This is a genomic window from Neisseria sp. P0016.S008, from assembly GCF_051957775.1.
Classification (GTDB): domain Bacteria; phylum Pseudomonadota; class Gammaproteobacteria; order Burkholderiales; family Neisseriaceae; genus Neisseria; species Neisseria flavescens_B.
Genome location: NZ_JBQCWB010000002.1, coordinates 104,077 through 158,967, shown reverse-complemented (window position 1 = coordinate 158,967; position 54,891 = coordinate 104,077). Strand labels below are relative to the sequence as shown.

The window sequence follows — 54,891 nt, the reverse complement described above, 5'->3', positions numbered from 1 at the left end:
CGCTCTTCGAAAAATTACGACAGAGACGGCTATTTCTACCTGCGCGACCATGTTTTTGAGACTGCGGACTTTATCCCGAAATCGGATATTATTCATTTGATGCAACCGGATTTGGTGCAGGAGATTTACGGCATCCCCGATTATTTAGCGGGTTTAAGTTCGGCAGAGCTTAACCACTCGGCCACGACATTCAGACGGCGCTACTACGACAACGGTAGCCATGCAGGCTTTATCGTGTATGCAACCGACAACAATATGAATAATGATGACTGGAATAATCTCAAGGACCAATTTAAAAAAGCGCAACGCGAAGGCAATTTCCGCAATGTCTTTTTGCGCTCGCCTGACGGTAAACCTGAAGGTATCAAACTGATTCCGATTTCAGAGGTTGCCGCCAAGGATGAATTTTTAAATATTAAAGGAGTAACCTCCCAAGATATGCTGACAATACACCGCGTGCCTCCTTCATTGATGGGGGTCGTCCCGACGGCGGCGGGCGGCTTGGGCGATGCCCGGACGGCGGCGGAAGTATTCGCCGCGAATGAAATCGAGCCGATACAGGCGGCGTTTCTCGAAGCAAACGACGCATTCGGCGCGGAGGTTTTTAAATTTAAGCCGTACACTTTGGCAACGTCCAAGGTGGATAAATAGGATAAGGCCGTCTGAAAAGTTTCAGACGGCCTTTTTATTTTATTCTACTCCCAATCCATCGCATGACCGGAACTGCCATACTGTTTCCTATTGCCATGTATCGCGGCGTGTCCGGACATTGCTCGGCTGGCTTGTTTCGCCATGTAATCCGAGTGTAGTTGTCTGGGAATCCTTGCAGCCTTTCGCATTCAACTGGGGTTAGTTTGCGGACTTCCGGGAAAGTGATAACGCAATTACCATTGCAGATTTGGTCTGAATCTACGCCTCTACCGCCAAACCCAGTGCTTAACGTTGCTCCAATATTGACAATAAGTGTTTCGCTCCCTCCGGATAAAGCCCCTCCTTTCCTTTTTAACGTGCCGGCGGTGTTGGATGCCTGGAATGTTCCAAAGCTTCCCTCAATAAATGTGGCAGATTCTTTCCCCTTTTTTCCGCCCGTCTCAGGATTCCTACTTTTGCTCGGCTGCTCAAATAGTATTTGGGCGGCACGTCTGTCTCGATTACCTGCGATAAGAAACACTCTTCGGCGACGTTGGGGGACTCCGAAATATTGGGCATCCAAGATTCGCCATGCGATTTCGCATTCGTCCGAACGCACAATACCAGCACCCGTCCATCTGCCCCTTGTTGGGACAAGCTCTTTGGACTCGCCAAGCAAAGCTGCCAAAAAACATCCGAAGGCGTTGTCTCGTGTTGATAAAACGCCGGGGACGTTTTCCCACAGTACAACTGCGTCGGGCAGTCCGTAGCGTCTTCGAATAGTGTTAATTGCATTTAAAATCCTTACAAAAACAAGCGTAAGATTTCCGCGTTCGTCATTCAGGCTGTTTCTTAAACCGGCAACCGAAAAAGCCTGGCAAGGCGTCCCGCCGACCAATATATCCGGTGCCTCAATTTCGCCTGATAAAATCCGCTCCGGTAACGTCGTCATGTCGCCATAGTTCGGGACGCTTGGGTAGTGGTGTGCCAAGACGGCGCATGGGAATGGCTCTATTTCCGAGAACCATGCCGGTTCAAACCCCATCCCCTGCCACGCTACGGATACCGCTTCAATTCCGCTGCAAACGCTGCCGTACCTAAAAACCATTTATTAATCCTTGTATAAATACTCGTCCCGCATTCTGATGACTTCCTCCCGCTTGTAGAGGTTGTCCCGTCCCACCAACTTCGGCTGCGGTATCAGCCCCGCCCGGCGGCGCGCCCAAATGGTTGTCGTGGACGGCGGCTTTTTGCCCGGTATTGTCCATAGTTTTTTCACTTCATCCAACGTGATGTATTCACCCATTTTTGTTCCTTTCCTGTTGGTCAGTTTCGGTTAATCAATTTGTCATTCATCGCCTGCGACGCTTTAATGGCGGCGCGGGCAGATTCGATGGCGCTTTCAACGGTGTCGTACTGCGGCTTGGTGTAGCGGACGGTTTTGGCGCGGATATTGGCTTCGTTTGCGGCCTTGATGGCGGCGAAGTCAAAAATAGGTTCTTGCGGAGTCAGTCCGCTGACGAGTGGACGGCGTAGTTTTTCAATACTGCGGATGTATTCGCGGTAGTTTCTTTGTTTTTTGCGGGCTGATTCGCTATGGAAGGCATTATCTTTCGCCGCTTTTTCGATTTTTTCGCGGGTTTCACGGCTCATGTATCTCAGCTCTTCGATATTGTCTAAATCGAGCATGTCTTTTTTATATTCTTTCGCCAATTCAGGACTTAAACCTGTCTGAACTAAATCAACGGCGGTTTGCACTGAAAATCCGTGTTTCCAAATAAGCCATTCTACAGGCTCGGTTTTTTCTAGGTCGGCCAGGGTTGCCGCTACTGGGCGATTGATTAAATTTTGCGCAGATTCGGGGTCGAATTTCATTTTCGTAGAGTTATTGACACAAGTCCAAGCGGCGGCGGTGCCGCCGTTTTTTTTCAAAACCCACGAATGGACGCGCGAAATTTCGACGCGTCCTGTGGCTTTTTCGTAAACGCCCATGATGCGGTCGGCAGGAATTTCGCCGTAGCAGTTCGGCTCTTTCGCCTCTTCGCGGTACAGTCCGAGACGGACGTTTTTGCGCGATACGGACTCGCCGCCCAAAAGGACGGTAAAACGCATCCAGTCGCCCATGTCGGCAGCCTGTTGGGCGAGCATTAAAAGGTCGTCTGAAGCGTCGGGGTTGATTCGGCGCAGTTCGCGCCAGATGGTAACGGGGCAGCCGCCGATTTGCTGGAACTGGCGGATACCGTGATGACTTGCCCATGCGTCCACGCGGACGGCGGTTTCCGCCATGCTCAACAGCGCGTCAGACTCATAGTCAACGCCCAAGCCGTCGCCGCTTTGACTTTTGCCGTCGATGTTTTTGGCGATATATTTGGCGATATAACCGGCAGCCGAACCACGCGCCCAGTTGATGGCTTCAAAGTCAACGCGGGCAGAGGCAGGGGTTTCCTTCCAAAATTTAAAATATTTGGATGCCCAGAATTTTTTCTCGGTTTTCAGACCGGCGCGGATGGCGGCGAGCGTAGGCGCACTGCCTTGTTCTTCACGGATTTTTGCTTGGATTCGGCGGGCTTCCGCGTCTGCTGCTTTTGCAGTCGCCAAGTATTTCAAACCCAGCTCTTCACGGTTTTCGCGGCAGGCGTGTTTTGCCACGACGCGGCGGAAGGTAAGGCGGTGTCGCTCTTCCATGAAGACAAGCCCGTGCCAGTGCGGCGTGCCGTCGTGATGCGGCTCGGCAACGCGGAAGCCGTAGATTTTGATTTTCAGACGACCTAATTCCGCATTGATACGACCCCATACTTTATTCAAGTAGGCCTGCGCCTGCGTCGGCGTTTCGCCGCTGAATTTCTCGTTTGGCTTGCCGAAGTGGTGCATACGGTGCATGCGGGAAGGGCAGGTAATCGTAAAAAATTCGCCGACGTGGTTTTTCAGACGGGCGATTTCCTCGAAGCCGCGAATACGCACCATCAATTCGGCGCGACGCAGGGCGGGATTGGATACAGAGACTTCAGACAAGGCCTCAAGCGTAAACTCTTGCCCCAGCTCATTGATGGCAATCATGGTTTGCAACATGGCAAGATTGCGACGCTTTTGAGACAAGCGGCGGAAAACCGCTTCATCAGAGGCATAAAGCCCCGTTTTACGGGATACAAAGCCCGCCCCGCGGCGGTAGCGTTCGGCAGCGCGCGCGAAAATGCGGCGAAGCTGGCGACGCCAGAATTTAGGGGCTTTCAGACGAGCTTCGATGGCTTCGGGGATTTTGTCCTTGAATACTTTTTTGGTGTCGATGCCGTATTCGGAAGCGGCATAATGGATCAGACCGGCGAGACTCCAGCCGATACGGTTCTTGAAATAAATATCTTTGGCGGCAGCCTCGGCGAGGACACGGATGTCGTCGTCCGAAGCGTCCAAACCTGCCGAACGGACGGCAGGCGGCAAAATGGTCAGATTGTCGAGCAGGGTTTTCAGACCATCTTCGGCGCGAACACGCGCAGCGGCGGGCTGAATGCCGCCGTCCAACTGACGGACGACCAAATCAGTAAAGAACGAACGCGCTTTTGATGCCTCTGCAGGTTTCAGGCTTTCAAACCCTTCGCGCAACACAGGCGGAATCAGCAAAAAGGCTTTGGCGGCGTAGTCTTGCTGCGCCGCCTTTGCATTTGCTGTGTGAATTGATATGCCCATGATTTTTCCTGTGTGAAAAGGTCGTCTGAAATACCCGTCTGTCCGAGTAGTCAAGCGTCTGTCCGCTTTGTCATTGCTCCGTTAGAATGGAAGCTCCTAAACAACCTTCCCGGAGACTTGAAATGAAGCTCAATCGCGAACTTCAAAGAAAAATATTGTCAGTCCTGACAGAATGCTTCCCCAAAGACCCTCCACCGAATTTCCTTCATACCTTACGCGCTGAATACGGTGAGGATGAAACAGATGGCAATCTGATGTATTTGGAAATGCACGGACTGGTCAACTTCAAATTCACCCGCTTTTTAGGCGGGTCGTATTCCATCGATTATGTGAAACCGACTGAAAAGGCTTTTGATTTCCTTGCCGAAGACGGCGGTCTTTCTGCGGTTTTAGGGGTAGTTACGGTCAGACTGGATGCGGAAACCCTGCGGGAACTGGTCGCCCTAAAAATAGACAAGGCAGACATTCCGACCGGTCAAAAAGAAACACTGCTTAAAATTATTCGCTCTCTGCCGGAGGAGGGTTTAAAGCGGTTATCGTCCCGATTGATTGAGTTCGCTTTGGACAAGGGCGCGGATTTAGTAAAACTGCTTGATATATCCGGCGGCCTCTAATCGTTGCCAAGTGGCGAAATCGGATACTTCCGACTTCGCCTAACTCCATATCAAATTCTTCAACCGTGCGGTCTGAAACTTCAGGCTCGGATACCATCAGTCGATTACCGGTATCGCACCATATGTACTGGTCGGTTTCATATATCTGCATGGTTTCATCTCAATGCTTAAAATAATCCTGAATTCTTTCTTCTATTTCCGCGTCCAGCTTCTTCTGCTCAATTTTGTAATCCACGTAGAGCCAAGCAGCGAGCGCGGCGGCGAAAACAATGCCGATGATTGCGAAGATACTCATTGCCCCACCTCATGCGGAATTTCAGCGTCGCCGCCCATGTGGTCGAAGGTAGGCGATTCGTAAACGCAGACAGGGTCAGTCGCGGGCAGCGTTTGCGGCTGTTCCGCCATGTTTCCGTGGGTCGAACCAAGCATAAAATAAGATGCGGCGAGCATCAGGGCGAGGATGATGTAGCGGATTTTGATTTTCATGATGTTTCCTTGTTTGGTCGGGTTCAGGCAGCCTTAAGGTCGTCTGAAACAGGGTTTACTTTCATTTTTCTGCCGGCATATACCGCGCGGGCTATTTTTTCGTCTATGCCTTCAAGCTGTCTGGCGGCTTCGGAAAGCTGAAGAACCGGCAAGCCCAAGCTGTACACTACGTTTTGCTGATTCAGCATATTGCTCAGTCGGGCGATTTCCTTTATCAACTTCTGGCTGTCTTCCAGAGCCTTGCTTTGCTCCGGCGTAACCAGCCAACTTCTGACGACTTCCGTATCGTTGTAAGCCGTCAACGGCTGACGGTCTGTATTTCGCTCCAAGAGCGCGTCGCGCTCCAAGCCGTTCATGATTTTTGCGTTTTTAGTTTTACTGCTTGCCAACTTTTTGCCGATATTCCACATGGCGCGGGCTTGGGCTTTGGTTCTAAAAAAGCGAACCCGCTGCGGTGCTGACTTCCACGTTGGGACGATTTCGCCGTTCATTTTTCTTTCCCTTTACAACAAATTTTTCTGACTGCTTTCGCCGTGTTGTTCCCGGATTTCATCCGCCGTCATCTGCGGCGGTATCAAGGCGGGGTTTTGATGCAGCGGACTGGGCGGGGAGATGGTTTTAATGACTTCCGTCGCCACCACGCCCGACCAGCTGCATGAAGCATTCAAGCATTGCACAGAGCTATAACGGACGCGGTCTGTCATCTTCCGACTTGCCGTAACCTTGCAGCGGCTGCCGCAGCAAGGGCAGGTAATCTGTACCCGCATATTTCCGTGTTCCGCCTTACTGATGTTGCGCTGCGCCATTTCCATTGCTCCGTTTCAGGTTTGCCGATGCGTCTTCAAAGGCTCGCAGATACATTTCCGCGTATTCCAACGCAGCTTCGGCGGCGAATGCAGCCAAAGACTTGCCGGAGGCAAAGGCAGCCTGCGCTAGCAAATCAAGCTCTTCGCCGTAAAACTTGACCTCGACGGCGGCTGTGGCTAATTCTTCCGGCGCGCTTGTTTTGGGGCAGGGTTCGGCGTGGACGTGTTGTTTGAGAGACAGTCTGCCTTCGATTTTGTGAATACAGTTTTGACACATGACATTTCCTTTTTGGGTTGATGCCGACTGTCCGGCGGGTCAAGCGTCTTTCCGCTTTGTCATCACTCCGTTACACCGTTCAGGTTAAATATTAGACGGGGCGGATGAAATTCCACGCATGGGCACTCAGTCCGGAAGCGCATGCGTCGTAATAGTTACCGCCAAACACTTCTTCGTTACCGTTCAGCCATACAATCAGGTGCTTTTTGGCTTTCCCGCGCCCTTTGACAAAGATTCGCCCTACCGTGCTTTCCTGATTTGTATTCCAATCATTCATTCTCATAACATTTGCAACATGTTTCATTTTTCTGCTCCTTGATTGGGGTTGATGCCGTCTGAAATTTGGCGGGCGGTAACTCGTCCTTCGGTCAAGTCTTCGATTTTGACTGCGTGGCGTACATCCATGCCGCCGCCGTTTTTCCATTTCACTACGCTTGGTTGCGATACTCCTACCGCTCTTGCCAATCGTGTGGCACTGCCGAAATACTCAGCCGCTTTCTCGATCGCTTCATTCATTTTTCGTCTCTTTGTTTACCTTAGATAACTTAATTATACCAAAGATAAAACGTAAAGCAATACCCAAAGTATATTACTTTTGGTATATATTTATACTCGATTGTTTTTAAAAGGTAGATTTTTTTATGTCTAGGGTGTCGCGCGTGAAAACTCTTATTTCAGAAATGTATGACGGCAAACAAAAGAATTTTGCAGATGCCATAGGAAAAAAACCTGCACAAGTCAGTCATTGGATTACCGGAGTGAAACCAATAGGCGATGCAATCGCTTCTCAAATTGAAACTTCTTTAAATTTACCAAGGGGCTGGCTTGATAGTAGAGAAAATATACCTGAAATGATAAGGTCGTCTGAAACCCTTTCAGACGACCCTTCAGACGACTTGGTGCGTCTTGACCTTTTCGACGTATCCGCCAGTTGCGGACACGGCAGGCTCAACCCCGACTGCCCTGTGCTGCTGCACTCGCTCGAAATCCCCAAAGCCGCACTCAAAGACCTGCTCGGCACAGACAACCTCAAAGGCGTGAAGCTGCTCGCCCCCGACGGCGACAGCATGGAGCCGACCATTCCCAAAAAATCCATCACCCTCATCCGCACCGACATCGATACCTTCGAAACCGGCGGCGTCTATCTCTTCACCTTCCAAGGCTACACCTACCTCAAACGCCTCTCGCGCGGCAAAGCCGGCGTCATCCACGTCATCAGCGACAACCCCGTGTACAGCAAATCCGACTTCGTCATCGAGCCCGACGAATTCGGCGAGCTGACCGTACACGGCAAATTCTGGAAAGTCCTGCCGCTGGATTTCCGGGATATTTGAAAAAGGAATAATCTTGACAAACAACTTTAAAAACCAAGCCGCCGAATTTGCCGCCCGACATCGTGCGCTTTTATCTGCCATCCTCTACATCGGATGGTCAAAGACGGGCAAACTGGACTGGCGTGAACGGCGCGAAGTCGAAGACTGGATGCTGCGCTGCCTGAATATAGACACGCTATCCGCCCAAATCGAAGCCAGGAATGCGGAAGATACCGTCGCCGCATTTGTCGCCGCCGTCAAAAAATCCGAAACCGCCCAAAATCCCGCACCGGAAAAACCTGAATCGGTCAAACAGGCTGAAAAGCTGCTCGCCGACCGCGAACAGCAGATAAAAAAACACTACCCTGCATTAAAGGACATCCTTAACAGACTGCCCGTAGCAACCACACTGGCAGAATTTGAAGCACTGCTGCATCAAGCCAAAGCCCAATCACCCAACCTGCTGGAAGAAGCACTTGCCGTCTCGGGCAGCGTTGCCATTGCCACGATTGGCGATATATTCCCCGCCCGCTCTGCCATCGGAAAAATGAAAGATGTCTGGGGTGGCTGGGTTACTTTATCCGACGGAAGGCGTTTTTAAATGACTAAAAAATCAGACTTCGCCATTCTGCCCGTGGGCGGTAGCTTCGAGATGGACTATATCAACACAGACGGCATATCCAGCCGCCGCATCATCGACGTGCGCGCCTTCGCGCTCGACAGCGACGGCTATATCCGCGCGTTCTGCCATGCACGGAAAATGGTCAGGACATTCAAATACAGCGGCATCATCGGACTGGTGGACTTGGAGACGGGCGAAGTGGTCGAACCTTCGCTTTTCAGACGGCGTTTGCAGGAACGGTACGAAGAGGCTCCTGAACGGCAGATGGATTTTTTTATTCGGGAGATGAGGCCGATTTTGGATGTGTTGGTCTATATCGCCTATTGCGATGGGAGATATGCGCCGTCTGAACAGCGGTATATTGCACAATGGCTGACGGACAAATCGGAAATGGGCAATGATTTTCTTGCTTATGCGCTTGGCGCTATGAAGTCTTGGCCCGTGCCGGATTCTATGGATTTTTCTTTTGCCGTCCGTGCTATTAACCAGCGTTTCCCTGAATGGCGTGATTCAATCTTGGAATATGCCCGTAATGTCGCTAAAGCAGACAGGAAGGTTACGGATGAGGAAACGAACCAGTTGGAAATACTGGAAAGATTGTTTGCTGTTTTTAGGGAGAAAGCGTGATGACGGATTCAAAAGGCTTGTTTCCGCTGCCTCAATACCGTAAACCCGTAAAAAAGATGAGCAACGGGCGGCGGGCAATCATAAAAGAATTGGATGCTTTACAGAAAACGGTAAACAGCAATACGCTTCTCATCGAGACACTGCAACGGAATATGGCGGCAACAGAGGAATCTCATAATCTGCATATTGCCGCGCTGTCTAATTTCCTCGGCCATGATATGAAAAACTGTATTCAAAACATGGATGTCATCTTGACAAGCTATAGGGCGGACGAGATTACTGAGGGGCATTTGGAAAGTCTGCGGGTACAGTTGGACATGATTCGGGAGGTAATGGGCAATTTTGCGCAGCTTGTGCCGCACGGGCGGGACGGGATTTTCAAGGTCAACAGCCTGATTGGCGCGACGGAGGCTTTGACTCGTTCGATGCTGGAGGAAAACGGGGTTTTGTTCACGAAGGAATTGCTGGAAGACATCGATTTGCGGACTAAATATCCTTTTCATTCGTTGCTTCAGGTATTCAGTAATCTGATTATTAATGCCTGCCGCCATTTGCGGGATTTCGAGCGGCGCGAGGTGTTGTTTGCGGTTGACATCGATCAGGAAAACCATGAGCTTTTCTTTTCGGTTTACGATACGGGCGCAGCTGTTGAGCAAATCTGTCTCGACAAAATCTTCGATTATGGATACTCTACTACGGAAGGTAGCGGCATCGGACTTTACCATGCACGTTATATTTGTGAATTGTTGAAGGGAACGGTTGAATGTGTGCCGTCAGACAGGGCGGAATATTCGAAGCGTTTCCTGATTACCCTGCCTTTTATAGGATTGGACGATGTATAAGCATATTTTTGTTATCGATGATGAAAAGATTCAGGCCGACGGGCTGGCAAAACAGCTTAATGAGCGTATGGGCGGGAATGGATATGTGTTCGAGCCTTTGAGCGGCGAACATGAGATTATGCAGGCAGTTGCCGACCGCTTCTGCTCGCTGGCGATTGTGGATCTGCGGATGGATGATTATCCGTTCAACGGCTTGGAAATATGCCGCCGTATCTTGGAAAACAATCCTCTGGCGAAGGTTATTATCGTGTCGGCATGGCTGCCGGAGTTTTTAACGGCGATGCAGGACCTGATGACTTCTGGCAGCGTGTTGGCGGTGTCGGAGAAAAAATCGATGGCGGAATGGGTGCCGGAATTGGAACGGACGGTTGCCGGTTATTTTGAAAAACGGGACGGTGAGTTTTCGGAAAACAGTAAGATGTTGCTGAATGCGTACAGTTCTGCCAAAAATGAAAAGGACCCGTTCCGCAAGGGTGTGTTGTTTGAGGACTTCCTTGTCAATCTTTTCGGACAGATCGGTTTTCAGTTTATTCGGAAACGGGTAACGGATGCGACTTCGGAAGTGGATTTGATTTTACGCAATGATATTGATGATGCGTTTTTAGCTAAATTCGGCAAGTATATTTTTGTGGAGGCAAAAAACCGTCCTTCCGCTCCTGTCGATAAGAATGATTTTTTGGCGTTTGTGTCCAAAATCGAATCCAGCAGCGGTCTGGCGGAACTTGGTATTATTGCGGCCAGCCATAAAATCGCTTCTACGGTCAGGCTGGAGGCTCTACGCACGTCGCATAAGAGTATGAAGGTTCTTCTGTTTGCCAATGATGAATTGACACGCCTGATTGTGGCGGATGATAAACGCTATGAGCTGAAGAAGCTGATTGACGAGCAGATTAAGGATGTGCCGTCTTGATGTTGGCTATGGATAAACAAGGTCGTCTGATTTTTTCAGACGACCTTTTGTTTTGGTCAGGGTTTGGAAACTGCGGCGGCAAAGTTTGGGCTGACTTCGCCTTCGTAGAGGACAATCGGTACGTCGATCAGGCTTTGGAGTTTGACGGCGGTCGTCAGTCCGTTGCCGTCGAGGGTGTGGACGGTTTCTTTTCCGACCCATTTCTCTGCGTCGATTTCGGGCTTGAATCCTTGTAGGGTTACGGGGCTTTCGGGGGCGACGTCGGGGCGGCCGATGGCTAGGGAAATATCGAATTCCATTGCGCCGCGTTTTAGTTTTTTGTACGCGGCGCGCGCGCCGGTGGCGGCGGTTTTGGGGCTTTGGTAGGTATGGCGCAGGGTTTTGATTTTTTTGCCGGCAGTATCCACCTGTTTGATTTCGGTTACTTCTTTGGTGGTGGTTTTGTGGGTTTTGCCGTCTTTGCGCTTGGTCTTGTATTGCTTGGTGGTGGTAACGGTTTTTTTGACGGGGTCGTAGTTGTCTTCGGTAATGACGACTTCGTGCTTTTTACCTGTCTGTTTGTCGATGTAGTAGGCGCGGACGGCGTTGTAGCTTTCGGTATTGCTGTATCTGAATGCATATTGGTCACCGCTGTTGCGGGTAATCCTGATTGTGGGCAACGGCTGCCCGCCGGCGGTCGTGGCTTCGCCTGATGAAACAAACAGGAGGCGGCCGTGTTTGACTGTTGCGATGGCGTCGTAGCGTTCGGCAAGGCGCGACAAGAAGGCGGCGTCGGATTCGTTGCTCTGGTCGATGTGGTCGATTTTTTCGTCTTGGTAGGCTTTGCCGATGATTGGTGTGTAGCCGTTGGCGGCGGCAATGGATTCGATGATTTCTTTCAGGCTGGTTTTGTGCCAGCTTTTTTCTTTTGCCTCTGAAAATCGGTCGGATGTGTCGGCGGATTGGGCGGTGATGTGCAGGGTATCGGGTGCGCCGCTCCAGCTTACTTCGGTTATTTTGTAGCTGCCTTTATCGACAATGCCTGTTTCGATGTAGCCCAGGGCGATGGTTATCTCGGCAGACTTCGGGGGCAGGGCGAGCTTGCCGTCGTGGTCGGACAGGCTGACGGTCAGCTCGTCCGCCTCGAAGCCGCTTTTGTCGGTCAGGCTGATGGAGATGATGCGGGAGAGAGCGTCGGTATTGAACGGCTTGCCGTTTATGGACAGCTTGGCGACTGGGGTTAGATGGTTGCCGCCGGTGTCAGTAATGGCGTTGAAGATTTTGACGGCTTGGTCTTTGATTTGGGTAAGTGCGGTCATGTCAGATTCCTGCAATGCTGCGGGCGATGGATACGCCAAGCTGAAGGGCTTTGCCTTTTAGTCCCAGCGGGCTGTCGGATACTTTTTTTAATTCTATGCTGAAGCTGATGGAACGGGCTTTGCCATCGTGCATGAGTTGGCTTCTGTCTTCTTTGATGGATGTGATGACGTATGCGCCCATTATTTGACCTGTGCCGAGGATGAGATTGTATGGTTTTCCACGCTCTGCCATGAGGTGGAGCATGGCCAGGGAGGTGTCTCCCCCTGTGATTTCCGGCCTCATTTCGGCTGACAGGGTCAGGGTGTCAGTTTCCGGCCCTAGGTATTGGGTGGGATTAATACCGCCGCCGACGGTGGATTGATTTGGGTGCTTCCAGCCGCTTTGGCGGTTGATGGTTTGAAAGGGGATGGTGCGGATGAGAAAGGGGAAGAATCCTAATGTGGCAAGCATGGTAGTGTCCTTTTTTGGTGTCAGTCATCTGAAAATGCGCTACGGGCACGACGTGCGGCTTGGTCTGCAATCTGCTTAATCTGACGGGCAACTTCGCGGGCGATGTCGGCAGGGCTTTGGCTACCGCCGTTGATGGTAATGTTGACGGTCATACCACCTGCGTTTGTGTGATTGAACCCTGCCGATATGGGAACTGCTCCGACAAGGGAAGGGCGCGGTTCTTCAGCTGCGGCGGGGATAATGCTCTGCAATGCGCCCAAGCCTGCTTTGCGGATTTTTTCCAGAACACGCCATCCTCCGAAGCGGGCTACATCTTGTTGATTGAAGACAACCTCGCCTTTATGCACGATACCGGCCGCTTGGTTGACACCGCCCGCCCCTGTGTAACCACCTGTAGAATATCCTTTGTTGGGAATGTATGCGCCTACGCCATAACCGGCTGCGCTGCCTCCCGGCGCGGTCGGTTTGGTGGAAAAGGCTTTTTTCATCCATTCCCATGCGCTAGTAGCGACGGTTTTGAGGATTTGGAAGTTTTTGATGAGGATACCGATTGGGCCTAGTGCGGCGGAGAGGGCGTAGGATATGGGGTTGTTGCCGCTGAATGTTTTTTTTATCCATCCCCAGCCTGTGATGAGGGCGTTTTTGATGCGGTCCCAGTGTGTGGCCAGTGCAACGATTGCGCCAATCGGTCCGGTCAGTGCGTATAGGATGGGGTTTTGGGCGAATGTTTTTTTAATCCATTCCCAGCCTCTGATGAAGGCGGCAGTCAATGTATCCCAATTGGTGTAAACGAGATAGATGATGCCGATTATGGCAGTCAGCGCAAGGCCTATGGGATTTAATGTCATGAAACGTAGGGCAATGCCTAATACTTTAAGAATACTCATGCCGAATCCGCCAAAGGCAATGCGGGCGGCGGCAAAGGGGACGGCAACTGCGGCAATAACTGCGGCCAGCCCTGCTAAGGCGGTCATTGCTGCGGTTGCATAAAATGCGATTTTTCCAAGTTTGGCGGCGGCCTCTGGATTTTTTGCCGACCATTCGTTGAACTTATCCAATAAGCCTGAAATGACATTCATGCCGTATTCTAAGCCTGAAAACATACTGCGCCCAAAGCCTGATTCGGTATTGAAGAGCTTATTTTTGAACATCTGCCATTTGGACGACATGGCGTTGACACGAATTTCGAACTCTTTGTCGAGGCTGCCTAATGCGTCCGGAGAGGTGGCAAGGCGGATTTGCTCGCGCCAAAGCTCTGTATTAGCGATAAGTTGGGCAAATACGCGGTTATATTCGCCGCCTGCCAAGCCTTTGAGAATGCCTGCTTGTTGCTCTTTCGGCATTTGTTGGACGGTGGCAATGATTTTTTCAAGCGTACCTTGCGCGTCTTCGACCATGCCTTTTTGAACGGATTTTGCGTCTATACCTATGCTTTTCAGGGCTTCCCGTACGGGTTTCATATCAGGTGCGGTACCCAGCCTTGTCATGAGGCTGCCGACCGCTTTGGCAGAGGTGGAAGCATCTACACCTGCGGACATAAGGGCGGATCCTAGAGCCGCTACATGCTTCTCGTTCATTTTCGCCAAACCCATGCTGCCTGATACTTCGTTCATGTAGCTGATGAGCTGGTCGCCTGCAACCAGTGCGTTGTCATCAAGGTAGTTCATGACGTTGACTAGTTCAGAAGCGGCTTCTTTAGATAATTTGAAGTTTTGGCGAATGCGCCCCAGCTCTTCTGCAAGCGCACCCGGGTCTGCTGCTTCAAAGGCATTTGCAGCTTTGACGGCTTCGGTAACGTAGGCTGCAAGCTCTTGGCGTGGGATATTCATCTTCGCGCCGGCAGTCATCATATTCATGATCTCAACCGTTGCCATGGGCAATTCACCGCTTAGTTTTTGGACTTCGGCGCGGATTTTAGCGATTTCGGCGTGGTTTAGGCTGCCGTCTGTATTTTTGAGGATGCCGACTTGGCGGATCAGTCCCTGCATTGCATCTTCTTCGGACATGGCTGTATTGATGGCATGCCCTGCACCTTGCCTCATGGTGGCAGCCTTGCTACTTGTCCATGATGAGACACCCGATGCAATACCTGCGATGGCGGCGGCCTTGATTCGACTCTGTTGTCGTTTTTCCAGCTTTTCTAAGGCGGTGGACTGCTTTTCGATTTGGGCAGTAGTCTTCTGCATTCGGGCGGCAATCTCTGCCTGCTCTTTTTCAAGGTTTTGTCCGGATACGCCAACTTTTTCCATGTGGTCTTTGTAGCGTTTTAGCTGCGCGGATTGTTTTTCGTATTCGTTATTCAGCCTTTCGCCTTCACGGGTCAGCTTTTTGAGTTCTGCTGCCTGTTTTTTTGTGGCAACGCCCGTTTTGTCGATTTCGGAAGTAAGACGGCTTGTGGCGGCAGAATTACGGATGATTTGCTCATTCAGACGGTTGAAATATTGTTCTGCCTTGCCGATTTTTACCAGTGCGGTTTGGGCGCGCTCGAGATCGCGCATTTCTTTTTTGTTTTTCGCCAATTCGCCCGACAGCCCGCTACTACTTTTTTTAATTCTGTCAAACGTTTTGCTTGCTTTGTCGGCGGCTTTGAGGATAATATTAATTGTCTTGTCTGTCATGGCTCGAGCTTTAAGATGAAACGTAAAATGAAAAATCAAATCTTGGCGGATTCGGTTTTGAATGCAGTCGATTCTGTCATTTGGTGGTATGGCGCATTATTTTGGCTTTTTGTTGCCGTCATTGCCCTTATGGTATGGATGCTTCCTTGATTATTTTGTCGATTGAAAAGGTCGTCTGAATTGATTTCAGACGACCTTTTTTATTGTCCGTCTCCTTGGCGTGCGCGTTGGATTTCGGCGGCTTTGGCTGCCCAGCGGTTAAGGGTAAAAAGATTTAGTCCTGCGAACCAGCCGATACCTCCTTTGAAAGTAATGGTGCAGAGGGCAAGGGCGTCGTCTATTGGGTAAAACGCAGTAACGTCTTCATCTTCTTCAGCCTGCCAGATGTCTGGCGCTGCTTTTATAAGGTCGGCGAACTGGCCGGCTCGGTATCGGAAGCATGGGTATAGCCCAAATCGGCAAAGGCTTCCTGAATCTCTGCTTTCGCCGAAGGTGCGGCTGAAAAAAAATCAATAGCGGCATTGAGGGCTTGTACATCTGCCATACCTAATACGCCATATTGTGCCATGCCGATTTTTGGGGTGCTGATTTTTGAGAGGAGCTTTTGAACAGTTTCGGTGTGTTTGATTTTGATGAGGTCTTGTCCCATGCCTGCCATGTCTTTGGCCAGCGGTTCGCGCAGAGTGTAGGCTTTTCCGTCGGTCAGGGTTACGGTCAGGGTATCGTCGGGGTTGATTTTGATTTTTGGTTCTTGCATTTACTTGTTCCTGTTGTATGTGTTTAGAGGCCTAATGCGGCGCGAATGCCGGCACGAACGTCTTTGCCGCCGATGATGAGTTTGTTCGCCATGAGGTCTGCTTCAAAAACGACTTCTCCATCGACGGTTTCTTTCCAGTAGGTTAGGGCATATTTGAATGTCTGCTCTCCACCTTCGGCCGCTTTGTCTTCGCTGCGTGTGGTTTCGATAATTCGGCCACGCGCTTCGCCGACCAGTGTTTGGTAGGTTTCTTCGTCTTCTTTGTGCAATGCGCCTTGATAGCGTAAGAGGTTGCCATTAATTTTGTGGCTGATGGATTTGAACAGCTCAAGATCGAAACCTTTGCTGGTCAGCTCCAGCTCTAATTTTTCGATGCCATGAATGACGGTAAATTCGCCCATACCGCCGCCCGGGGTATAGTCTTCGGTTTTGAATTTGATGTCTGGGCGTTTGACGGTCATGAGGACGCCGTCTTTGTTGAGTCCGTCGGTAAAGACGTTAAAACTTTTCAAGATGCGTGGCAGCTGCATTGGGGTGTCCTTTATTACTTGTGTTTGGGTACCTATCCCTAACCCCTCTCTGTTGGGAGAGGGGAATTATTGGGAGGCAAGGTAGTTTAGACGGTGGTAGGTTTGAGGTTAGATGCGAATTCGATAACGCGGTCGGTCAGGTTGACGATAAAGCGGTCTGATACATGTTGGTTGAGTTCGATATTCTCTAAAGGCGGGGCTACGGTAAATTCGTAGTCGAAGGCAAAGATACCGCCGGCTACGCGTTCTTTTTCGATTTTTTTGGGGTCGATGAAGACTTGCGCGCCCAATAACCAGCCTTGATAGACTTTTTCGGCGAGCTTGGCATTGATGCTGTTGATGATGTCAATCATAAGGCTCGGGTGCATTGGTTTGTCCATTGCCCAGAGAAAGCTTTCGGCGATGGTCTCTTTAATTACGGAAGAGACACGGACTGTCGGTTCGAATGCCCAGGCAGGATCTGCAGAACATGTGCGGTTGCCCCAAACGCGGAAGCCGTTTTCACGGATGAGGGTGGTAATGTTGAGGTTGTTGATGGTATTGGCGTCGCTGTTGATGTCCAGAAGTCCGAAGCTGCGTGGGTATTTAAGGGCGGATACGCCTTGAATTTCGGTATTTGAAATGGATTTGTGCGGACCGATTTTTTGGTCAAGCATGGCGCGTGCGCCGAGGATACGGGCAACGGTAGCGGCAGTTTCTTGGGTTTTGGAAGCGCCGAAGGTCATGAATTCGTTGTCAATCAGCATGAGGTTTTTTTGCCCAAATCCGTTCTTATATTGGGTCAGGGCGGTAATATTTTCTGCGCCGCCGGCGGATGCATATACGAAGCCTTCAAGAGCGTTGGCGGTTACAACCAGCTCGGCGGTTACGTCAGCGTCGTCAAGTTCCGGCGCACCAATGATTTTTGGTTTGTAACCGGTATGTGCGGGAGCTTTCGCCAGTGCTTTGATACCTGCGATAACGTTTGCTTTCTGCTCCGGTGCTTTGGTTGAGCCGGGAACGCGGACTACAACGATTTGGGCATCTGCCTGATCTGCAATTGCGTCTAGGGATTTTGCCAAGGTTCCTTTGCTGCCTGCTTTATCAATCAGGGCAGAGACGGATGTTGAAAATATGGGTTTGGTAGCGGGAAAGACTGTGTCATCAGCGTCGTCTGCGGTGGCAACGATGCCGATAATGTTGGTGGCGATGTCGGAAATATGGCGCGCGCCGTGTGTGAATTCGTTGGCTGTTACGCCGTGCATGCGTTTTGCGGTCATGTGGCTGTCCGTTTCTTTGGGGATGGTCTGATTGTTGCTTTGCTTTTTATCGGTGGCAAGCGGTGGAGGTTTTGAGTGGGATTTTTAGGCCGTCTGAAGTTTTCAGACGGCCTTTGTTTGTCTTAAGCGGCGGCGATGCCAAATCCTGTCATCAATGCCGCGCCTTTATCGGTGGCTTTGGACACATCCCCTTGTACGATTTCAAAACCTGCACCGATTCGAACTGTACGGATTTGATTTGCACGCATCCGCTGCCTTTGGCAAGCAGTTTGCCACAGTATTTGCAGCGCATTTCGCGGTAGATTTGCATTTGCACTCACTCCCATATCACGGATAGAATGCCTCGGTCTCTAGAGACTAAGGCGGCCTAGAAGTCAATGCAGGGTTGCTCTGCTTGGCTGGCGTAGCGGTGTTCCCGCACCGCTACGTCGCCGTCCCACTTTGAGTTGTTGTATCTTTTCCTCTTTAATCCTTTCTTCATCGGACATCTGAACTTCACTGTCCATCTTTGCGGTAAATCCCTGTCATCAATGCCGCGCCTTTGTCGGCGGCTTTTGACACATCTCCTTGTACGATTTCAAAACCTGCACCGATTCGAACTGTACGGCCTGTATTGGCAACGTGGCTGGTACCGATACGGATTTTGTCAAAAGCGGTATTCCAAGGTACAACGGCTATATGCCATTCACCGTAGGAATAGGTATTGCCTGCTCGGTTGACTTTGCCATCGACTGTGGCATTTTCCGGCATGCGTAGAGTAAAACCGTTTTCGCCATGAGTGGCGGTTACGCCGCCAACGGCGGGGCTTTCGCCTGTTATCGGCAGTAGGATAAATGCTGCCCCTGGTGTGCCTCCTTTTTCAAGTTTAAACGGCATAATGACTGTGGTCGGAGTACCGGCTGCGGCACTAATTCCGCTACTCTCGATATAGCGGTGGCCTTTACCGTTTTCGCCGGCCTGTGCCTTCATGTAACGGATGTTGCCCTCTTCTCCGAATGCGCCTGTCCATCCTTCAGGCTCTCCTGCGCGGAGTGCATTGATGACGCTCTTCAGACGAGCCTCACTATTGCTGCCAACAGCTTCGGTGGCGCTGGATTCGAGGCCGTTAAATGTGAATTTAATGGATGTTTCTGTGGCGGCAGGTGCAGGCTGTTCGTTAGCAGTGGAGGTCGGTTGTTCAGGTTCTGCTTTAGGCGTTGCTGAATCAGCTTTTGGTACTGCTGTTTCTGGTGTCGGCTGTGTGACTGTTTCAGATGCTTTACCTACTGTCGATGCTTTGAGTTTAGTGATTTCGGCCTCTAAATCTGACAGCTTCGCCTGCAGCAGGGTGGCGGCATAGTCAGTAGTCTGTGTATTTTTGTGGTTACGCGCACCTGTCCATACTTCTACTGTATCGGTCAGTTGGTTGTGCATGTAATTCTCGGCAACGGTGCAGTTGTCTAATTCTCCGATAGGGTAGAAACCTGCACTTAGTAGTCCGTTTCGGTATTTAACTGTGTCAACGGTATAGGGTTGTCCTACTTCGGTTTTGCCCTGCTCGGCGTTTTTGTACGGGGTAATGTCGCAGTGATTGCCGACAATGGACGCGCCGCGCAACTTGCCAATTATCATCTGGCGCATGAAGTTGCCGTCGGGTGAATTTTGAATGTAGTTCCCACGGATTTGTGCAGCCAACATTGTGCCGTAACGCGCTTCTGCGCCCACGCTCATGCCGTATGTCGATGTGTTGACGGTTGCGGTAGCCGTCGCACCCGTACCACCGCCTCCTTCGAGGGTTACGGTTGGCGGTGTGTCGTAGCGGCTGCCGATGCGGCGCAGCTTGATTTCGGTAACTTTACCGTCTTTCACTACTGCTTCGCCTTCTGCACCGAAGGCTTCCGCACCGCCTCCTGTGATGATGACTTTAGGGGCGGTGGTATAGCCGCTGCCGCCATTGGTAACGGCAAATCCTGAAACGTAGCGCATGCCGTAAAAATCGCCGAACGGCAGGGCAAATGTAAACTGGTTGCGTTCAATCAGAAAGTGGTTGTGCCCGTAGTTGCATTGCAAACCGCGCGGGGCATAGACCGTATTGTCGTTAATCAGTTGACGGCAACGCAGCCACCATTTCTTCTGATTGCGGCGAGAAAGCACTCCCAATGCACCATTAATCGGATGAATGCCGATGTTGCCGCTGACAATGGTATTCCCCGTAATTTCGATATTGCTGTCTTGGTAATAGAAACTGTACGGGTCTGCAATTTTGGAGGCGCGTCCGTCCGTCGCGGCAAATACTTCTTCGATTACGGTGGAAATGCCGTAGTACATGGCACGGCCACTGTTGTTTACGATTTTGACGTTGTTGCCGGTATGAATATCCATTACCTTGCGCTTGCCAAAACCGAACACGTTGTCGTGGATGAATAGGTTGTCCATTGGCAGGTATCGGGATGTGCATTGCTGATAACCCGGATCGAGACTGACGATAGAATTATTCCAGCCACGCACATGTTCCAGATGTGCATCGGGGTGTCCGACTACAGAATCAGGGGCAAAGATGCCGCAAAGTTCGTAGCCTGATACGCGGACTGCTTCCACACCGCAGGTATAGTTGTGGGTAAAGTATCCGCCCGTGATGCGGGTATTGACGGCAACCATGCCTTTTTCGTAGGCCTTGGCGACTTCGCCGCCGCCTACATCCTCTCCGGACGGAGAACCATGTAAACCTGCAATCACTGCGCCGCCAGTAAATCCCCGTACGTCGAAGTAGCGGATTTCTGTGCCTCTGCAGTCGAACAGTCGCCAACCGTAACCGCGACTCCATACCTGACCACCGCGCCAGAGGCCGAATGTGGGTGCAACCGTGCCGTCATCTTGCGGGAATTGCGACAGGCCGTCTGAATTCCAGTAGCCGCCGACGCTGCGGTAGCGTTGGCTCGATTCGTCAATGTGCAGTTGGCGGATTTTTTCGCGGGTATATCCTTCAGGTTGTTGTACACCTGATGTATCAGCCGAATTGTTCATGTAACGGGCAACATCGTGGGACAGTGTGGTGGTATTGAAACCTGCCTCCGCCGTACCTTTCAGCGCCATACCTGTGCCGATGTGCGGTTTTTCGCGCGTCCAGCCGTCGATATGCGGAATCCATCGTTTGTCAGGGTCGGCCATGCCTGATGTGTAGCCATAGTCCTTATAGGCGCGTGTGGTAATTTTGCCGCCGTGCAGAATGGTGTTGCCCTCTGATTTGCCGCACAAGTGGAACACGTCCTGCCCCATTTCTTCCACGCAAAATTCTGCCAACGAGAAGTCGTACACATTAAAAACGGAATGATGAAAGGTAATACACGGCTGTTGGCCGTTGACTGTCAGCACCATGCCGCCGACGGAAATTTGCCGTCCGTCCGCGCCGTAGTATTCCGGCTTGTAACCTGTGTTCTTCGTTACCGGGAAAAAGCCGCCGCGCGAAGAAATAAAGACGTTAGACGGCAGACGGTCGTACCATGCCTGAATCAGACGGACAATATTCAATGCGTCTTCTTTAGAAGGATTGTTTTTGTACCAACCGTCGTAAACTTTTTTACGCAGTTCGGGTGTCAAGGCGTCCTCGATATAGAACTTACCTTTTTCAATGGCAATCTTGGCGGCAGCCTCGATTTGTTCGCCCTCGAACTTGGCCTGCTCGGTAATAATCAGTGATGGTGTTTTGACATCGGCAAAGGCATTGCCTACTGCTTCTGATACTTTGGCGGGTGTAATGAGGTGGATGTCGGACGTATTGTCGTTTAGTTTCAGACGGCCTTCTTCGTCAAGAGAGGCGGTCACGTTTGGATTTTCTGCAAGTTTTTTGGCTTTTGCGGATTCTTCTTTTGCCGCCACTACTGCATCGGTAATTGCCAGTACGGCTTGATCTAATTTTGATGTCATTGTTTATTTCCTAATTTTTTATACACTTCTGCCAGTGTTTCGTCGGTCAGGTCAGTGGATGCAGCTGGATTCGGAGTAGGGGCAACCGGTTGTTCAGGTCTAGTTGACGGTATGTGTTCCGTGCCGTTGCCGTTTTGTGTTTCTTTAATGACCTCTTTTACGATTTCCCGTATTTTTTCAGGAGATACGCCGGCGGTTGGTGTGCTTTCGGCAGGGGATACGACGACTAGCCCCTGCTCCATGATGCTGACGCGGACGGGTTCGGTACTCTCGCCGATAATGCCGCTGACGTTGGTAATGGAGGGAGCAATGTAGATTTCTCCGCGCAGGACGGTACAGACGATTCCCCCGAAAACGGCGCGTAGGTCGTATTGGCCTAATGTCCATGCGGTGTTTTGAGTCAAGTGGGCGGGGAAAGTAATAATAATTTCTTGCCCGCTGACACTGATTTGGGGGCGCAGCTCTTCGCCTGTCTGCCCGCGGACAGTCATTGCCCATTGCGCGGATTTAGGCTCGAATGGCAGGCCTCCACCGTCAAAGCCGATTCTGAAAATACGGGTATCGCCTTTGTATAAGGTCAGGTTTTTTGTCTGGATGGTCATTTGAGACTTTCAGGGAAGTGGGCTTTTTGTTTTTCGCGAAGATAGGCGGCTCGACAGTGGCTCTTCTGCCAGAAAAATAGTGCGTCAACTGCTTTTCGGATGGCTGTCCAGTGACTTTTGTTTGCTTCGACATCTTTGCGGTAGAGGCGGCTGGACAGGGTCTCGTCCGGGTAGCCGCCAAATACGGCATTAATTGTTTGGTCGGCAGCAATGGCAAGATTCTTGAAGTAGGCTTTGATGTTTGATTTCATTTTCAGGCGGCCTTGTAAATCAGATATTGATTTCGGTGTTGATGACGTTGAGTTCGTCTAAGTTTTGGGCGGCTTCGATTTGTTTCTCGATGGCTTGGCGTTTGCCTGCAACGGTAGCGCAGAGGGACTCATAGGCAACGGTTTTGCGCAGGGCGGCGGCTTTGAGTTTGTCTGCATCTATTCCGCGCGATTGGGCAATTTGATCTAAAACGGGCGTGGCCGCGCTTTTATCTACCGACCATGCGCGGGCTTCAGCGGCCTGGATAGGCCAGCTCTGCACTTCAAAGGCAGGGAGGTCGTCCATGCCTGATTTTTGGGCAACAATGGTTTGGGCTTGACGGTTGATGGCGCGGATTAAAGCAGCCTTGGACGCGTTTAGAAATTCGGCTTCAATTTGTGCTTTTTTGTCTTGGTTTTCCATCCATTTTTCTCCATCCCATTCGTCAAACCGTGAGGAAGGTTTTAAAAATGTCAGGTCGTCTGAAAGGCTGCCGATTTGGTCGATGATAACGGCTGTGCGATCAGTTTTTCGGTAGGCAGTTTTGCCGCGATGGTCTTCGATGAAGTCCCATCCTTCGCCGTTCCAGCGGGCGGCTTTGCCTGCGCTGATTTGAGGCGGGTCGGTGTCGATGCAACCGGCGGGAATCAGATAGCTGCCGTCGCGTGCCATGATGTCCAGATCGGCTGTGGTTTGGCCGATGTAGAGATGGTCGGCATCAAGTTGGCAAACGGGTTTTGTCCATTGGATGTTTTGGGTCATTTTTTTTACCTTTCTAAATGGTTTAAGGCGGCTTATGCTTTGATGCATGCCAGCAGGGCGATATTTCGAGGGCGGGTTTCAATGCCGCCAGCCGGGTCGGTTTGGCCGACAGTGTCAACCGATACGGTTGACGGATTACTACCCCTGTCGGTGTCGGACATGCGGTTGACGCCGATGCCGTGGCTGTGGCTGCGGAATTCATCCGCCTGCCATGAGCCTAATGCACGATTTCTATCAATGGCTCTGCCGTCATCCCATGATCGGATAAATTCGCCGCGCAAGTCGGGCAAGTTGAAAGTGGTGCGTCCGTCACCACGGCCGTAACGTTCGCCGATGGCGGCGAACAGGTTGGCATAGATGGTACGGGATACTGCCGCACCGTTTGCTTTTAACCATCCAAATGGTGGGACATCTTGGGCAAAGTAGGCGACGGCACCAACGGGGACGCCTACATTCATCACGTTGTTATCGACACGCGCAATCAGTCCGGGCGTGTCCCAACCGATGGCAATTTGATGATTCTGCCCGCCCAAACCTACTGCACCTCCGCGTCGGATACTGTTGTCGTAGGCGGTTTTGACGGCCTTGGATGTGGCAAGACTGTCGGTACTGTCCAGATTGACGGCATCAGATTTATCGGACATAAGGGCAATTTTGACGCCACTGTATGTCAAGGTGCCGTCGTCCTTAAGTTGCAGGTATTTATTGCTTGCCGTGTTGCGCAAATAAACGTCTTTTTCCCCAGTATTGATGTCGGCAGATTTTCCATTGCCGGATACGGACAATCCCGCATTAAATACGGCTTTTGATGTAAAGGTTTTGACACCGCCGACGGTTTGGTCATTTGATAGCATGACGCCGTTTTCTTCGGTCAAGACGGTTCTCATGCCGATATAACGACCGTTGGCATCCCAAGCAGAGGTAACGAGATGATACGGATTGGACGACGAGCCGTATGAGAAGCCGATGCCGCGGGCGTGTGCGCCGTTCACTACTTCCGGATGGGCAATGTGGATTTCCATTGTTGGCAGGGCATTTCCGTCAAGCTGACGGCCATTGGATCGGTAAAATCCGCTTTTGGTATAGCCTCCGGACTGGTCTGCATAGTAGTTGGTGGTGGCGACATTCATTTTGTCAGTAGCAAGTCGGGCGGCATTGGCTTCGACCCAACTTTGATAGGCGACGCTTTCCGATCCGGATACGCGCGGGAAGTGTACGCGCCCGATTTCTCGACTTCCCGATGTAAAAACATAATTGAAGCGTGCGCCGTTTTCTCCTTCAGATACGGGGGCGGTCTCAAAACGCCAGTAGCTGCCGTCGCCATTGGTAAAACGGATTTTTTCCCATGCGTTGGTTTGAATGTTGATCTGACCTTCTATAACTTGCGTACCTTTATTGCCAATCTTGGATTCGACTTGGTTTTTAAGGTATAAGGTGCGGTTAGCTAGTGCTTGCAGGGGTTGATTGATTGGGGCATCATTGCCGCCTATAACGCGGTCGCCTGGTTCGATGAGGCGGATGTTTTGGGTGTATTGGTTGAGTTCTTTTGCGTTGGCCATTTTTTATCCTTTAGGGTCAGGCTATGCCGAAGTTGTAACTACCGTCGAATGTGATTTCTCCGTTCCAATAGATAGGGTGGTCCCGGTAGTCGAGGCTGTACAGTTCGCAACGGAGAGGGACAATTCGTTCCAACCATTCTCGAAGTTTTTGGGCTTCATTATTGGTAACCGGGCGGCTTAATTTAATGCTGTATTTCGCCCATTCTCCGTTGCTGCCTCCGAATAGGTGTGTGCCGTCAAAGACGGCGTTTCCGTTCCAGTAAAGATTGGCGGTATTTTCGATGATTTGTATTTCTCCGTATCCTAGGTCACGGAAAAGGCGCCGGATAACGGATGGGGTCCCTTTGTGCTGATGCTTTTGAATATAGTTTTCTATCAGTTTTCGGCGTGCGATTTCGGTGTCGGTAATATTCCAGCCTTCATCACTGCCTATGGAGCGTTCCCATGCAAGCCATGGTATGAATTCTGGAGGGCAACTGTCGGGAATGCGGCTTTTGGTAATGACTGCGAGGTCGAAGACAGTTGCCAGTTCTTGCGATGTCAGGCGTGCAAGGGCTTGCAGGAGGTCGGTGTTGTTGGTTGGGATGACTGTCGGCATGGCTTAGGCTTCTGTCAGAATGGTTTCTGTAATTTTTATAAATTCGCCGTCTGTACACAGGATGTCTTGTCTTGGCTCTGTCAGCTCTACTTTTTTGACGCCATCTGTATCAAGTGCGCCAATGATTTTTGACAAGGCAATTTGTGCGCCGAGTCTTTTATGCTGCTCTAGCATTTGATTGAGGTCTTGAAGCTGGCGGGCTTTGACGATTTCTTTGTCTGGGCCGTCTTCATAGGTAATACGGGCGGATATGCGTATTTCTTTCGGGGTGCCGGCGTGGACGGTTACGGTATCGCAGAGTGGGCGGCGGCTTTCGTCGCTAAGATAGGCATTGACGGTTTCAAGGGTACGGCCACTAGGTATGCCTTGGTTGCTGGATGTTTGGATATAAACAGCGACTGTTCCTGGAGACACTCTGACGGCGCGGGCATCGGTAATATCGGGGGCGGCATCAAGGGCATGGGCTTCGTATGCTGCACGAGGCCCTGCCGCTGCGAGTTTCTCTGGATATAACTGGACGCGCCGGCGGAGGTCATCGTCGGTTTCGTAAACGGCTTCTGTAGGGGGATTGGTGGTTGGATCGGCAGAGATGATGGTTTTCCGCTCTATGCCTTTGGCTGCGGCAAGGTGGTCAAGATCACTTCCTTGCGCGAAGGCTAAAAGTGTTGCTGCAGCTGCTTGGTTTATGCGTTGACGCAGGATGATTTCTTGATATGCCTGTTGTTGAAGGTCGATGGTCAGTGGCTCTGATTCGAGTTTCAAGGTGGCTGCAATGGTTGGACGTATGCCAGCCGGGACGAGGGCGATGAGGTTCGCTTTTTTGCGCTCAAATATGGTCTCAAAGTCGAGTTCTTCGATGACTTTGGGGGCTGGTAGGCGGGTTAGGTCAATTTCTGCCATGTTTCTGCGTTATTGTATTTGGAATGTTTGTTCTGTGCCGTCGGTCAGGGTTGTGACTATGGTAATGGCTAGTTGTCCGTTGGCGGCGGCGGTAGGGTCAAAGTGTATGCTGCGGACGGTAATGCGCGGTTCCCATGCCGCTATGGCAGTGACGGCAGCCTGATGGCAGAGTGCTATAACGGTCTGGGTCATCGGCATGTCTATCAGCTCTGGCAGAAGGCTACCGTAGTCTTCTCGCATGAGGCGGCTACCGATGCGAGTGAAGAGTATGTTCTTTATGGATTGGGCAATGTGTTCTTTTAAGCCGATGTTGCGTCCTGTTTGGTCGTTGGTCATCTAGGCTGTCCTGTTGTGCCGCCGCTGTCGCCCTGGTGGGTGTGGGTGGTTAGGTTGACCCCGTTACTGATGATGCTGCCTTCTTCTTGGCGTATTGTGCCTTTGATAACTGCTGCCGCTCCACCTTCGCCACCACTTCCTGCCATGCCGCCCTGATATGTAAGCAGTCCGACAACGTTTAGTTTGCCTTTGATGTCTGTCTCTGGACTGTCGATAGTCAGGTGTTTGGTGTGTACGGTGGCTTTTTCTTTGACGGTAATATCGGCAGTTTTGATGCCTTTGATTTGCAGATGGCTTTTTGCGTGGTTGTATTTAAACTCTGCTCCGTCAGGCATGAGGATGATGGTTTCGTCTGGGTTTTGGGATGGGGCAGGATGTTGGGAGGTTGAGAAGCCGCAAATAATAATTCCGTTTTCGGGTTCTCCGCTGGGAGAAAGTATGATGCAACCTTCGCCGATGGAAGGTAAACGCCAAATTGATACGCCACCCGCTGCAGGAACAAAGTATGGCAACCAGTCTGTAATGAGACCGCCGTGTTGTGCGCGGATTCTGTTGGCAACAGGGTCGGTTTGGGAAACTGTGCCGATTTTTATGAGGTTTTCAATGTTGCGACTGGTCATGGGATGATGTAGTCTCCGATTTTTAGGCTTTCAGCTGCTTTTTTGCTTTCAAACATGGCTTTGCGGTCGAATTTCCAGCCGTATTCATTTTTTAGTCTGACGGTAATGAACCATAAGCCGCAAAAAAATAAGGGGCGGCTGTGGATTGCTATGACTTGGCAGGGTTCTTTGAACATGGTCTTGGTTTTGCTGTTTTTGGAAAGCCGCCGTTGTGGAGTGGCAACGGCGGCTTTTTGGGATGCCGTCTTTCCGGCTGTCATTACTCAACAATCACAAGGAACATATCACTTCAGATGACGATTTGATTTTGGCAAAGAGTGAATATGTGGGCAAGCAGATGGGGTTTTAGGTGGGTTTTTTAAGTTTTGGATATAGAAAAAGGTCGTCTGAAAACTTTTCAGACGACCTCAAAACTATTTTATCCGATACTTTTCCCGTAATGCCATCACATCTCGACCAAGGTTTTCCAGCATTTCTCGTCGCTCCTCTAAAAGCTCTGATCGGTCATAAGCGCGTTCTGTCTTATCCGTAATGCCATGCGAAAGCAGTAATTCACCCACATCTCTGCGAACCTTATAAACCTCCCTCAAATAAGTCCGTGCTAGACTCCGCAAACCGTGTGCCGTCGTATCCAGCCCCATTTTAGTACGAAGCTTTAATCTGACTGTCTCGGACGACAATGGCTTGGTAAACCCTGAACCTTCAAATAAGAATACTCCATTCACATTTAATCTTAATGCCTCAAAATAGATTCGCGTCAAAGCGGAACTTAATGGGACAACATGCGGCCTTGTTTTCATCCTTTCAATTGGAATTTCCCAAGTTCCTGCCTTTAAGTTAATTTCATCCAGACGAGTCCCTGCTGCTTCCGACGGCCGCGTCATACTCAAAAGTTGCCAATAAATTAATAGCCGCGCTCGTTCCCCAATTCCCTTCGATGTTTCTAACTTCTCCACTAAGAGTGGTAGCTCATCAAAGCGCAGTGTATCGAAATGACGTTCAGGTGGCCTATCGAATACTTGTTTTCCAATAACACTGACTGGATTTATAGTGATAGATCCATCTGCTACAAAATAATCAAACATCAATCCCAATGCACCTTTAACCCGACGTAAATATTCAAGCGCCCCGCGTTCTTCCATTTTCCTTAAAACTGCTACTATATCTGCCGTCTTGATCGAACGAATATCCTTTCCCTTAAAAAAAGGTAGTACATTCAATTCTAAAGCCGACAGTACTTGCCCTGCATAACGCGGATTTTTACCCATCCCTTGTTTGCCACCCGATTTCTTCCATTTTTCAAACCAAAGTACCAAGCAATTTTCAAAACGAAACTCTGCTCCTACGTCCGCAGAAATTGCCTTCGGATCAGTTCCATTTCTGATTTTTTCTAACATCTCCTTTCGCCATGCCCGCGCATCTGCTAGTCCGAAACGTGGAAATAAACCCAGCGTCAATGTGTTCATTTTCCCATCAGGGCGGCGGTATTGTAGCCTCCAAGACTTAGAACCTGAAGGCAAAATCCATAGGGCAAGCCCACCTCCATCTGGTAACTTGTAAACCTTCTCTTTAGGTTTTGCTGTTTTAATTTGAGACAGACTTAATGGCGTTACAATTTTTGGCATGAAGTGTTACTCCTTGGGTAATAACACATAAAATACCACAAAAAAGATAAAAGAATTGAAATATACCCGAAATGAATTTAAAGCAGATGAATAACAAAAAAGGCTAAGTTGTTGATAACTTAGCCTTTAATATGCGGTTTTAGAAGTAATGAAAAACTTATAAAAATGAAAATGGCAGAGAGGAAGGGATTCGAACCCTCGATACGCTATTCACGTATACACGCTTTCCAGGCGTGCGACTTAAACCACTCATCCACCTCTCTGTGGACTATTATCCTGACTTGTTATTCAGAATAATGTGAAAACTTGACTGATTGATTTATCAGTGGTGCCCAGGAGAAGACTCGAACTTCCACACCCGTGAGGATACTAGCACCTGAAGCTAGCGCGTCTACCAATTCCGCCACCTGGGCAATTCAAATTTTCTTAAGCAAAGAAGCACCAAATTACTTGGTGCCCAGGAGAAGACTCGAACTTCCACGCCCGTGAGGACACTAGCACCTGAAGCTAGCGCGTCTACCAATTCCGCCACCTGGGCTTTGCTTTATTCTTCAATTTAAGGTAGAGTTGACTACCTGAACTGCGAAGAAGCAGCTATTATATATTTTAAAAAAAGAATGTCAACTATCAAAATGAACAAAAATACTAAATCTTTAAATTTACGAGAAAAAGACCCGTATTTGGAGCGGGAGAAACAACGTTACGCTCATCCGTTGCCCAGCCGTGAATGGGTCATTGAATTATTGGAACAAAAAGGCGTGCCGACAAAAATCGAAGATTTGGCACATGAATTATCGATTACAGAAGATGAATATGAATTCTTCGAGCGCCGTCTGAAAGCGATGGCGCGTGATGGTCAGGTGTTGATCAACCGACGTGGCGCGGTGTGTGCGGCAGAAAAATTGGCATTGGTTAAATGCCGTGTCGAAGCGCATAAAGACGGTTTTGGTTTTGCCGTGCCGCTTACGCCGACAGACGAGGGCGATTTCGTTTTGTATGAGCGTCAGATGCGCGGCGTGATGCACGGAGATATTGTTACTGTGCGTCCTGCCGGTATCGACCGCAGAGGCCGTCGCGAAGGTACGGTTTTAGATGTGGTGGAGCGTGCGCAGTCTAAAGTGGTCGGCCGTTTTTATATGGATCGCGGCGTGGCCATTTTGGAGGCCGAAGATAAGCGTTTGAGCCAAAGTATCGTGTTAGAGCCTGAAGGCGTGGCGAAATTTAAACCGCAATCCGGCCAAGTGATTGTGGCTGAAATTGAGACGTATCCTGAAGCGCATCGTCCTGCTGTGGCTAAGCTGATTGAAGTGTTGGGCGATTATGCCGACAGCGGTATGGAAATCGAAATCGCTGTACGCAAGCACCATTTGCCTCATCAATTCAGCGAAGCATGTGTTAAAGCTGCGAAAAAAATTCCCGATCATGTGCGTAAAACCGACTTGAAAGGGCGCGTGGATCTACGCGATTTGCCTCTGGTAACCATTGACGGCGAAACTGCGCGGGACTTTGACGATGCGGTTTTTGCTGAAAAAGTCGGCCGCAATTACCGTTTGGTGGTGGCGATTGCCGATGTCAGCCATTATGTCCGTCCTGATGACGGAATTGATGTAGATGCTCAGGAACGCAGTACCAGCGTGTATTTCCCACGCCGTGTGATTCCGATGTTGCCGGAGAAGTTGTCCAACGGTATCTGCTCGCTCAATCCTGATGTTGAACGCCTGTGTATGGTGTGCGATATGGTGATTACCTATGCCGGCAATATCAAGGAATACCGTTTCTATCAGGCAGTAATGCGTTCACATGCGCGACTGACTTACAATCAAGTTTGGGACTGGATTTCAGACGGCCGGGATCATCCGTTTAAACCGCAAATTGATACTCTGTATAAATTATTCAAAATCTTGCAGAAAAAACGTTTCGAGCGTGGCGCGGTTGAATTTGAGAGCGTTGAAACCCAGATGATTTTTGACGACAACGGTAAAATCGACAAGATTGTTCCCGTTGTCCGCAACGATGCGCACAAGCTGATTGAAGAATGTATGTTGGCGGCGAATGTTTGCGCGGCAGAGTTCTTGCTGAAAAACAAACATACGGCTTTATTCCGCAATCACTTGGGCCCGACTCCCGAAAAACTGGCTACTTTACGCGAGCAGCTTGGTTTGCTGGGGCTGAGTTTGGGCGGCGGCGATAATCCGACGCCGAAAGACTATGCTGCGCTTGCCGAGCAATTTAAAAACCGTCCGGACGCGGAACTGTTGCAAGTGATGATGTTGCGTTCTATGCAGCAGGCGGTTTATGAGCCGCATTGCGACGGCCACTTTGGTTTGGCTTATGGTGCATATGCACACTTTACTTCGCCTATCCGCCGTTATCCCGATTTGACAGTACATCGTGCCATCAAGGCTGTATTGAACGGACAAACTTATCAGCCTAATAAAACCTGGCAGGCATTGGGCGTACATACCTCGTTCTGCGAGCGTCGTGCCGATGATGCCAGCCGCGATGTGGAAAACTGGCTGAAAACTTATTATATGCGCGATAAAGTCGGCGAAGTCTTCAGTGGCAAGATTTCGGGCATGACCAGCTTCGGTATTTTTGTAACCTTGGACGATATTCATATCGACGGCTTGGTACATATCAGCGATTTGGGAGAGGATTATTTCAACTTCCGTCCTGAAATTATGGCGATTGAGGGCGAACGCAGCGGTGTCCGTTTCAACATGGGCGATACGGTCACTGTAAAAGTTGCGCGTGCCGATTTGGATACCAGCAAGATTGATTTGACCTTAATCAGCGGCGGTTCAGTCGGTAAGAAGCGCGGTGGTAGAAAAGCAAAACCTGTGAGTAAGCCGACAGCTGCTGACAAGCCTGTCGAAAAGCGTAAGCGTAAACTTTCGGCTAAAGAAATCGATGAAGCGTTGGCTGCTCCCGTGAAGGCAAAGAAGAGCAAGGTGAAAAGTAAACCTGCCTCCAAGCCTGCCAAGCCAAGCAAACCTAAAGCCGCAGGCAAGAAAAAAGCGCAGGCGAAAATAGCTTCCGTCAAAGCCGGGCGTAAAAATAATGCTCAAGGCAAAAGCGTGAAGATTAAAGTGAAGAAAGTAGCTAAGAAATAAGCTGTATTCAATTCAGGCCGTCTGAAAAGTTTCAGACGGCCTGAATTCGTGATTTACGAATAAAACTAAGGATAAATAAGATGATAAAACTGTACGGTATTCCCAATTGCGATACGGTTAAAAAAGCGCGTAGTTGGTTGGTGGAAAATGGAATCGAGTTTGAGTTTGTAGATTTTAAGAAAAACGCCCCGACTGCCGAATTGATTGATAGCTGGCTGGAGCAGGTAGCTTTGGAAATTTTGCTCAATAAAAGAGGCACGGCTTGGCGCAAATTGGATAAAGATGCGCAAGAATCTGCCGCCACAAAAGAAGGGGCGATTGCTTTGATGGTAGAAAATCCCAGCATCATCAAGCGACCTGTATTGGTCAAAGAAGGACAGGTTCATGTCGGATTTTCAGTAGAAGCGTATCAGGAAATTTTCGGATAAGGCATTTTTAGGTTTTTAGGCCGTCTGAAAAAGCAAGCCTCGAAAAAATACGTTACAATACGCGCTTTGAGCCTGTTTTCAGGATTTTAAGATTTTTGCGGCAGCATTTTCCGGCTGCCGCGCCAAACTTTTCTTTCGGATAAATATGTTCCATATTGTTGAAAAATATAAAACACCCGCCCAGATTGTTTTAGGTATCATCGGTCTGACCTTTATCGGATTCGGTGCCAATAATTTGTCTTCGCCGGGTTCTGATTACATTGTCAAAGTCGGGGATGAGAAGGTCAGTGAGCATGCTTTACAGATTGCAATACAGAATGAGCAGGCTGCCGGCAATAATGCGCCTTCGCGTGATGCTATATTCCAATCTTTATTGCAACGTGCTTACCTGAAGCAGGGTGCCAAGCTGATGGGTATCGCTGTGTCTCAGGAACAAATCAAGCAAGTTATCGTGGATGATCCGAATTTCCATGATGCTTCCGGCAAATTCAGTCAGGATTTGCTCAAGAAGTATTTGGATCAGCGCAAAATGACCGAGGATCAGTTTGTTGAAGATATCCGCGAACAGTTCCAGTTGCAAAATCTGTTGAATTTGGTGCAAAACGGCGCTTTGGTCAGTGATGCGCAAGCGCGTCAGTTGATTAACCTGACCCAAGCTACCCGTACCATTCGTTCATTTACGTTCAGCCCTGAAGCATTTGCGGCACAAGTAAAAGTAGATGATGCGGCTTTGCAAAAGTATTATGAAGCGCATAAGAAAGATTACTTGATTCCTCAAGCCGTTAAGCTGGAATATGTGGCTTTAAACATCAAAGATTTGGCTGACAAGCAAACCGTCAGTGCGGAAGAAGTACAAAAAGCTTATGACAGCAAAAGCGTAGATTTGTCGCCAAGAGCGGAAATTGCGCATATTTTCATTCCGGTTATGCCTAACGGAGATGAAGCAAGCAATGCGGAAATTAAAGCCGAAGTAGACAAAATGGCTGCAGAACTCAAAGCGCACCCAGATGCTTTTGCCGAGCTAGCGGCCAAGTACTCCAAAGACTTGTCCAGCAGCAATAAAGGCGGCAATTTGGGCTACCTGAGCAAAAGCGGCGGCAGCGGCTTTGGACCTGAATTCGATAAAGCGGCATTTGCATTGGGTAAAGGCGAAGTCAGCGATACCGTTAAATCATCTTTGGGTTATCACGTCATTAAGGTTTTGAATGTCGAAGCTGAGCCGACTTTGGAACAAGCCAAAGCGCGTATCGAAGCAGCCTTGAAACTGAAAAAAGCAGCTTCTGCCTTTAATGCCGCTAAAGAAAAATTGGGTGAAGATACCTTCAATGATCCATCTTCTTTGGCAAAAGCAGCCGCCAATTCAGGTTTGAAAGTGGAAAACTTGGATGAATGGGTAACCAAAGCGGGTGCGAAAGAAGCCGGTTTGCCTGAAACGTTGATTAATGCTGCGTTTAGCGACGATGTACTGAAGAAAAAACATAATTCTGAAGTAATTGCCATCAACAACGAAACCGTTTGGGTTATTCGTGCGAAAGAAGTGCGCGAAGAGAAAATTGCACCATTTGCAGAAGTCAAAGATACTGTCCGTGCAGCATATCTGCGTTCTGAAGCCGCCAAACTGGCAGAGAAGAAAGCCCAAGAAACTTTGGCTGCGTTGAAAGCCGGTAAAGCTGTCGACGTTCAATGGTCGCCTGTTTCGCAATTGAGCGCGCAAGATGCGCGTAGAACCATGACTCCGGAAGCTTATGCAGCTTTGTTGAAAGCGCGCCCTGTCGGCGGTAAACCTGCGTATGCATTGTTGGAAGGTATGCCTGCACCGGTGATTATGGAAGTTCAGAGCGTTTCTGCTCCTGAAAATGCCGATTCACAGATTCCTGCTGCCAAACAGGCTTTGGTTCAGCAGCTTTCTGCCAATGTGTTCGATAATTTACTCCAGTATTTGGATAAGAAAATCGATCGTACGCAAGGTGCACAACAAGTTAATAATGCTGCCGAATAAGCAGAATATTAGAGTAGGGCAGCCGGATGAATTCCGGCTGTTTTCTTATTTTTAGCTATCTTTTTAAAGGCCGTCTGAAATCATGAGTAAAAATCCTGATGCCTTTGTCCGCTTGATTAATGCATTAAAAATCCTGCCCAATGTCGGCCCGAAATCCGCACAACGCATGGCTTACCAGCTTTTACAGTACAAACGCGAAGAAGCGCAGGAGTTGGTGGATGCTTTGCAGTTTGCCTTGAAACAGGTGCAACATTGTCGGATGTGTAATACATTTTGCGAGGGCGATTTGTGTGAAATTTGTGCGGACGAAAAACGTGAGAAAAGCCGCTTGATGATTGTGCATATGCCGGCAGATGTTTCCAGTATGGAGGCGGCTAATTGCCATGATGGCCTGTATTTTGTTTTGATGGGGCAAGTCAGTCCGGCGCAGGGTATGGATATTTCGGCAGTAGCATTAGATAAACTGGTTACCCGTTTACAGGCGAGTGATATTGAGGAAATTATCATTGCAACCAACTTTACAGCCGAAGGCGACGCGACAGCGTATGTATTGGCGGAATTGTTTAAAAATCTTCCTTATAAAGTCAGCCGATTGGCGAGGGGAATCCCTTTGGGCGGCGAGATGGAATATGTGGATGCCGGTACTTTGGCTCAGGCTGTTTACGATAGAAGAAATATCCAATCTTAAATGCCAATATGAAAAGGCCGTCTGAAAGTCTTTCAGACGGCCTTTTCATTGATTAAATCAGATTATTTGCAGCTGACGCCTTGAATTTGAGGCGTATCGCCGTTGCCGACTTTAAATGCGCATTTGGTTGCGCTGCTGCCGGATACGGTAACAACACCGTTTCCGCTGTTGAGGCTGACAGGTTCTTTTACGCCCATACCGACAGCAGTGGCTGCCAGTTTTTGAACATCGGCGTCGGAGTAAGCGGTATTGTTTGAACTGATTTTGATTTCTTTGGCGGCATATGCGTTGAAGCTGAATGACAAACCTACAGCTACAGATACGAGGGCCAAGAATTTTTTGCTGTTCATTAGTGTATTTCCTTTTTGATGGTGACAAAGTGTGTCACAGCTTCAGAATAAGGGCGATTGGCCGATTGTGCAAGTTTTTCGGCGGAATTTACGGGAAGATACATGGTTTTACATACACTTTATCCCTGAATGCTACATCAGTCGGGCAATCGGACGACCTGTCGGTTTTACGGTACAATAAGCCTTTTTTGACAAACGAATGAGGCATTTTTGAATGGCTTCTTTAGAAACTTGGATAGGCCTGCGCTATCTGCGTGCGAAAAAACGCAACGGCTTTATGTCATTTATTACTATGATTTCAATCGCCGGTATCGCCTTGGGTGTAACGGCGCTGATTGTGGTTTTATCCGTAATGAACGGATTTCAGAAAGAGATACGCGGTCAATTGTTGAACGTCGCACCTCATGCGGAAATCGGCTATTACGATGTCGGCAGTGCGCCGGGTTGGCAGAATTTGCGCGAATTTGTAAAAGGTAAAAAGGAAGTATTGGCCAGCGCGCCTTATGTTTCCGATCAGGCTTTGCTTGCTAATGCCGGAGAAGTACGCGGTGTACAGATACGCGGTATCTTGCCGTCTGAAGAAAAAAATGTCGTTGATTACGGCAAGGATATGCCGGCCGGCAGTTTTGACGATTTGAAGCCGGGCGAATTTGATATTATTTTGGGTCAAGGGCTTGCTGAGGCATTGGGCACGGAGATTGGCGGTAAAGTTACTGTGATTACGCCTGAGGGAAATGTTACTCCTGCCGGCGTAGTGCCGCGCTTGAAGCAGTTTAATGTAGTCGGTGTGGTAAAAACCGGTGTTTATGAGGTCGATAACACATTGGCCATGACGCATATCAAGGATGCGCAAGTCTTGTACCGACTGGGTGAAAATGTCGGTGGGCTGCGTTTGCGATTGGCCGATCCTCAGAATGCGCCGTCTTTCATTGCCAAGTTGATTCCTGATGCTAAAAAAGATGAAGTTTGGGTGCGTGACTGGACGTTTAACAACCGCAGCTATTTTGAAGCTGTTGAGTTGGAAAAACGCATGATGTTCATCATTTTGACACTGATTATCGCGGTTGCTGCGTTTAACCTCGTCTCTTCTTTGGTAATGGCGGTAACGGAAAAACAAGCCGATATTGCGATTTTACGCACTTTGGGTTTGTCTCCGGGCGGCGTCATGAAGATTTTCTTGGTGCAGGGCGCATTTGCGGGGTTCTTCGGTACGCTTGTGGGCGTGGTATGCGGTGTCTTGCTGGGTTGGAATGTCGGTAAGATTGTCGCGTTTTTTGAAGACCTGTTTGGCGTGCATTTGATTAACTCACAGGTTTATTTCATCGATTACCTGCCTAGTGATGTGAACTTGAAGGATGTCGCCGTTATTGCCTGCATTTCGCTTGGCTTGGCATTTATTGCCACACTGTATCCGAGCTGGCGTGCTGCAAAAACCCAACCTGCGGAGGCTTTGCGCTATGAGTAAGACAATTTTGAAATGTATCGGTGTTGGCAAAAGCTATAATGACGGCGCATTGAATGTACAAGTGTTGAATCATTTAGATTTTGAAGTTGCCGAAGCGGAAAGCGTGAGTATTATTGGTTCATCAGGCAGCGGTAAATCCACATTGCTGCACCTTCTTGGTGGTTTGGATATGCCGTCTGAAGGCAAGGTAATACTGATGGATCAGGATTTGGGCGGTTTGAGCCAAAAACAGTTGGGCGAATTGCGCAACCGTTATTTAGGCTTTGTGTATCAGTTCCACCATCTATTGCCTGAGTTTTCAGCGTTGGAAAATGTCATGATGCCGCTTTTAATCGGCAAAATGCCCAAAGTGATGGCTGAGGAGAAGGCTGTTAAGATGCTGAAAAAGGTTGGCTTGGATAAGCGTATGCTGCACCGTCCGAGCGAACTTTCCGGCGGCGAGCGTCAGCGTGCGGCCATTGCCCGTGCTTTGGTTAATGAGCCGAAATGCTTATTGGCAGATGAGCCGACGGGGAACCTTGACCGTAAAAATGCGCAAAATGTGCTGGACATGATGCTGGATTTGAAACGCGAATTGAACACCAGCCTGATTGTGGTGACCCATGATGACGAGCTGGCTGAGCGTTTCGACCGGGTAATGACCATGAAAGACGGTAGTCTGCAAGTGCTGCAATAAGGTTATTATTTCAGGCAAATATTTTATGCTTTGAACGGTATAATAGAGGCCGTCTGAAAAATAGGTTTTCATTTATGGAAACGCTGTTTTTCAGACGGCCTTTTTTTTCATATCAATCAATTCTGAGCCATGAATCCGACCGACTCTATCCTTTCCTCTGCCGCAGATGCGGCCATAGCGTTTTTCCGCCGCCACGAAGTACAGGGTGCATCCGTTATTGAGCCTTATGTGGTTCGATTGTTTGCAGCCTTGCAAAACGGACATTCGTTTATTTACTTGGATAAAGCGGATGTTGATGCCTTAAGCAACTTGCCGAATTTGGTCGGTAGTGCGGATAAACCGCTTATCCTGCAAGGCCGGAAATTGTTTTTGGGGCGGATGTGGCAGTTGGAGCATGATTTGGCTGTTGAAATCAAACGGTTGGCCAGTGCCGAGACGGAAGAAGTGAATTTCATGGCGGCTTCAAAAAGCCTGAGCGACTGGTTTGATACTAAAGACAGTAAAGAGCAACGGGATGCTGCGGCTTTGGCTTTGCTGCAAAACTTTATGTTGATTACCGGCGGGCCGGGTACGGGTAAAACGACGACCGTAGCAAAGCTTTTGGGGCTGATTTGCAATAACAGTACGAAGCTGCCCCGTATCGCTTTGGCGGCGCCGACGGGTAAAGCGGCTGCGCATATGGCACGGGCTTTGCAGCGTGCTTTGGATGGTTTTGATTTGTCCCCAAGTATCAAAGCGCATTTGGAAAACTTGGAAGGGCAGACCGTCCATCGATTGTTGAAACTGCGGCCGCCGCAAATGCGTCCTGCGTTCAATCATGAATATCCGCTTGCTTTGGATGTTTTGGTGGTGGATGAGGCGTCAATGTTGGATTTGCCGCTGGTGTTGGATTTGTTGCGTGCCGTGCCGACCGGTTGTCGTCTGGTGTTGCTTGGCGATGAAAACCAGTTGCCGTCGGTTGGCTTGGGAACTGTGTTGGCGGCATTGTCGCGTCCGACGGCTTTAGATAAAGAAACCGCTGAAAAGCTGGAGGTGTACCTGCCCAATCATGGCTTTGAGATTAAAGGGCAGCCACAGGCTTTATCGCAAAACAATGCCAAATTGACGTTCAGCCACCGTTTTGGTGCAGACAGCGGTATCGGCTGTTTAGCAAGGGCGGTGGTGTCCGGGGAAAAGCAAACTGCGGTCGAACAGTTTGACAAGTTTCCCAAAGAATTGGAAATGAAATCAGGCCGTCTGAAAGAGCAGGTTGCCTTGCTGTATCAAAAGCAACAGGATTATTGGCAGGCTGTGGCAGAGAATAATGTTGCACTCGCCTATGGTCATGCGGCCGATGTGGTGGTATTGGCGGCTTGGCGGCAGGATGCGGATGATTTGAATCAGGCTTATCAAGAATACTTGCAACGACAAGGCAAGGTTTCGGGCGAAACGCCTTGGTTTGCCGGACAAATCATTATGATTACGCACAATGATTACATGTTGGAAGTGTTTAACGGCGACATCGGGCTGATTATGCCGGATAAAGAATCGTTGAATGGCTTGTCTGCATATTTTCCTGAGAAAGATGGATTCAAAAAAATTGCCATCAGCCGTTTGCCTGATTTTGAATCGGCTTTTGCCATGACGGTGCATAAGAGTCAAGGTTCGGAATATCGGGAAGTATGGCTGTTACCTCCGTCAGTGCCTGCAACGACGGAAAGCGAAGAAGAAGCCCGAGGTTTGGATAAGGCTCTGCTTTACACAGCCATTACCCGTGCGCGTGAACGTTTTGTGTTTTGGGGAAATGCGGAGGAATTATGTCAGGCTGTGGGATGCCATCAAAAACGCAGGACGGCATTGGCCGATGCCTTGGAATGGCAGTTTGAACAGCTTGATGAGCAGGATTCTGTTTGACTTGAATCAAGAGGCCGTCTGAAAGAGGATAAAGCGTTTAAATCTGCTTGACTGATTACACTAATTTACATACGATAAAAATAATTAGTAAATAAAATGAATAATTTATACGAAATTCATAATTTTGTACGCTTTATCGAATACTTCACTTTCAATACCTTCTTTTGGAGAGCCGGCATGAAATTTCAAACCAAACTGATTGTAACCTGTATTTTATTGGCTTCATCGTCTTATTCTTTGGCAGAAAATGCTGATGGCGGACGTGATGCGGCGGCTTTGTCCACCACCAACGATTACGTCAATTCCGGCAGTATTATTCGAAAAGACGACGATAAAATCAGTATTTTCAATGATTTGTTGACTGTGAATGGTGGCTTGCGCGTGCGTGCGGATACCAAAGACATCAATGCCAACAACAGCAGCATCAATCCGACGCCTGAAGACACCAATGCCAACTTTAATGCGGAGTTTTGGTTGCGCGCGAAACTGTACAAAGACTGGAAATTGGTTGCGCAAATCGAGCCGAATATCGATTTGGAAACCGGTAAATTCAACGGTGATCATGATGTGCCGGTGAATAAACTGTATGCCGAAGGCACTTTGTACAACAACATTAAAGCGCGTGTCGGTAAATTTGGTGCGTTTTCTTCATACGGCCGCGTATGGGATACCGAAGTAACCGGCGGTGAAATCTTCTTCGACAATAAAACCCTGCCTACCAAAATCTATGCAGGCCGCCGCACTGGCAATCTGAACGACAACGCATGGGGCATTGGCGGCCGCCGCAGACATTTTGCCGCGGTGCAAAGCATGTTGCCTGTGAATGAGAATATCAACGTCGGCGCAACCGTCAGCTACATGAAAGACATCGATGTACGCGGTGCGAAGAAAAATGCGGTCTTCGGAGAAATCGGTACGGACATCAAGTTTAATGACGATTGGCATTGGATGGCTGCAGTCAGTAAGTCCAATATCAAAGCCTATAATGATGCCGGCCAAAAAATCAAAAATGATGGCGTGTTCACTGAAGTGCGCTATAAATCAGCCGACTGGAACGTCCGCAATTCTTACGACGTATTCTTGAACTACCGCCGTGTCGGTTCATTGTCCGGTGTCTCTTCTGTTGAGGATTACAGCAAAAACGTCCAAGGCGTGCAAATCGGTGCGACCTATATTCCTTGGAAAAACTGGAAACTCAAAGGCTTCTATTTGGCCGGCAAACAGGTTACGCCTACTGTTGGCACGGATAAGCAGGACGTAAACGTTATTCGTGGTCAGTTAGAATATAAATTTTAATCATCACAAATAAAAAAACAGGCAGGATGTCCTGCCTGTTTTTGGTTTTCAGACGGCATGGGTATAGGGCCGTCTGAAACAATGGATGAAACGCTTTACCAGCTATCGCGCTTCATACGGTCAAGCTGGCGTCGGTCGCGTTTGGTTGGGCGACCATCCGGATAAGCGGCACTGATGCGGCTCGCTTGGTCGAGCTGTTTTTGAGCTTCGCGTTCGGCAGCCGTTTTCATGTCTTCTTCGTAGAGTAAACGCGCTTCCGGTGCCGGGCGGCGTTGATGATTGAGCGCGGCAACTTTGAATTTGTAGGGAAGGGAGTTCAAAGTCATGTCGATGGTGTCGCCGGCGGAAATATTTTTGCTGTTTTTCACTTTTGAGCCGTTTACCAAAACCCTGCCCAGCTCAATATGTTTTTGTGCCAGCGCACGGGTTTTGAAAAAGCGCGCGGCCCACAGCCATTTGTCCAAGCGCATGGACGAATTGTCATGATCGTTTTTCATAGCCTGTTTGAAATGATTGAACTGAATTGAAGTTTATCATAATATACGGCACTTCATGCGTTTAGTGCAGCTATACTATTTCTTTGTTAAAGGCCGTCTGAAAGATTTTTTATTGCAAAAGATGGCAGTTTCCCTTTGAGAAATGCTGTCAAATACGTCTGATTAGCGTATCATGTCAGCAACCGTTACCGAGAGCTTTGTTTTATGAAACCCGTTTTTTTGGACTTCGAACAACCCATCGCCGAATTAACCAATAAAATTGACGAGTTGCGATTCGTACAAGACGAATCTGCTGTCGATATTTCCGACGAGATTGCCAGACTGCAAAAGAAAAGCAACGAGTTGACCAAGTCGATTTTCAGCAAGCTGACTCCGGCTCAAATTTCACAAGTGTCCCGCCATCCGCAACGTCCTTATACTTTGGACTATATCAACGGTATTTTTACCGATTTTGAAGAGCTGCACGGCGACCGCCATTATTCTGACGATCATGCCATTGTCGGTGGTTTGGCGCGTTTCAACGGCCAAAGCGTGATGGTTATCGGTCATCAGAAAGGCCGTGATACCAAAGAAAAAATCCGCCGTAATTTCGGTATGCCGCGTCCTGAGGGTTACCGTAAAGCACTGCGCTTGATGAAGACTGCCGAAAAATTCAATATTCCGGTCATGACCTTTGTCGATACCCCGGGCGCGTATCCGGGCATCGGCGCGGAAGAACGCGGCCAGTCTGAAGCCATCGGCCGTAATTTGTACGAACTGACCCGCCTGCATGTGCCGGTATTGTGCACCATCATTGGCGAAGGCGGTTCGGGTGGCGCGTTGGCAGTGGCTGTTGGCGACTACGTCAATATGCTGCAATACTCGACTTATTCGGTGATTTCTCCCGAAGGTTGTGCCTCTATTCTTTGGAAAACTGCTGAAAAAGCAGCAGATGCCGCGCAAGCATTGGGTATTACCGCCAAACGCCTGCAAGAATTGGATGTCATCGATAAAGTAATTGATGAGCCTTTAGGCGGCGCACACCGTGATTTTGAAACCACGATGAAAAACGTTAAAACCGTTTTAGAACAGCAATTAAGCGAAGCGCAAAGCATGACCATGCCTGACTTGCTTTCTCGCCGTTTCGACCGCATTATGGCTTACGGTAAATTTACCGATAAATAAGTTTGACTGTTGAAAAAGCAAGCAGATGCCGTCGCTGCTTGCTTTTTTTGTGTTCAATTTTTGAGTCATTCAAAATTTCAGGCCGTCTGAAATGTCGCAACTATCTCCTGATTCCCTATTTAAAAGTTTTCAAGCAGCTTTTCCTGATTTGCCGAGCCATACTGTTGTTGAAGTTGGCTTGAGTGGCGGATTGGATTCTGTCGTCCTGCTGCATCTTTTGCATCGGATGCGTGAATTTCGCCATTTTGATTTGCGTGCCGTCCATGTTCATCATGGTTTAAGTACCAATGCCGACAGCTGGGCTAAATTTTGTCAGGATTATTGTCAGGGTTTGAATGTTGCCTTACGGGTATGCCGTGTCAATGTGGAAAAACAAGGAAAAGGTTTGGAAGCGGCGGCCAGGGCTGCACGATATCAGGCATTTTCAGACGGCCTGAAGAAAATCATTGTTTTGGCCCATCACCGCAATGATCAAATCGAAACATTTATGTTGTCGGCTGTGCGCGGGGGGGGATTGCGCGGTATGGCGGCGATGCCGGTATGGCGTGATTTGAATGAAGAGATTCAAATCTGGAGGCCGCTTTTGGCATTTTCCCGCCAGGAACTGGCTGAGTATGCGCAACAGTGGGGATTGTCTTTTGTCGAAGACGAGAGTAATGAAGATTCCGGCTATTTACGCAATTGGATGAGAAATCAGGCTTTATCGCAATGGCAGCAGCGAATTCCGAATTTTGAGCAGCAAATTTGTGCCAATGTTCGATTATTGCAGGAAGATTTGCAGCTTTTAGATGAATTGATTGAGTCTGAATACCAGCGCATCAGTCCAAACGGAATATTCAGCATCAGTCTGTGGCGGCAATGTGCGCCGCTTTTGCGCCGTCGGCTGCTTTGGTATTTTTTGCGAAAGCAAACGGAATCATTGCCTTCTTATCACAGCATTGCCGATTTTGCCCGAGTATTGGAAACTGCTGATCAGGCGCAGTTAAATTTTCCAGATGGGGAACTGGTCGCATATCGGGACAAGCTGTTTGTTTGTCATGAAAGTGAGTTTCAAAAACTGCCTTGGTGTAATGGCAGCGAAGTTCGAGGCCGTCTGAAAGATATTTTGCTGGAAAACGGTTTTGTTTTATTACCGTTTAAGGGAGGTTTGTCAGAAGAGGAGTTGGAGAAGCAGGCGGTACTCCGAAGTGTGGTCAAAGGTGATGTGATTCAGTCGGGAGAGAGGGAAAAATCAGTCGAAAAACTATTGCAAGAGTGTCATATTGTGCCACTCGTCCGTAAATATTGGCCGATTATCTTAAGTATGGGCAACAAGTGCCTTGCTGTTGTTAATCTTCGGGTGGGAAGCGATGTTCAAATAGGGGAAGGCTATCTGCCTGTTCATGAAAAGTTGGTTAAATATATAGCAGAAAAGTAAAGAGGCTAACTTTAAAATTAGTAAGTATTAGTAATTTAACTACTTGTGCTAAGTGTATATATAATAAGCAATACAGCTTATATTAGAGCATCTGCACGAATAAACTTTTGCGATTAAATGTAATCTTGTGGAACTATTTCAAAGCGTTGCTGTCTTTACTGTGCACAGCACGCTTTACTATTTTTGGTTTAAAGCAGTAAAACGATTAAAGGTTGAATATGAACGATCGCCAAATAGATCAAGTTTTGGTGGAGCGCGCACAGAAAGGTGACCATAAGGCATTCGAGATGCTGATGTCCAAGTATCAGCGTCGGCTAAACAGACTGATTTCCCGTTTTATTCAGGATGAGCATGAAGTACACGATGTAACCCAAGAGGCAATGATTAGGGCTTATCGTGCATTGGCAAATTTTCGTGGAGAAAGTGCATTTTATACATGGCTGTACCGTATCGGTATCAATACGGCAAAGAATTTTCTGACTACTTCGGGTCGCCAGTTTTTTGTCAGCTCGGAAGCAGCCAATGAGGAGGGAGATGTTCTCGATTTAACCGATCAGATTGCGGATTACCATACGCCGGAAGCTGAAATGATGAATCGGGAAATCTTACAGACCGTCGAAGCAAGCATTGCGCAACTGCCAGACGATATGCGTCAAGCCATTACGCTTAGGGAAATGGATGGCTTGTCTTATGAAGAAATAGCTCGGGTAGTGGATTGTCCGATAGGTACTGTACGTTCGCGTATTTTCAGAGCGCGTGAACTGATTGCAAAAGATTTGCGGCCGCTGTTGGATACTTCTGAAGATCAAAGGTGGTAATAAAAATGAACGACAAAACAAATAAAGCATTGGAGTATGTGTCTGCATTGATGGACGGTGAAGCATTGACTGAAGAGATGCTGGATGCCGTATTGGCAGACGAGGAAGCCATGCGCGCTTGGCATGAGTACCACATTATCGGCGACTGTATCCGTCAGGGTGCGGCGGCGAGTGTTGCCGGTGAAGCCATGCAAAGCAAAGCATTTACAATGCCTCAAGCTGAAGGCAAACAGGAAAAATATGCTCAGCGTGAAGCGGCCAATAGCGGCTTCTTCAAATTCTTCGCGGCCGCTGCCAGCGTGTGTGCGATTGCTGTTGCAGTATGGCAATTTACACCGCAAACTTCTCGTGAGTCTATGCCAGTTGCAGAGAAGTCTAATGTTCAGCCTGCCCAAAATATCATTCCGGTAAGCGGTACGCCTGGTGATAAAGCGGCTTCCGAGCCTAGTGAGACTGTTGTGCCGAATGCAGCAAAAGACGGCAAACTTGAAAATCGTCCGACTGTCCGTACCGAGCAGCAAAATGATCAACAGACTGTTGTGCAGTAAATAATGAAATCATGCAAAACCCTTGCTTCATTGCAAGGGTTTTTTATTTTCGTAGCAAAACCGTCAGGCCGTCTGAAAGCATAGCTTCAACGAAGTCAAAACAGTTATAATGCGCTCCATGAAACTGATTACCTCTGCTCAAAACGAACAGCTCAAACATTTATTCCGTCTGCTGATGCAGGCCAAAGCAAGGCGCGAAAGCGGTGAAACCGTATTGGAAGGCGTACATCTGCTGCAAACTTATTTGCAAAGCGGTGGTACGCCCAAACAGGTGTATCTGCCTGAAAAGAAAAAGCAACATATTGAAATTCAAGAAATTGCGGCGCAGTTGGACGAGGGATTGATTACTTGGGTCGGTAACGAAGCGCTGTCTAAAATCACCAGTCTGACCGATGCCGATGATGTGATGACTTGGATTGATATTCCGCAGCAGGTAGGCTTGCCTTTAGACGGCGATTGCGTGGTATTGGAGCGGGTGCAAGACCCTGGTAATGCAGGGACGATTTTGCGCAGCGCGGCAGCGGCCGGAGTCAGGCAAATCGTGTGCAGCAATGATTCCGTGGATATCTGGTCGCCTAAAGTGTTGCGAGCGGGGATGGGTGCGCATTTTCTGCTGTCTATTTTCAGTCGAGTGGAATTATCCGCTTGGATGGGAACGTATCAGCATCAAATTTGGGCAACTGCCTTGAGCGGTCGCAATATTGGTTTGTATGAAATGGACCTCAGTCAACCTTGTGCTTGGGTGTTTGGCAACGAAGGCAGCGGCGTGAGCGAAACGACAAAAGAAAAGGCCGATGCCTGTGTCAAAATCCCCATGTTGGGGCAAACCGAATCCTTGAATGTCGCGATGGCGGCGACGGTTTGTCTGTTTGAACAAATGCGGCAGCGTATCCATATCCAGGCCGTCTGAAAACAATAATACGATTTTATTTTAAGGAACAAAAATGCAAATACTGACTTTTGATGAAGCGGCACGCAGCCGATTGATGGAATTGCTGGATGCTAAATCCGAAGCCCACAACACCATGCGTTGTGATGAAGTTCAAGGTTTTATGATGGCTTTATTGAGCGGTCCGGATGCTTTGAATCCAACCAACTGGCTGCCTGAGATTTTGGGTGAGGAATCTTTGTTTGATGCCAAAGAGCGCACTGAAATAGAACGTTTGGTAATGGCAATGGCTGCTGATATGCGCATGAAGCTAAACGAGAAAATTTTGCCTGATTTGTGGTTTTATGAAGATGAAGCCGGCAATCCGGATTTCTACACTTGGTGTAACGCCTACCTTTACGCACTGGATATTGTGCCTACCGATTGGTTTGAAGCAGTCGATCAGGAAGAGTTTGAAGATTTGTTCTATCCGATTATGGCTTTGGGCGGCATCTATGACGATGAGGAAAACGGCGAAGTCATCTTGCATCTGAATGAAAAAGAGCTGACTCAGCTGGAGTCTGATTTGCCGCATGTCCTGCTGGATATTTACTGGTATTGGCAGGCCATCATCAATAAACCGCAAACCGTACGCCGCGAAGGCGAAAAAGTGGGGCGCAACGATCCTTGCCCATGTGGCAGCGGTAAAAAATACAAAGCCTGTTGCGGTAAATAAACAGCGAAATGAAAAGGCCGTCTGAATGCTTGAAATTCAGACGGCCTTTAATGTTTTTTGTTTAGAAGAATGAGGCTAACCAAACAAACAGGATGGTCAGTGCGATGGTCAATGCGCAGCCGATTTTGGCTACAGTGCCAATGATGAAGCCGATAAACGTACCGATACCTACTTTGCCTGCCTGCCATGTGTCTTTGCGTGCGATAAATTCGCCGATGGCCGCTCCGGTCAACGGACCAAGCAACAAGCCGGGAATGGAGAAGAATGCGCCGACGATACCGCCGATAAATGCACCCCAAACCGCGGTTTTACTTGCGCCGGTATATTTTGCACCCAACGCACCCGCCACATAGTCCATTGCAGTACCGAATACGGCAACGATGGCCAAAAAGGTCAGCGTACCCGAGCCAAACACTTGATAATCGCCGGCATAACCCAACAGCCATGCGCCGCCAAACATCAAACCCAATCCGGGCAAGGCAGGGTAAATCGTTCCCAAAATACCGACAACAATGGCGATTAAACCGAGAACTATGAGAACAGCAGTCATGAGGTTCCTTTTGAATTTAAGAGTGTAATAACGGCAGTATTATGGGCACTTTTTGTTATATTTTTTGAGAGATTGTGCAATAAAATGAAAAATTATCCGGAGGAGCATTCAATTAAAATTGATGGGTAAATATCTGAACTCATTATTGTGAATCACGCTGTGGATAATTAAATAAATTTTTATTCAAATATAAAAGCAGGCCTACCAATACAGCTAAGTACACTGCAACCCAATACGCATCCGTATAACCAATAGCCTTGGCCAGCCGCAGGGCGGCGAAACCGGCCGCGTAACTGCCGAGCAGAACCACGGAAAATTGCAGGCTGCTGTCGAGTGCGGCGGTGGCGCGGTCGGATTTGTCCATCACCAACGCCAGTATTACCGGCAGCAGCAGCGTGTAGCTCAGGCTCAGGGCGATGATTTGCGCGGGGGGCAGCCAAGGGTGGACACGTGCGAGCGTGTCGATGGCAGTCATGGACGCCAAAAGCGGCAGTTGCAGCACGTAGAGCAGGAAAACGAGTTTGCGGCGTGGATAATTGCGCGAAAACCAGCCCGACAGCGGCGTCACAATCAGGCAGGCAACAGGAATACCTACCGCCAAAATCCCGCCTGTCTGTTTCGGGGTGAAGCCCAAATCCGCCAGTTTGGGCACAAAAGTCGCCGCCATAAACGCATATGGTGCAGCAACGGCAAACAGCAAAACCAGCCACCGCCAGCCCGTTTCAGGTTGCTGCCAAAAAGAAACCAGCCGTGCTGCCAACGCCGTCCAACTGCCTTGCGCAGTCGGACTTTCCGGCTCGCGGTAGCACAAGAGTTGCAGCAGCATCAGCAGGCTGAACGCCAGCATAAAGCCCGCCGCCGCCGTCTGCCCGTATTCCTGATACAGCCACAATACCAGCGCGCCGCCGATCATCTTGCCGCCGCGCGCCGCCATCGTCTGAATCACGCCGCCGAAACCTCGTTCGCGGTGCGGCAGGACGATGCACGACAAGCCCAGCATCGCGCAGCCGTACACCGCCGACATTGCCGAGAGCAAAACGCAGCAGGCCAGAAGCAGCGGGAAGTTCTGCGTTATGTCGGTGCAGGCTATCAGCCCGAACACTGCCGAAAGCCCCAGTGTCGCCGCCAGCAGCCAGCCGCGAAACCGCCCGAACCGCCCCGCCGGCCGTCGCTCCATCAGCGCGGCAAACAACACCTTCGCCGCTTCGATACCGCCGATTAAATGTATCCAGCTCAGTTGATTCAGGCTGTAACCGTGGTTTTTCAAAATAGCGACCAGCGCGACCAGATAAAAACCGGTCAGCGTGAATTTGTAGGTACTGCCGCCGATAAGCAGCAGCCAGTCGCGTGAGTTTGGGGAAGTCTGATTGTCGGACATCACATGATTCTTTTGAAGATGAGGCAAATAAAGGGACAAGGCCGTCTGAACATATTGGGTGGCAATACTTGATTTGTATTTAAATAGGTTTAGTATCTTTTCAGACGGCCTTCAACGCTTCTTCTGCGCGAAGCAGGGCGGTTGTTTCATCTGCTTCGACGATGTAGTTCACACCCAGCGCGGGGCCGAGTTTGGACGATTGTTCGCGGAAGAACGCCAGTTGCGCCGCGTCGGGTTCGATAAGGAGCATGGCGGCGCAGCGTTCGGACAGTTGCGGCCGATGTGCCTTTATCCATTCGATGTAAGTTTTGCGGTCGGCAATGCGCTGTTCATCGCTTACCTGCCGCTGCATCGGGGTGCAGACGGTGGCGAAGCGGGGGTTTTGGTTTAACAGGGTTTCGAATTCGGTCAGCCAGTCGGCGAAGTCGGCGACGTGGGTCAGGTCGGTCAGGTAGATGATGCCTTCGGGCAGGGTTTTGGCGGGGGTAAAGTAGTGCATGGGATTCCTTTGGGTGTTTTGGAGGAATAATCGTAGGTCGGGCATAAATGTCCGACCTACGATTATTTCAGACGGCCTCTATCATTTCAGTTTCATTTAAAACTTCCATTCCGCGCTCACGCCCACGCTTCTGGGGCGTTGGTAGAGCGCGTCTTGGCGGTCGGCGCTGGAAATGAATATGGGTTGGCGGCGGTTGAACACGTTGTCGGCGTAGAGCGAGACGCGGCCTTGTTTGAAGTTGTAGGCGGTGTAGAGGTTGACTTGGTTGTATGCGTTGATTTTGCCTGATTCGGCATTGTCGGCGGCGGAGTAGTAGCCGCCGTAGAAGCGCACGTCGCCGCCGGCTTCCCAGCCTTTGTCGTTCAGGTATTTCACGCCGATGTTGGCGGTGTATTTGGGCGCGCGACCGAGTTTGTTGCCTTCGATGCCGCTGTCGGGATAGCTTTTGATTTTGGTGTTGAGCAGCCCCAGTCCGGTGGTGAGTTTCAGGCTGTCGGTCGCCTGCCAGTCGGCGGCGAGTTCCGCGCCGTAGGTATGGACTTTTTTGGCGTTGCGGATGACGACGGAGTTGGTGCCGAGATAGAAGGGGAGCTGCATGTCGCGGTAGTGGTTCAGGAACAGGTTGCCGGTGAGTTGCAGGCGGCGGTCGGCGCTGCGCCAGCGGGTGTACCACTCGTAGTTGTTCACATATTCGGGTTCATAAGTGTAGGTTACGACGGGGCGGCCGAAGGTGATGCCCGCGCCGCCCGGATTGTAGCCACGCGCGGCTTTGATGCCGCTGACCCATTGGTCGGTGGGTTTGAAGGCGATGTCGATTTTGGGCAGGAACACGGTCTGGCCTTTGTCTAAATCGAGGTGCAGTGCGCCGCTGCCGCCGCTTCGTTTGTGCGTTTCTTTTTCAATGCGGGCGGCGGCCGTGATGTCCCATTTTTCGCTTGGACTGTATGTGGTTTCGGCAAACAGGGCACGCACGCTGTTGCGGTCGTCAAAGGTGTTGCGGCCGCCGACGCTGCGGATATCTACCCATTCGTCTTGTTTGCTGCGGAAGTAGTGCAGCCCGGCAAGGCCTTTCAGACGGCCTTTGTTTGAAAAATGCAATACCGGCTCCCATTGCAGTTCGCGGCCTTTGAGTTCGGCGGGCACGCCTTGCGGGCTGACGGTCATCGGCAGGTGCAGCCGCTCGTTGTGGTAGCGGCCGTAAACCAGTTTGTTTTCCAGTTTCAGATAGTCGTTAAGCTGCCACGATACGTCCCAGATGCCTGATGTCGAGCCGGTTACGAACACGGGCTTTTCTTTTAAAAAGCGGCGGCTGGCGGTGTTGCCCATGATTTCGTTTTGCGGCGCGCGCGAACGGATGTGGTTCAGCGTCAGGCGGCTGTAAAAATCGGGATGATTTTCGGGCGTGAGCAGAAGTTTGAAGCGCATGTTGGTGTTTTCCACGCGGCGCGGGTTGCCGGTCGGCTCGTAGGACACGAACGGCTCGTAGCTTTCGCGCTGCTGCCGCTCCGCACTCAAGCGGAAGGCAAGGTTGTTTTTCACAATCGGACCGGACACTGCGCCGGCGATGTTGCGCGTTTTCTGGTTGCCCAAACCCAAGCGCAGCGCGCCTTCCCATTCGTCGGTCGGGTCTTTGGAACGCATCACCACCGCGCCCGCCACCGCGTTCTGCCCGCGTACATGGCTTTGCGGCCCGCGCAAGACTTCCACCTGCTGCATGTCCCACAGCGACTGCGTGCCGAAGGCGTATTCGTTGTAAGTGGCGGAGCGGCCGTCTATGGACAGGTTCAGGCGCGGCCGCGTGCCCGCGAAAAACGCAACCGCCCCGACGGCAGGACCGGAGCCGTCCACGCCGCGCACGGTCGGCAAATCGTTGCCGCTGCCCAAGTCCACCGTGTTCACGGTCTGTTTGAGCAAGTCGGTTGCGGAAAGATTGTGGCCGCTGCGGTCGATGTTCGGCGCGGTGAAAACGCGGTTGGATGTGGCGGTTTCAAAGCCGCTACGGTTGGTGCGTTCGCCGGTGACGACGACTTCTTCCAACTGCACCTGTTCCGCATCTTGCACCGCATCAGCGGCATAAATCCATTCAGAGGCAAAGGCGGCGGCAATCAATAGAGGCAGGCGGCGGAGGGAGGGTTTCTGCATTTCCTTATCCTTTTAGACGGCATACGTCGGAGCTGATTGAATATCAGATAATCCAACCGCTTCGGCAGTATGCAAATATTTGTGTTTACACATTTACATAAAATAAACTATTAATGTAAAGTATAAGAAATAAAAAACAGGAATGCAAGTGTTTATCATTCACTTTAATTCCTCTCTTATAATAAATTGTCTAAAAAAATTCCTTCTCCTATTTTAGGGAGGAGAGTGATTCTGTAACCTTTATGAATTTGGCCTACTAAGTATCTGACAGCCTCTATTCAGTAGGGCAGTGAAGGAACAAGGAAAGAGGCCGTCTGAAACGCCGCCGTATTGCCATTGACGCTGTAGGGAAATATGATGAGTATCCTGCTTACGGATAAATTTAATGAAAGCCCTTTATGAACAAAATCAAAATCTTCTTAACGTCATGAACGCCAGCAAACAACAAATCATCATCGATGTTGCCTACCGACTGTTTCGCGAACAAGGTTTTTCCGCCGTATCCGTGGGCAGCATCTGCGCCGAGGCCACCGTCAGCCGCGTTACCTTTTACAAATATTACAGCGGTAAAAACGCGCTCTTGCAGCAAATCGTTACCGAGCAGAAAAACCGAGTCCGTGCCGAATTTGAAAATCTGCTTGCACGGCAATGTAGCCTGCGTGAAGCTGCCGAAACTATTTTTTTCCTGCAAAAACAATCATTTGAAGAACTCTATTCCTCCGCCTTCCTGCGTGATATTGAAGAGAATACCGATTTGGAGCTGGAGCGATTTTTCCACGAATTGAACGAAGAAAAATACGCTTTTATGCGCAGCTTCTTCCATACTCTACAACAACGCCGCCTGATTCAGCCCGATTTGCCGGTGGAGCTCATCGACTTGTTTATCCGTCAGGCAGATATATTGATGTATCATCCGCAACTGGCCGCGCTTTATGTCGCTGCGCCGCAAAAGCTACCGCAGGATATATTAGGATTGCTGCTGCACGGTTTGTCAGGGAAAGAATAGATAAAAAAGAATAGAAAAAATTTCAAATATGAATATTCAGACGGCCTTTCAGTCAATAGCTACCGAAAGGCCGTCTGAATGTCTAAACGCGTTTACATACCGCAGGTTTTGGGTTTGTTTGCCAAAATATTGATGACTTTGCGTTCGGCTTTTTGCGGTTCGATTTTGATTTCGCTTTCGTCTTCTTCGCTGCCGTCGGAGAAACGTTCCGGCATTTTTTCGCTGTCAAACGCCAAGTCGCCGCCGTGTTTCAGGCTTTGACCGCGTTCCAAGCCGACAAAGTCGAAAAGTTCGGTATCGGCCAAATGCGATGGAACGACGTTTTGCAGCGCGGAGAACATAGACTCAATACGGCCGGGGAAGCGTTTGTCCCAGTCGCGCAACATATCGCCGATGACTTGGCGTTGCAAGTTGGGCTGAGAGCCGCAGAGGTTGCATGGGATAATTGGGAATTGCTTCAGCTCGGCGTATTTGATCAAGTCCTTCTCTTTGACATACGCGAGAGGGCGGATGACGATGTGTTCGCCGTTGTCGCTCACCAGTTTGGGCGGCATGGCTTTGAGTTTACCGCCGTAAAACATATTCAGGAACATGGTGGCGAGGATATCGTCGCGGTGGTGTCCCAAGGCGATTTTTGTGCAGCCCAATTCTTTTGCAGTGCGATAGAGGATGCCTCGGCGCAAACGGCTGCACAGTGAGCAAGTCGTTTTACCTTCGTCCAACACGCGTTTGACGGTAGAGTAGGTGTCTTCTTCAACGATTTTGTACGGCACGCCTATGCTTTCGAGATAGGTCGGCAGCACTTCTTCAGGGAAGCCCGGCTGTTTTTGGTCAAGATTAACGGCGACCAGTTCAAAATCAATCGGCGCACTGGCCTGAAGCTGGCGTAGAATATCTAAAAGGGCGTAGCTGTCTTTGCCGCCCGAGAGGCAGACCATGATTTTGTCGCCCGGCTCGATCATATTGAAATCGTTAATGGCATCGCCGACGGCGTGGCGCAGACGTTTGCTGAGTTTGTTGTTTTCTAATTCTTGCTTGGTTTTTTTGGACATGGCTGTTTGTGCTTTGAAATAATAGAAAAATTTAAGGGCGGTATTGTACCGCAAAAGAATAAAGGCCGTCTGAAAAACTGCACTTGCTTGGTTGAAGCTGCATTTTCAGACGGCCTGATATTTGTGTTTTATTTGATTTGAAGGGCGGTAATTTTGATTTCAACTTTCCAGTCGGGCGAAGCCAGTTTCGCCTCCACGCAGGCACGGGCCGGAGCGCGTTCAGGAGCTGTCCATGCGTCCCAGGCTTCGTTCATGGCGGCGTAGTCGTTCATATCGGGCAGATAGATGGTAGCTTCTAAAATATGGGCTTTGTCGGATTGGCATTGTGCTAGCCATGAATCGATTTGCGCCAAAACATTTTCAGTTTGCGCTTTGGCATCGGCTTCAGGATTTTCGGGAACCATGCCGGAGAGGAAAACCAAGCCGTTGGCTACGACGGCTTCTGAATAGCGTTTGCTTGCACCAAGATAGCGGATGTCCATGTTGTCTCCTGATTTCAAAAAGAAGGTATGGTAACATTGCGACTGTTTACGTTCCACATTTAAGAGGGGCCGTCTGAAAAGGATGGCGGAAAACAACCCATGAGTAAAGCAGAATATCCGGTTACACAGGCAGTGCGCTTTTTACGCAGTAATAAAATCGATTTTGTCCCTTATATTTACGCGTATGAAGAACACGGCGGTACGGCGCGTTTTGCCGAATGTACGGGCAAGCCCGAGCATCAAGTCATCAAAACGATCGTCTTGCAGGATGAGCATAAAAAAGGCTTGGTTGTTTTGATGCATGGCAACAAACATATTTCCACCCGCAATTTGGCGCGTGAACTGGGCTTGAAACACATCGAGCCGGCAACGGCGGATCAGGCGGCGAAATGGACTGGATATTTGGTCGGCGGTACGTCGCCGTTCGGTATGAAAACCGCGTTGCCGGTTTATGTGGAAGAAAGTATTTGGGCTTTAGACGAGATTTTTATCAATGGCGGCAAGCGTGGGTTTATCGTAGGCATGAAGCCTGAAAACCTGCGGACGCTCAATCCGCAAAATGTTCATGTTGCAGTGGACGCGTAAAGGAGGGGAATACAGATGGAACAATTAAATTTATACGAAATCTTGGGTGTCTCTCAGGATGCTGATATCAACGTTATCCGCGAGGCTTACGGCAAATTGGTGGCCAATCCGGATATTCAGAAAGATGCGGAGCGGTTTAAAACCATCGGACAGGCGTTTGAAGTATTGTCTCATCCGGAAAAACGTCTGGCTTATGATGCGGCTATGCAGTACGAGCGTCAGGAAGTCAAAGACAATAGCTTCAATGATACGGCAGCCAATCATACGGCAAACTATAATACAGAGAGCAATAATACAGAGAGCAATAATACAGAGAGCAATAATACAGAGAGCAATAATACAGAGAGCAATAATACAGAGAGCAAT

The 54,891-nt window shown here is 49.5% G+C and carries 61 protein-coding genes and 3 tRNA genes (1 of these 64 only partly in view); 25 read left to right on the top strand and 39 right to left on the bottom strand.

The features are described 5' to 3' along the window. Positions 1-651: the 3' portion of a phage portal protein gene (locus ACTHS8_RS02980; protein WP_440372935.1), read on the top strand. The gene continues 372 nt to the left of window position 1, outside the view; the window shows 651 of its 1,023 coding nt (coding positions 373-1,023); its start codon lies beyond the left edge, outside the window; the stop codon is at positions 649-651. A 34-nt stretch (positions 652-685) separates the two neighbouring features. Here the strand turns inward: ACTHS8_RS02980 and ACTHS8_RS02975 are convergent, their stop codons facing one another. The 3 genes from ACTHS8_RS02975 to ACTHS8_RS02965 are packed head-to-tail and all read right to left on the bottom strand — an operon-like array spanning position 686 to position 4,311. Continuing rightward, entirely contained in the window at positions 686-1,738 is a 1,053-nt protein-coding gene (locus ACTHS8_RS02975; protein WP_440372934.1) for a DNA cytosine methyltransferase, read from the bottom strand. Between the two features lie 3 nt (positions 1,739-1,741). Further along, positions 1,742-1,936, bottom strand: coding sequence for a hypothetical protein (locus ACTHS8_RS02970; protein ID WP_045074460.1), 195 nt, complete (start codon positions 1,934-1,936; stop codon positions 1,742-1,744). 20 nt (positions 1,937-1,956) lie between these two features. Then, a complete protein-coding gene (locus ACTHS8_RS02965; protein WP_440372933.1) occupies positions 1,957-4,311 on the bottom strand; it encodes a replication endonuclease in 2,355 nt (784 codons plus the stop codon). Between the two features lie 122 nt (positions 4,312-4,433). On the opposite strand from ACTHS8_RS02965, the gene ACTHS8_RS02960 reads away from it, so the two are divergent. Next, positions 4,434-4,925 (top strand): hypothetical protein, encoded by a 492-nt coding sequence (locus tag ACTHS8_RS02960; RefSeq protein ID WP_440372932.1) that lies wholly within the window; start codon positions 4,434-4,436, stop codon positions 4,923-4,925. Positions 4,926-5,085: 160 nt separating this feature from the next. On the opposite strand, the gene ACTHS8_RS02955 is transcribed toward ACTHS8_RS02960, so the two are convergent. From ACTHS8_RS02955 to ACTHS8_RS02925, 7 genes are all read right to left on the bottom strand, one after another. Then, a complete protein-coding gene (locus ACTHS8_RS02955) occupies positions 5,086-5,220 on the bottom strand; it encodes a hypothetical protein (RefSeq protein ID WP_440372931.1) in 135 nt (44 codons plus the stop codon). Beyond that, positions 5,217-5,411 (bottom strand): hypothetical protein, encoded by a 195-nt coding sequence (locus ACTHS8_RS02950; RefSeq protein WP_440372930.1) that lies wholly within the window; start codon positions 5,409-5,411, stop codon positions 5,217-5,219. The genes ACTHS8_RS02955 and ACTHS8_RS02950 overlap by 4 nt, the downstream gene beginning before the upstream one ends. A 23-nt stretch (positions 5,412-5,434) precedes the next feature. Beyond that, complete coding sequence (locus ACTHS8_RS02945) at positions 5,435-5,902, bottom strand: hypothetical protein (RefSeq protein WP_440372929.1); 468 nt, start codon at positions 5,900-5,902, stop codon at positions 5,435-5,437. Positions 5,903-5,914: 12 nt separating this feature from the next. After that, the gene (locus ACTHS8_RS02940) at positions 5,915-6,217 is read right to left on the bottom strand and encodes an ogr/Delta-like zinc finger family protein (RefSeq protein ID WP_440372928.1); all 303 of its coding nucleotides are present in this window, start codon (positions 6,215-6,217) and stop codon (positions 5,915-5,917) included. After that, positions 6,195-6,494, bottom strand: coding sequence for a hypothetical protein (locus ACTHS8_RS02935; protein WP_440372927.1), 300 nt, complete (start codon positions 6,492-6,494; stop codon positions 6,195-6,197). Before ACTHS8_RS02935 ends, ACTHS8_RS02940 begins: the two co-directional genes overlap by 23 nt. Positions 6,495-6,585: 91 nt before the next feature. Next, positions 6,586-6,798: a hypothetical protein gene (locus ACTHS8_RS02930; protein ID WP_045074473.1), complete on the bottom strand. Its 213-nt coding sequence runs from the start codon at positions 6,796-6,798 to the stop codon at positions 6,586-6,588. Beyond that, positions 6,795-7,010 (bottom strand): transcriptional regulator, encoded by a 216-nt coding sequence (locus ACTHS8_RS02925; protein ID WP_440372926.1) that lies wholly within the window; start codon positions 7,008-7,010, stop codon positions 6,795-6,797. Before ACTHS8_RS02925 ends, ACTHS8_RS02930 begins: the two co-directional genes overlap by 4 nt. Positions 7,011-7,153: 143 nt before the next feature. Here ACTHS8_RS02925 and ACTHS8_RS02920 point away from each other — a divergent pair, with 143 nt between their 5' ends. Genes ACTHS8_RS02920 through ACTHS8_RS02900 form a run of 5 tightly spaced genes read left to right on the top strand, consistent with a single transcriptional unit; the run spans position 7,154 to position 10,808 of the window. After that, a complete protein-coding gene (locus tag ACTHS8_RS02920) occupies positions 7,154-7,828 on the top strand; it encodes a LexA family transcriptional regulator (RefSeq protein WP_315111556.1) in 675 nt (224 codons plus the stop codon). A 13-nt stretch (positions 7,829-7,841) separates the two neighbouring features. Beyond that, positions 7,842-8,408, top strand: a complete 567-nt coding sequence (locus ACTHS8_RS02915) for a hypothetical protein (RefSeq protein WP_315111558.1) — start codon at positions 7,842-7,844, stop codon at positions 8,406-8,408. After that, complete coding sequence (locus ACTHS8_RS02910) at positions 8,409-9,056, top strand: TerB family tellurite resistance protein (protein WP_440372925.1); 648 nt, start codon at positions 8,409-8,411, stop codon at positions 9,054-9,056. Next, entirely contained in the window at positions 9,056-9,898 is an 843-nt protein-coding gene (locus ACTHS8_RS02905) for a sensor histidine kinase (RefSeq protein ID WP_063075560.1), read from the top strand. Before ACTHS8_RS02910 ends, ACTHS8_RS02905 begins: the two co-directional genes overlap by 1 nt. Beyond that, on the top strand, positions 9,891-10,808 hold the full coding sequence (locus ACTHS8_RS02900; RefSeq protein WP_063075561.1) for a response regulator: 918 nt from the start codon (positions 9,891-9,893) through the stop codon (positions 10,806-10,808). The genes ACTHS8_RS02905 and ACTHS8_RS02900 overlap by 8 nt, the downstream gene beginning before the upstream one ends. 56 nt (positions 10,809-10,864) lie before the next feature. Here ACTHS8_RS02900 and ACTHS8_RS02895 read toward each other — a convergent pair whose 3' ends face one another. The 3 genes from ACTHS8_RS02895 to ACTHS8_RS02885 are packed head-to-tail and all read right to left on the bottom strand — an operon-like array spanning position 10,865 to position 15,175. Beyond that, positions 10,865-12,106, bottom strand: a complete 1,242-nt coding sequence (locus tag ACTHS8_RS02895) for a contractile injection system protein, VgrG/Pvc8 family (RefSeq protein ID WP_440372924.1) — start codon at positions 12,104-12,106, stop codon at positions 10,865-10,867. 1 nt (position 12,107) lies between these two features. Then, positions 12,108-12,557 carry a phage tail protein gene (locus ACTHS8_RS02890; RefSeq protein WP_063075563.1) on the bottom strand — a complete coding sequence of 150 codons (450 nt, stop codon included), beginning with the start codon at positions 12,555-12,557 and terminating at the stop codon, positions 12,108-12,110. Between the two features lie 20 nt (positions 12,558-12,577). Further along, positions 12,578-15,175 (bottom strand): phage tail tape measure protein, encoded by a 2,598-nt coding sequence (locus tag ACTHS8_RS02885; protein WP_440372923.1) that lies wholly within the window; start codon positions 15,173-15,175, stop codon positions 12,578-12,580. 27 nt (positions 15,176-15,202) lie between these two features. On the opposite strand from ACTHS8_RS02885, the gene ACTHS8_RS02880 reads away from it, so the two are divergent. After that, positions 15,203-15,325, top strand: coding sequence for a hypothetical protein (locus tag ACTHS8_RS02880; RefSeq protein WP_265511155.1), 123 nt, complete (start codon positions 15,203-15,205; stop codon positions 15,323-15,325). 250 nt (positions 15,326-15,575) lie between these two features. Here the strand turns inward: ACTHS8_RS02880 and ACTHS8_RS02875 are convergent, their stop codons facing one another. The 18 genes from ACTHS8_RS02875 to ACTHS8_RS02790 all read right to left on the bottom strand — a co-directional run bounded on the left by ACTHS8_RS02875 (position 15,576) and on the right by ACTHS8_RS02790 (position 29,413). Further along, positions 15,576-15,932: a hypothetical protein gene (locus tag ACTHS8_RS02875; RefSeq protein ID WP_070647002.1), complete on the bottom strand. Its 357-nt coding sequence runs from the start codon at positions 15,930-15,932 to the stop codon at positions 15,576-15,578. Positions 15,933-15,955: 23 nt separating this feature from the next. After that, the gene (locus ACTHS8_RS02870; RefSeq protein WP_063075566.1) at positions 15,956-16,462 is read right to left on the bottom strand and encodes a phage major tail tube protein; all 507 of its coding nucleotides are present in this window, start codon (positions 16,460-16,462) and stop codon (positions 15,956-15,958) included. A gap of 86 nt (positions 16,463-16,548) precedes the next feature. Next, complete coding sequence (locus ACTHS8_RS02865) at positions 16,549-17,721, bottom strand: phage tail sheath subtilisin-like domain-containing protein (RefSeq protein ID WP_222571220.1); 1,173 nt, start codon at positions 17,719-17,721, stop codon at positions 16,549-16,551. Positions 17,722-17,843: 122 nt separating this feature from the next. Beyond that, positions 17,844-17,969 (bottom strand): hypothetical protein, encoded by a 126-nt coding sequence (locus ACTHS8_RS02860; RefSeq protein WP_440372922.1) that lies wholly within the window; start codon positions 17,967-17,969, stop codon positions 17,844-17,846. A gap of 247 nt (positions 17,970-18,216) precedes the next feature. Continuing rightward, a complete protein-coding gene (locus tag ACTHS8_RS02855; protein WP_440372921.1) occupies positions 18,217-21,624 on the bottom strand; it encodes a hypothetical protein in 3,408 nt (1,135 codons plus the stop codon). Further along, positions 21,621-22,226 (bottom strand): hypothetical protein, encoded by a 606-nt coding sequence (locus ACTHS8_RS02850; protein WP_070647021.1) that lies wholly within the window; start codon positions 22,224-22,226, stop codon positions 21,621-21,623. Before ACTHS8_RS02850 ends, ACTHS8_RS02855 begins: the two co-directional genes overlap by 4 nt. Further along, positions 22,223-22,477, bottom strand: coding sequence for a hypothetical protein (locus ACTHS8_RS02845; RefSeq protein ID WP_070647023.1), 255 nt, complete (start codon positions 22,475-22,477; stop codon positions 22,223-22,225). Before ACTHS8_RS02845 ends, ACTHS8_RS02850 begins: the two co-directional genes overlap by 4 nt. A 19-nt stretch (positions 22,478-22,496) precedes the next feature. Next, complete coding sequence (locus tag ACTHS8_RS02840) at positions 22,497-23,237, bottom strand: tail fiber assembly protein (RefSeq protein WP_440372920.1); 741 nt, start codon at positions 23,235-23,237, stop codon at positions 22,497-22,499. A gap of 32 nt (positions 23,238-23,269) precedes the next feature. After that, positions 23,270-24,796 (bottom strand): tail fiber protein, encoded by a 1,527-nt coding sequence (locus ACTHS8_RS02835; protein ID WP_440372919.1) that lies wholly within the window; start codon positions 24,794-24,796, stop codon positions 23,270-23,272. A 16-nt stretch (positions 24,797-24,812) separates the two neighbouring features. After that, complete coding sequence (locus tag ACTHS8_RS02830; RefSeq protein ID WP_440372918.1) at positions 24,813-25,394, bottom strand: phage tail protein I; 582 nt, start codon at positions 25,392-25,394, stop codon at positions 24,813-24,815. Between the two features lie 3 nt (positions 25,395-25,397). Continuing rightward, on the bottom strand, positions 25,398-26,294 hold the full coding sequence (locus ACTHS8_RS02825; RefSeq protein WP_070814017.1) for a baseplate assembly protein: 897 nt from the start codon (positions 26,292-26,294) through the stop codon (positions 25,398-25,400). A 9-nt stretch (positions 26,295-26,303) separates the two neighbouring features. After that, a complete protein-coding gene (locus tag ACTHS8_RS02820; RefSeq protein ID WP_063075576.1) occupies positions 26,304-26,630 on the bottom strand; it encodes a GPW/gp25 family protein in 327 nt (108 codons plus the stop codon). Continuing rightward, positions 26,627-27,250, bottom strand: coding sequence for a phage baseplate assembly protein V (locus tag ACTHS8_RS02815; protein ID WP_063075577.1), 624 nt, complete (start codon positions 27,248-27,250; stop codon positions 26,627-26,629). The genes ACTHS8_RS02820 and ACTHS8_RS02815 overlap by 4 nt, the downstream gene beginning before the upstream one ends. Further along, positions 27,247-27,426 carry a hypothetical protein gene (locus ACTHS8_RS02810; protein WP_156474243.1) on the bottom strand — a complete coding sequence of 60 codons (180 nt, stop codon included), beginning with the start codon at positions 27,424-27,426 and terminating at the stop codon, positions 27,247-27,249. Before ACTHS8_RS02810 ends, ACTHS8_RS02815 begins: the two co-directional genes overlap by 4 nt. A gap of 237 nt (positions 27,427-27,663) precedes the next feature. Continuing rightward, positions 27,664-28,875 (bottom strand): tyrosine-type recombinase/integrase, encoded by a 1,212-nt coding sequence (locus ACTHS8_RS02805; protein ID WP_107792038.1) that lies wholly within the window; start codon positions 28,873-28,875, stop codon positions 27,664-27,666. 172 nt (positions 28,876-29,047) lie between these two features. Then, positions 29,048-29,138: transfer RNA gene (locus tag ACTHS8_RS02800), tRNA-Ser, on the bottom strand. Positions 29,139-29,201: 63 nt separating this feature from the next. Beyond that, a tRNA-Leu gene (locus ACTHS8_RS02795) sits at positions 29,202-29,288 on the bottom strand. Between the two features lie 38 nt (positions 29,289-29,326). Then, positions 29,327-29,413 (bottom strand) — tRNA-Leu (locus ACTHS8_RS02790). Between the two features lie 94 nt (positions 29,414-29,507). Between ACTHS8_RS02790 and rnr the strand changes: the two genes are divergently transcribed. From rnr to recR, 4 genes are all read left to right on the top strand, one after another. Then, complete coding sequence (rnr, locus tag ACTHS8_RS02785; protein WP_440372917.1) at positions 29,508-31,988, top strand: ribonuclease R; 2,481 nt, start codon at positions 29,508-29,510, stop codon at positions 31,986-31,988. An 80-nt stretch (positions 31,989-32,068) separates the two neighbouring features. After that, positions 32,069-32,416, top strand: a complete 348-nt coding sequence (locus ACTHS8_RS02780) for an ArsC family reductase (protein ID WP_371508719.1) — start codon at positions 32,069-32,071, stop codon at positions 32,414-32,416. Positions 32,417-32,561: 145 nt separating this feature from the next. Beyond that, positions 32,562-34,415 carry a SurA N-terminal domain-containing protein gene (locus tag ACTHS8_RS02775; protein ID WP_440372916.1) on the top strand — a complete coding sequence of 618 codons (1,854 nt, stop codon included), beginning with the start codon at positions 32,562-32,564 and terminating at the stop codon, positions 34,413-34,415. Positions 34,416-34,497: 82 nt separating this feature from the next. Continuing rightward, complete coding sequence (gene recR, locus ACTHS8_RS02770) at positions 34,498-35,103, top strand: recombination mediator RecR (protein WP_440372915.1); 606 nt, start codon at positions 34,498-34,500, stop codon at positions 35,101-35,103. 62 nt (positions 35,104-35,165) lie between these two features. Here the strand turns inward: recR and ACTHS8_RS02765 are convergent, their stop codons facing one another. After that, positions 35,166-35,453, bottom strand: coding sequence for a hypothetical protein (locus ACTHS8_RS02765; protein ID WP_003683377.1), 288 nt, complete (start codon positions 35,451-35,453; stop codon positions 35,166-35,168). A 214-nt stretch (positions 35,454-35,667) separates the two neighbouring features. Here ACTHS8_RS02765 and ACTHS8_RS02760 point away from each other — a divergent pair, with 214 nt between their 5' ends. The 4 genes from ACTHS8_RS02760 (at position 35,668) to ACTHS8_RS02745 (ending at position 40,783) form a co-directional block, all read left to right on the top strand. Continuing rightward, positions 35,668-36,918, top strand: a complete 1,251-nt coding sequence (locus tag ACTHS8_RS02760; RefSeq protein ID WP_254323693.1) for a lipoprotein-releasing ABC transporter permease subunit — start codon at positions 35,668-35,670, stop codon at positions 36,916-36,918. Then, a complete protein-coding gene (gene lolD, locus ACTHS8_RS02755) occupies positions 36,911-37,594 on the top strand; it encodes a lipoprotein-releasing ABC transporter ATP-binding protein LolD (RefSeq protein WP_254321918.1) in 684 nt (227 codons plus the stop codon). The genes ACTHS8_RS02760 and lolD overlap by 8 nt, the downstream gene beginning before the upstream one ends. A gap of 129 nt (positions 37,595-37,723) precedes the next feature. After that, positions 37,724-39,487 (top strand): exodeoxyribonuclease V subunit alpha, encoded by a 1,764-nt coding sequence (gene recD, locus ACTHS8_RS02750; protein ID WP_440372914.1) that lies wholly within the window; start codon positions 37,724-37,726, stop codon positions 39,485-39,487. A gap of 96 nt (positions 39,488-39,583) precedes the next feature. Further along, positions 39,584-40,783, top strand: coding sequence for a hypothetical protein (locus ACTHS8_RS02745; RefSeq protein ID WP_440372913.1), 1,200 nt, complete (start codon positions 39,584-39,586; stop codon positions 40,781-40,783). Between the two features lie 95 nt (positions 40,784-40,878). On the opposite strand, the gene ACTHS8_RS02740 is transcribed toward ACTHS8_RS02745, so the two are convergent. Further along, positions 40,879-41,280, bottom strand: a complete 402-nt coding sequence (locus tag ACTHS8_RS02740; protein ID WP_003679090.1) for an RNA-binding S4 domain-containing protein — start codon at positions 41,278-41,280, stop codon at positions 40,879-40,881. 204 nt (positions 41,281-41,484) lie between these two features. Between ACTHS8_RS02740 and ACTHS8_RS02735 the strand changes: the two genes are divergently transcribed. The 6 genes from ACTHS8_RS02735 to ACTHS8_RS02710 all read left to right on the top strand — a co-directional run bounded on the left by ACTHS8_RS02735 (position 41,485) and on the right by ACTHS8_RS02710 (position 46,831). After that, a complete protein-coding gene (locus tag ACTHS8_RS02735; protein WP_070591224.1) occupies positions 41,485-42,444 on the top strand; it encodes an acetyl-CoA carboxylase carboxyltransferase subunit alpha in 960 nt (319 codons plus the stop codon). A gap of 91 nt (positions 42,445-42,535) precedes the next feature. Then, entirely contained in the window at positions 42,536-43,861 is a 1,326-nt protein-coding gene (gene tilS / locus ACTHS8_RS02730; RefSeq protein WP_440372912.1) for a tRNA lysidine(34) synthetase TilS, read from the top strand. 218 nt (positions 43,862-44,079) lie between these two features. Continuing rightward, entirely contained in the window at positions 44,080-44,679 is a 600-nt protein-coding gene (rpoE, locus tag ACTHS8_RS02725) for an RNA polymerase sigma factor RpoE (RefSeq protein WP_036493687.1), read from the top strand. Between the two features lie 5 nt (positions 44,680-44,684). Beyond that, complete coding sequence (locus ACTHS8_RS02720) at positions 44,685-45,227, top strand: sigma-E factor negative regulatory protein (protein ID WP_440372911.1); 543 nt, start codon at positions 44,685-44,687, stop codon at positions 45,225-45,227. 118 nt (positions 45,228-45,345) lie between these two features. Beyond that, the gene (locus tag ACTHS8_RS02715) at positions 45,346-46,137 is read left to right on the top strand and encodes a TrmH family RNA methyltransferase (RefSeq protein ID WP_440372910.1); all 792 of its coding nucleotides are present in this window, start codon (positions 45,346-45,348) and stop codon (positions 46,135-46,137) included. 34 nt (positions 46,138-46,171) lie between these two features. Continuing rightward, positions 46,172-46,831: a YecA family protein gene (locus ACTHS8_RS02710; RefSeq protein WP_049348483.1), complete on the top strand. Its 660-nt coding sequence runs from the start codon at positions 46,172-46,174 to the stop codon at positions 46,829-46,831. Between the two features lie 61 nt (positions 46,832-46,892). Here the strand turns inward: ACTHS8_RS02710 and ACTHS8_RS02705 are convergent, their stop codons facing one another. The 4 genes from ACTHS8_RS02705 to ACTHS8_RS02690 form a co-directional block, all read right to left on the bottom strand. Continuing rightward, positions 46,893-47,381: a DUF456 domain-containing protein gene (locus ACTHS8_RS02705; RefSeq protein ID WP_063075298.1), complete on the bottom strand. Its 489-nt coding sequence runs from the start codon at positions 47,379-47,381 to the stop codon at positions 46,893-46,895. Positions 47,382-47,523: 142 nt separating this feature from the next. After that, positions 47,524-48,759 (bottom strand): MFS transporter, encoded by a 1,236-nt coding sequence (locus ACTHS8_RS02700; protein WP_440372909.1) that lies wholly within the window; start codon positions 48,757-48,759, stop codon positions 47,524-47,526. Between the two features lie 100 nt (positions 48,760-48,859). Next, a complete protein-coding gene (locus ACTHS8_RS02695) occupies positions 48,860-49,258 on the bottom strand; it encodes an extensin (protein ID WP_440372908.1) in 399 nt (132 codons plus the stop codon). 96 nt (positions 49,259-49,354) lie between these two features. Then, the gene (locus ACTHS8_RS02690; RefSeq protein ID WP_440372907.1) at positions 49,355-51,400 is read right to left on the bottom strand and encodes a TonB-dependent receptor; all 2,046 of its coding nucleotides are present in this window, start codon (positions 51,398-51,400) and stop codon (positions 49,355-49,357) included. Positions 51,401-51,785: 385 nt separating this feature from the next. On the opposite strand from ACTHS8_RS02690, the gene ACTHS8_RS02685 reads away from it, so the two are divergent. After that, a complete protein-coding gene (locus ACTHS8_RS02685; RefSeq protein ID WP_440372906.1) occupies positions 51,786-52,406 on the top strand; it encodes a TetR/AcrR family transcriptional regulator in 621 nt (206 codons plus the stop codon). A gap of 92 nt (positions 52,407-52,498) precedes the next feature. Here the strand turns inward: ACTHS8_RS02685 and ttcA are convergent, their stop codons facing one another. Then, the gene (ttcA, locus tag ACTHS8_RS02680; protein WP_070591316.1) at positions 52,499-53,458 is read right to left on the bottom strand and encodes a tRNA 2-thiocytidine(32) synthetase TtcA; all 960 of its coding nucleotides are present in this window, start codon (positions 53,456-53,458) and stop codon (positions 52,499-52,501) included. 128 nt (positions 53,459-53,586) lie between these two features. Then, complete coding sequence (locus ACTHS8_RS02675; protein WP_003683286.1) at positions 53,587-53,940, bottom strand: RidA family protein; 354 nt, start codon at positions 53,938-53,940, stop codon at positions 53,587-53,589. Between the two features lie 99 nt (positions 53,941-54,039). Here ACTHS8_RS02675 and ACTHS8_RS02670 point away from each other — a divergent pair, with 99 nt between their 5' ends. Both ACTHS8_RS02670 and ACTHS8_RS02665 read left to right on the top strand, forming a co-directional pair. Then, positions 54,040-54,525 carry an aminoacyl-tRNA deacylase gene (locus tag ACTHS8_RS02670; RefSeq protein ID WP_440372905.1) on the top strand — a complete coding sequence of 162 codons (486 nt, stop codon included), beginning with the start codon at positions 54,040-54,042 and terminating at the stop codon, positions 54,523-54,525. Between the two features lie 15 nt (positions 54,526-54,540). Continuing rightward, a partial coding sequence (locus tag ACTHS8_RS02665; RefSeq protein ID WP_440372904.1) for a DnaJ domain-containing protein occupies positions 54,541-54,891 on the top strand: 351 nt, incomplete at its 3' end.

Excerpts from the sequence above, each read along its gene's own strand:
- ACTHS8_RS02870 (WP_063075566.1), bottom strand. The coding sequence starts at position 16,462 with ATGCAGCTGCCACGCATCTTGAAAAGTTTTAACGTCTTTACCGACGGA.
- ACTHS8_RS02880 (WP_265511155.1), top strand. The coding sequence starts at position 15,203 with ATGAAAAATCAAATCTTGGCGGATTCGGTTTTGAATGCAGTCGATTCT.
- ACTHS8_RS02950 (WP_440372930.1), bottom strand. The coding sequence starts at position 5,411 with ATGAAAATCAAAATCCGCTACATCATCCTCGCCCTGATGCTCGCCGCA.
- ACTHS8_RS02960 (WP_440372932.1), top strand. The coding sequence starts at position 4,434 with ATGAAGCTCAATCGCGAACTTCAAAGAAAAATATTGTCAGTCCTGACA.
- ACTHS8_RS02780 (WP_371508719.1), top strand. The coding sequence starts at position 32,069 with ATGATAAAACTGTACGGTATTCCCAATTGCGATACGGTTAAAAAAGCG.
- ACTHS8_RS02815 (WP_063075577.1), bottom strand. The coding sequence starts at position 27,250 with ATGACCAGTCGCAACATTGAAAACCTCATAAAAATCGGCACAGTTTCC.
- ACTHS8_RS02905 (WP_063075560.1), top strand. The coding sequence starts at position 9,056 with ATGACGGATTCAAAAGGCTTGTTTCCGCTGCCTCAATACCGTAAACCC.
- ACTHS8_RS02885 (WP_440372923.1), bottom strand. The coding sequence starts at position 15,175 with ATGACAGACAAGACAATTAATATTATCCTCAAAGCCGCCGACAAAGCA.
- ACTHS8_RS02715 (WP_440372910.1), top strand. The coding sequence starts at position 45,346 with ATGAAACTGATTACCTCTGCTCAAAACGAACAGCTCAAACATTTATTC.
- ACTHS8_RS02940 (WP_440372928.1), bottom strand. The coding sequence starts at position 6,217 with ATGGCGCAGCGCAACATCAGTAAGGCGGAACACGGAAATATGCGGGTA.
- rnr (WP_440372917.1), top strand. The coding sequence starts at position 29,508 with ATGAACAAAAATACTAAATCTTTAAATTTACGAGAAAAAGACCCGTAT.
- recR (WP_440372915.1), top strand. The coding sequence starts at position 34,498 with ATGAGTAAAAATCCTGATGCCTTTGTCCGCTTGATTAATGCATTAAAA.
- ACTHS8_RS02720 (WP_440372911.1), top strand. The coding sequence starts at position 44,685 with ATGAACGACAAAACAAATAAAGCATTGGAGTATGTGTCTGCATTGATG.
- ACTHS8_RS02740 (WP_003679090.1), bottom strand. The coding sequence starts at position 41,280 with ATGAAAAACGATCATGACAATTCGTCCATGCGCTTGGACAAATGGCTG.
- ACTHS8_RS02690 (WP_440372907.1), bottom strand. The coding sequence starts at position 51,400 with ATGCAGAAACCCTCCCTCCGCCGCCTGCCTCTATTGATTGCCGCCGCC.
- ACTHS8_RS02710 (WP_049348483.1), top strand. The coding sequence starts at position 46,172 with ATGCAAATACTGACTTTTGATGAAGCGGCACGCAGCCGATTGATGGAA.
- ACTHS8_RS02675 (WP_003683286.1), bottom strand. The coding sequence starts at position 53,940 with ATGGACATCCGCTATCTTGGTGCAAGCAAACGCTATTCAGAAGCCGTC.
- ACTHS8_RS02775 (WP_440372916.1), top strand. The coding sequence starts at position 32,562 with ATGTTCCATATTGTTGAAAAATATAAAACACCCGCCCAGATTGTTTTA.
- ACTHS8_RS02875 (WP_070647002.1), bottom strand. The coding sequence starts at position 15,932 with ATGCAAGAACCAAAAATCAAAATCAACCCCGACGATACCCTGACCGTA.
- ACTHS8_RS02735 (WP_070591224.1), top strand. The coding sequence starts at position 41,485 with ATGAAACCCGTTTTTTTGGACTTCGAACAACCCATCGCCGAATTAACC.
- tilS (WP_440372912.1), top strand. The coding sequence starts at position 42,536 with ATGTCGCAACTATCTCCTGATTCCCTATTTAAAAGTTTTCAAGCAGCT.
- ACTHS8_RS02840 (WP_440372920.1), bottom strand. The coding sequence starts at position 23,237 with ATGACCCAAAACATCCAATGGACAAAACCCGTTTGCCAACTTGATGCC.
- ACTHS8_RS02970 (WP_045074460.1), bottom strand. The coding sequence starts at position 1,936 with ATGGGTGAATACATCACGTTGGATGAAGTGAAAAAACTATGGACAATA.
- ACTHS8_RS02805 (WP_107792038.1), bottom strand. The coding sequence starts at position 28,875 with ATGCCAAAAATTGTAACGCCATTAAGTCTGTCTCAAATTAAAACAGCA.
- ACTHS8_RS02825 (WP_070814017.1), bottom strand. The coding sequence starts at position 26,294 with ATGGCAGAAATTGACCTAACCCGCCTACCAGCCCCCAAAGTCATCGAA.
- recD (WP_440372914.1), top strand. The coding sequence starts at position 37,724 with ATGAATCCGACCGACTCTATCCTTTCCTCTGCCGCAGATGCGGCCATA.
- ACTHS8_RS02830 (WP_440372918.1), bottom strand. The coding sequence starts at position 25,394 with ATGCCGACAGTCATCCCAACCAACAACACCGACCTCCTGCAAGCCCTT.
- ACTHS8_RS02945 (WP_440372929.1), bottom strand. The coding sequence starts at position 5,902 with ATGAACGGCGAAATCGTCCCAACGTGGAAGTCAGCACCGCAGCGGGTT.
- rpoE (WP_036493687.1), top strand. The coding sequence starts at position 44,080 with ATGAACGATCGCCAAATAGATCAAGTTTTGGTGGAGCGCGCACAGAAA.
- ACTHS8_RS02910 (WP_440372925.1), top strand. The coding sequence starts at position 8,409 with ATGACTAAAAAATCAGACTTCGCCATTCTGCCCGTGGGCGGTAGCTTC.
- ttcA (WP_070591316.1), bottom strand. The coding sequence starts at position 53,458 with ATGTCCAAAAAAACCAAGCAAGAATTAGAAAACAACAAACTCAGCAAA.
- ACTHS8_RS02705 (WP_063075298.1), bottom strand. The coding sequence starts at position 47,381 with ATGACTGCTGTTCTCATAGTTCTCGGTTTAATCGCCATTGTTGTCGGT.
- ACTHS8_RS02955 (WP_440372931.1), bottom strand. The coding sequence starts at position 5,220 with ATGAGTATCTTCGCAATCATCGGCATTGTTTTCGCCGCCGCGCTCGCT.
- ACTHS8_RS02765 (WP_003683377.1), bottom strand. The coding sequence starts at position 35,453 with ATGAACAGCAAAAAATTCTTGGCCCTCGTATCTGTAGCTGTAGGTTTG.
- ACTHS8_RS02930 (WP_045074473.1), bottom strand. The coding sequence starts at position 6,798 with ATGAAACATGTTGCAAATGTTATGAGAATGAATGATTGGAATACAAAT.
- ACTHS8_RS02695 (WP_440372908.1), bottom strand. The coding sequence starts at position 49,258 with ATGCACTACTTTACCCCCGCCAAAACCCTGCCCGAAGGCATCATCTAC.
- ACTHS8_RS02860 (WP_440372922.1), bottom strand. The coding sequence starts at position 17,969 with ATGCGTGCAAATCAAATCCGTACAGTTCGAATCGGTGCAGGTTTTGAA.
- ACTHS8_RS02900 (WP_063075561.1), top strand. The coding sequence starts at position 9,891 with ATGTATAAGCATATTTTTGTTATCGATGATGAAAAGATTCAGGCCGAC.
- ACTHS8_RS02895 (WP_440372924.1), bottom strand. The coding sequence starts at position 12,106 with ATGACCGCACTTACCCAAATCAAAGACCAAGCCGTCAAAATCTTCAAC.
- ACTHS8_RS02975 (WP_440372934.1), bottom strand. The coding sequence starts at position 1,738 with ATGGTTTTTAGGTACGGCAGCGTTTGCAGCGGAATTGAAGCGGTATCC.
- ACTHS8_RS02850 (WP_070647021.1), bottom strand. The coding sequence starts at position 22,226 with ATGACCATCCAGACAAAAAACCTGACCTTATACAAAGGCGATACCCGT.
- ACTHS8_RS02865 (WP_222571220.1), bottom strand. The coding sequence starts at position 17,721 with ATGACCGCAAAACGCATGCACGGCGTAACAGCCAACGAATTCACACAC.
- ACTHS8_RS02835 (WP_440372919.1), bottom strand. The coding sequence starts at position 24,796 with ATGGCCAACGCAAAAGAACTCAACCAATACACCCAAAACATCCGCCTC.
- lolD (WP_254321918.1), top strand. The coding sequence starts at position 36,911 with ATGAGTAAGACAATTTTGAAATGTATCGGTGTTGGCAAAAGCTATAAT.
- ACTHS8_RS02760 (WP_254323693.1), top strand. The coding sequence starts at position 35,668 with ATGGCTTCTTTAGAAACTTGGATAGGCCTGCGCTATCTGCGTGCGAAA.
- ACTHS8_RS02855 (WP_440372921.1), bottom strand. The coding sequence starts at position 21,624 with ATGACATCAAAATTAGATCAAGCCGTACTGGCAATTACCGATGCAGTA.
- ACTHS8_RS02820 (WP_063075576.1), bottom strand. The coding sequence starts at position 26,630 with ATGACCAACGACCAAACAGGACGCAACATCGGCTTAAAAGAACACATT.
- ACTHS8_RS02685 (WP_440372906.1), top strand. The coding sequence starts at position 51,786 with ATGAAAGCCCTTTATGAACAAAATCAAAATCTTCTTAACGTCATGAAC.
- ACTHS8_RS02745 (WP_440372913.1), top strand. The coding sequence starts at position 39,584 with ATGAATAATTTATACGAAATTCATAATTTTGTACGCTTTATCGAATAC.
- ACTHS8_RS02845 (WP_070647023.1), bottom strand. The coding sequence starts at position 22,477 with ATGAAATCAAACATCAAAGCCTACTTCAAGAATCTTGCCATTGCTGCC.
- ACTHS8_RS02700 (WP_440372909.1), bottom strand. The coding sequence starts at position 48,759 with ATGTCCGACAATCAGACTTCCCCAAACTCACGCGACTGGCTGCTGCTT.
- ACTHS8_RS02925 (WP_440372926.1), bottom strand. The coding sequence starts at position 7,010 with ATGAATGAAGCGATCGAGAAAGCGGCTGAGTATTTCGGCAGTGCCACA.
- ACTHS8_RS02935 (WP_440372927.1), bottom strand. The coding sequence starts at position 6,494 with ATGTGTCAAAACTGTATTCACAAAATCGAAGGCAGACTGTCTCTCAAA.
- ACTHS8_RS02965 (WP_440372933.1), bottom strand. The coding sequence starts at position 4,311 with ATGGGCATATCAATTCACACAGCAAATGCAAAGGCGGCGCAGCAAGAC.
- ACTHS8_RS02890 (WP_063075563.1), bottom strand. The coding sequence starts at position 12,557 with ATGCTTGCCACATTAGGATTCTTCCCCTTTCTCATCCGCACCATCCCC.
- ACTHS8_RS02810 (WP_156474243.1), bottom strand. The coding sequence starts at position 27,426 with ATGTTCAAAGAACCCTGCCAAGTCATAGCAATCCACAGCCGCCCCTTA.
- ACTHS8_RS02670 (WP_440372905.1), top strand. The coding sequence starts at position 54,040 with ATGAGTAAAGCAGAATATCCGGTTACACAGGCAGTGCGCTTTTTACGC.